This window comes from Curtobacterium sp. Csp2, from assembly GCF_013347165.1.
Map to the genome: position 1 here is coordinate 22,101 of NZ_CP054593.1, position 57,671 is coordinate 79,771.

A 57,671-nucleotide genomic window follows, 5' to 3' on the forward strand; every position below is an offset into this window, starting at 1 on the left:
TCGTCCTCGTCGGCGGACCACCCCGGTCCGCCACGGAGAACCGGAGACACCATGAACGACGAACTGCAAGACGAGACCACGACCGAGCGGGCCCCACGCCGACACCGCCGGCTCCGCGCGATCGGCATCGGGACCGCCGCGGCCGCGGTGCTCGTCCTCGGTGGGGGGTGGGCGCGTCCTTCGGTGCCTCCGCGTCCTTGCCCGGCGCGGGCAGGGCGACGCAACCCGGGGCCGCCGGAGCGTCCTTGCCGTCCTTGCCGGCGGCGTCCTTCCCGGGCGCCGGCGCTCCTTCGGGCCCGTCCTTCGGCGCGGCCTTCGGCGCGCCGGACGGGGCGCCGCTCGGCGCACCGCTGGGCGCGCCGGTGGGGGCGGTCACGGTCGGGCCGCTGCCGGCGCCGTCGGCCATCGCCGCGGTCACGCCCACCCCACCGAGGACGAGCACCGCGGCCGCGGCGGTCCCGATGCCGATCGCGCGGAGCCGGCGGTGTCGGCGTGGGGCCCGCTCGGTCGTGGTCTCGTCTTGCAGTTCGTCGTTCATGGTGTCTCCGGTTCTCCGTGGCGGACCGGGGTGGTCCGCCGACGAGGACGACGGTCGAGCTCGAATCTGAAGCAGGACTGAAGCACAGGGGTTCTCCAGCTGGCTCCATGCTCCGTGCTCACCGACGGCCCGTACGGTGTCCGCCGTGAACGCACCCGCACGCATCCTCGTGGTCGAGGACGACGACGCCCTCCGGACCGCCGTCGTGTCGACCCTGCGCGCCGAGGGACACCTCGTCGCCGCGGCCCCCGACGGCCGGACGATCCTCGACGACCTCGACCGGGCCGTGCCGGACCTCGTCCTGCTCGACTGGATGCTGCCCGGGCCGAGCGGCATCCTCCTCGCCGCCCGCATCCGGGCCCGGTCGGACGCCGCCGTCGTGATGATGACCGCGCGCGACGAGCTCGACGACCGACTCCGCGGGTTCGCCGAGGGTGCCGACGACTACGTCGTGAAGCCCTTCGCGATGGCCGAGCTCGTGGCCCGGGTGACGGCCGTGCTCCGCCGCCGTGGTCGAGTGCCGACGGTGATCGAGGTCGGCGACCTGGTGATCGACCCCGAGGGCGCCACGGTCCGACGGGACGGCGTGCTGCTCGACCTCACCGCGACCGAGTTCCGGTTGCTCTGCTTCCTGGCCGAGAGCCGCGGGCGGACGGTGTCGAAGGGCCAGATCACGACCCAGGTCTGGGGCTACGACGCGGTCGCGGCGAACCTGGTCGAGGTGCACCTCAGCGCGCTCCGCCGGAAGATGGAGGCGCACGGCCCGCGCCTGGTGCACACGGTCCGCGGAATCGGGTACCGGCTCGCGGTGGACCGGGGCGCCGCGTGACCGGGCCGCTGCGCACGTCCCCGCTGCGGACCACGTCGCTGCGGCTGCGCACGGTCGTGGCGATCATCGCCCTGCTGGCCGTGCTGCTCTCCGGACTCGTCGTCGCGGTCGAGGCCGTCCTCGGCGCCCGGCTCCGGGCCCAGGTCGAGGACCGCCTGCGTGACCGGGCCTCGGCGGCGGCGGCCCTCGTCGGGGTGCTCGACGCCGACGACCTGGCCGACCGGCTCTCCGCGCAGGGGCTCTCCGTCCGCATCGTGCAGCCCGACGGCGCGGCGGTCGAGGCAGGACCGACGCCCGAGCAGCTCCGCTCCGGCCCGCCCGACCCGGCCGGGCTGCCCGGCCCCGCCGGCAAGCGGGCCGCAGGGTCGGAAGGCACGACCTCGGGCTCGGCCAGCAGCACCGGCACGAGCACGACGTCGGGCGCCCGGATCACCGCGTCCTCGGTGTCCGACGACGACGGCGTGCTGACCCTCCGGTCGACGCTGGACGACGGCACCCGGATCACGCTGACCGCCGGCACCCGCGACGTCCAGGAGACCCTCACGCAGCTCGGCTGGGTGATGGGCGGCGCCTCGGCAGCGTTCCTCGGCGTCGCGGTGGTCGGCGTCGTGCTCGTCGTGCGTCGATCGCTCCGACCACTCGACGAGATGACCGACACCGCGCGGTCGATCGCCGGTGGGGACCGCGGGCGGCGACTCCGGCCGTCCCGGACCGACACCGAGATCGGCCGGGTCGCGGTCGCCTTCGACGAGATGCTCGACGCCGTCGAGGGTGCGGAGGCACAGGCCCTCGCCGCAGAGGAGCGGGTCCGCGCGTTCCTGTCCGACGCCGCGCACGAACTCCGGACCCCGGTCGCGGGGGTGCGCGCGGCGGCCGACACCCTCGTGCGGAGCGGGGACGACGACGCCGCCACCCGCGAGGTCCTCGCCGTGCACGTCGTCCGCCAGGCCGACCGGGCAGCGCGGCTCGTCGACGACATGCTCACGATGGCCCGGCTGGACCGGGGCATCGCGCTCGAACGCCGGAGCACCGACCTGGTGCCGTGGATCCGCGCCGAGGTGGAGCGGCTCCGGCTCCGGCTGCCCGCCGTCACCCTGGACCTCCGCGCGCCGGACGACCCGGTGCTCGCCGAGGTCGACCCGGACCGGCTCGCGCAGGTGCTCGGCAACCTGGTCGACAACGCCGCCCGCGCCACCGGGGGATCCGGCACGGTCACGGTCGCCCTCGCCCGTGACGGCACCGACGCTGTCCTCCGCGTCGAGGACGACGGACCGGGCATCCCCGAGGCCGACCGCGAGCGCGTGTTCGACCGGCTCGTCCGGCTCGAGGCCGCACGCGACGTCCGCTCCGGCGGCGCCGGACTCGGGCTCCCGATCGCCCGCGGGATCGCCGTCGCGCACGGCGGGACACTCGCGCACGCGTCCGGGACGGGAGCGCTCGGCGGCGCAGTGTTCGAGCTGCGCCTTCCGGCGGTCGCCGTCGGGCCGACGACGGACCGGGCGGAGGGGCACGTGCTGCTAGCCTGAAGTCCTCGCGAGTGTGGTGGAACGGTAGACACGGGGCACTCAAAATGCTCTGCCTCACGGCGTGCGGGTTCGAGTCCCGCCACTCGTACAAGGACGGCTCACGGCGTGCGGGGCTGCGCTGACCCGGGGGTCCCGCCACTCGTACAAGGACGGCTCACGGCGTGCGGGGCTGCGCTGACCCGGGGGTCCCGCCACTCGTACAAGGACGGCTCACGGCGTGCGGGGCTGCGCTGACCCGGGGGTCCCGCCACTCGTACGAGAAGCCCGGCCTGACGGACCGGTCCTGCTCCGTCTAGTAGGCTCTCCGACGTGAGTGACACAGAAGCAACCCCAGCAGCACCGCGTCGCGTCGTCGTCGCCGAGGACGAGTCGCTCATCCGTCTCGACATCGTCGAGATCCTCCGTGACAACGGGTTCGACGTGGTCGGCGAGGCCGGCGACGGCGAGACCGCCGTCCAGCTCGCGACCGACCTCCGCCCGGACCTCGTCGTCATGGACGTCAAGATGCCGCAGCTCGACGGCATCTCCGCGGCCGAGAAGCTCTCCAAGAACCACATCGCTCCGGTGGTCCTCCTCACGGCGTTCAGCCAGAAGGACCTCGTCGAGCGTGCGACCGAGGCCGGTGCCCTCGCCTACGTCGTGAAGCCCTTCACCCCGAACGACCTGCTGCCCGCGATCGAGATCGCCCTCTCACGCCACCAGCAGATCATCACGCTCGAGGCCGAGGTCGCCGACCTGGTCGAGCGCTTCGAGACCCGCAAGCTCGTCGACCGCGCCAAGGGCCTGCTGAACGAGAAGATGGGCCTCACCGAGCCCGAGGCGTTCCGCTGGATCCAGAAGGCCTCGATGGACCGCCGCCTCACCATGCACGACGTCGCCAAGGCGATCATCGAGCAGCTCAGCGCCAAGAAGTAACGAGCACCCGCTCGCTCACGCAGGAGCGCCGCCGGACATCGTCCGGCGGCGCTCCTGCGTTCCCGGGCGGACGCCCGGCTCTCAGTCGATGGAGCAGTCCCGGTCGAGTCGAGGCGCAGGACCCGACGAGGAGTGCTCCATCGACGCAACCCGACGCGCAGCACAGCGCAGCAGAGCACCGGACCGGAGGCGCGTCCCGGCCCCGCCGCCGGGCCGACCACCTGGCAAGGTGGGGGCATGGACGACGTGGTGATCCGTGCCTCCCGGCTGGAGGACATGGCGGCGGTGGCCGACCTGCGGTGGCGGTGGAGCGTGGACGAGACCGGTCGGGCGCCGACGGCGACGCCCGACGAGTACCGCGAGGCGACCGCGACGTTCGCGCGCGAGCACGCGGCGTCGCACCGGTGCGTCGTGGCGGAACGGGGTGGCGTCGTGCTCGGGATGGCGTGGCTGGCGCTGAACGCCAGGCCGCCGGTGCCGCACCGGCCTCGCGGGCGAGTCGCCGCGGAGCTGCAGAGCGTCTACGTCCACCCGGACCTGCGCGGTGCGGGCGTCGCCGGCGCCCTCGTCGCCGCGCTGCTCGACCTCGCCGACGAGGCCGGAGCCGAGCGGGTCGTGGTCCACTCGAGCGCGATGGGGGAGTCGCTCTACCGGCGGCTCGGGTTCGGTGACGCGCGGCTGCTGCTGCAGCGCCCGCCCGAGGACTGACCCGCCGGCGCCGGACGGGTCTAGCGCCGCTCGCGGATCATGTTCGTGATGCGCACGGTCGAGCACCGACGGCCCTCGTCGTCGGTCAGGACGATCTCGTGCGTGGTGAGCGTGCCACCGAGGTGGATCGCCGTGCAGGTGCCGGTGACGCGGCCGCTCGTGGCGCTCCGCGAGTGCGACGCGCTCAGCTCGATCCCCACGGCGTAGCGGCCGGGGCCGGCGTGCACGTTCGCGGCCATCGACCCGAGGCTCTCGGCGAGGACGACGTACGCGCCCCCGTGCAGGAGCCCGACGGGCTGGCGGTTGCCCTCGACCGGGATGGAACCGACGGCGCGCTCCGCGGTCAGCTCGGTGATGACCATGCCCATCTTCTCGGCGAGTTCGCCCATGCCCCGGTCGGCCAGTCGGGGGTCCACCCCGGTGTCGGCGAGGGCTCCGGTGGTGGTCGCTTCGTCGGTCACGCGCGCAGGACTCCCGTGTCGGATGGCGTCGGTAGGCTGTCCGGGTGTCGGACTCCGCAAAGCCTACCCTCATGGTCATCGACGGCCACTCGCTCGCCTTCCGGGCCTTCTACGCGCTCCCGGTCGACAGCTTCGTGAACCGCGAGGGGCAGCACACGAACGCCATCCACGGCTTCATCTCGATGCTGCTCATGCTCCTCCAGCGCGAGAAGCCCACGCACCTCGCCGTCGCGTTCGACATCTCCCGCTTCTCGTTCCGCACGCGCGAGTACGAGGACTACAAGGGCACCCGCTCCGAGACCCCGGCCGAGTTCAAGGGCCAGATCCCGCTCCTGCAGCAGGCGCTCGAGGCGATGGGCATCACGACGGTCACGAAGGAGGACTACGAGGCCGACGACATCCTCGCCACGCTCGCCCGCCAGGGCTCGGAGCAGGGGTACCAGGTGTACGTCGTGTCCGGTGACCGCGACTCGATCCAGCTCGTGAACGACGACGTCACGCTGCTCTACCCGTCCGTCCGCGGGGTCTCCGAGCTCACCCGCTACGACCGCGACAAGGTGTACGAGCGCTACGGCATCGAGCCGCACCAGTACCCGGACATCGCGGCACTCGTCGGCGAGACCAGCGACAACCTGATCGGCATCGACAAGGTCGGCGAGAAGACCGCCGTCAAGTGGATCACCGCGTACGGCTCGCTCGACGGGGTGCTCGAGCACGCCGACGAGATCAAGGGCGTCGTCGGCAACAACCTGCGTGAGCAGAAGGACCGGGCGATCCGGAACCGGAAGCTGAACCGGCTCGTGAACGACGTCGAGCTGCCGGTCGGCCCCGGCGACGTGGCGCTCCGTCCGCTCGACGAGCAGGCCGTCCGCGACCTCTTCGCGAAGCTGCAGTTCCGCACGCTGCTCGACCGGGTGTTCAAGGTCGCCGGCACGGGCGAGCCGTCCGACGCAGCGGAGTCGACGGGCTCCGTCGACAGCGGTGCGCCGACCCCGCCGCCCGTCAAGACCGTCATCGACGAGGAGCTCGGGTACTGGCTCGACCGCAAGGCCGCGAACGACGCCGAGAACGGGTTCGGCGTCGCGGTCGAGGTCATCGACGGCCGACTGAGCGCCATCGGCATCGCGACGCACGACGACGCCGTGCTCGTCCCCGGCGGCAGCGGCACGAAGGACTACGAGCAGCTCGCGGCCTGGTTCGCGTCGGACGCGCCCAAGCACTTCCACGACGCCAAGGCCGCGATCAAGGCCCTCGCGACGGTCGGGTTCACGGTGCGGGGGATCGCGGGCGACGCGCGCCTCACGGGGTGGCTCGCCCAGCCGGGCAAGCAGGGCCAGCCGCTGTCCGACCTCGTGTACCAGGAGCTCGGCGAGGAACTGCCGACCGCCGACCCGAACCAGCTCGTCCCCGAGACCGACCCGGTGAACGTCGGCGTGCACGCCTGGTACGTCCTCCGTGTCGACACCGCTCTGCGTGCGCGCGTCGACGAGTCCTCGCTCCGCGTGCTCGACACCATCGAGCTGCCGCTCGTCCCGGTGCTCGCCGGCATGGAGACCACCGGCGTCGCGATCGACCGCCCCGTCCTCACCGGGCTGTCGCACGACCTGGGTGAGCGCGCCGCGGAGCTCGCGCAGCAGGCGTTCGCCGAGATCGGGCACGAGGTCAACCTCGGCTCGCCGAAGCAGCTGCAGGAGGTGCTCTTCACGGAGCTCGCGATGCCGAAGACGCGGAAGACCAAGACCGGCTTCTCGACCGACGCCGCGAGCCTCGCCGACCTGCAGGAGCAGCACCCGCACCCGTTCCTCGGACTGCTGCTGCAGCACCGTGACGCGACGAAGCTCCGGCAGATCGTGGACACGCTCGACGCCGCGGTCGTCGACGGCCGCATCCACACGAGCTACGAGCAGACCGGCAGCAGCACCGGCCGGATCTCGTCGACCGACCCGAACCTGCAGAACATCCCCGTCAAGACCGCGGTCGGACGCCGGGTCCGCTCGGCCTTCGCGGTCGCCGAGCCGTACACGACCCTGGTCACGGCCGACTACTCGCAGATCGAGATGCGCATCATGGCGCACCTGTCCGGCGACCCCGGGCTCATCCAGGCCTTCAACGAGGGCGAGGACCTGCACCGCTTCGTCGGCGCGCGGGTCTTCGGGGTCGAGCCGGCGGACGTCAGCGCCGAGATGCGCACGAAGGTCAAGGCGATGTCGTACGGCCTCGCGTACGGGCTGAGCCCGTTCGGCCTGTCGAAGCAGCTCCGCATCGACCAGTCCGAGGCGCGCACGCTCATGAACGAGTACTTCGCCCGCTTCGGTGCCGTGCGCGACTACCTGCGCGGGGTCGTGGAGCAGGCGCGCGAGGACGGCTACACCGAGACGATCTTCGGCCGCCGCCGACCCTTCCCCGACCTGAAGAGCCCGAACCGGGTCCTCCGCGAGAACGCCGAGCGCGCCGCGCTGAACGCACCGATCCAGGGGTCAGCGGCGGACATCATGAAGATCGCGATGCTCGGTGTCGACGCCGACCTGCGGGACGGCGGGCTCGAGTCGCACCTGCTGCTCCAGGTGCACGACGAGCTCATCCTCGAGGTCGCCCCCGGCGAGCAGGAGCGCGTCGAGGAGATCCTGCGCACCCGGATGGGCGGCGCTGCCGAGCTCAGCGTCCCCCTGGACGTCTCCGTCGGCGTCGGCCCGAACTGGGAGGCCGCGGCGCACTGACGCGGGTCGGGCGCGGCCCGTCGGGCCCGCCCTGCTCCGTCTGGCGCGCCCACGAGCGGACGGGAGGCACGGTGCCAGCTGGCACCGTGCCTCCCGTCCGTCCGTGGTGCTGGGCCGTCGCGTGGCGAGTGTTCCTGCCCATCGCACGTGACCTGGGATGGCGAACCGCGCGGAGGAGGCCGGAAGGAACGGCACCCCACGCGCGGATCGCCATCCCACGCGCGGAACGGCGTCCCACGCACGGATCGGCATCCCACGAGCGGATCGGCGCCCGGCGCGCGCCCGCGCCCTGGGTAGGGTCGGGGCATGACCGAAGACCGTCCCGTCCGTCAGCCCTCCGCCGTCGACCGGGTCGCCGAGGACTGGGTGACCACCCTCGTCGACCTCGACCCCACCGTCGCCACGTACATCGGCGTCCCCGGACGCACCGGGGCCTACGGCGACACCTCGCCCGCCGGTGCCGACGCCCTCGCGGACGCCGCCCGCGCCGCACGCCGTGCCCTCGACGCCGCCGACGCGACCGACGACGTCGACCGGGTGACGAAGACCGACCTGGGTGCCGAGCTCGACCTCGTCGTCGAGTCCCACGAGCGGAAGCTCCACCTACGCGACCTGAACGTCATCGCGAGCCCCGCGCAGGAGCTCCGGGACGTGCTCGACCTCATGCCGACCGCGACCACCGACGACTGGCAGGACGTCGCCGGGCGCCTGCACGCGCTGCCCGACGCCCTCGAGGGCTACCGCGAGACGCTGCTCCAGGGCACCCGCGAGCAGGTGACGCCCGCACGCCGCCAGGTCGCCCTCATCGCCGAGCAGGCAGCGCGCAACGGCGCCGAGGACGGCTTCTTCCGGCAGCTCGTCGACGGGGCCGCGCTCGAGGGCGGGGAGCCCCTGCCCGAGGCGCTCCGCACCGAGCTCAGCCGCGGTGCCGAGGTCGCGGCCGCCGCCTACCGGTCGCTCGGCGGGTTCCTCGAGCACGAGCTCCTGCCGCTCGCCACCCCGGTGGACGCGGTCGGACGCGAGGACTACGCGCTGCACTCCCGTCGGTTCCTCGGCGCGGTCGTGGACCTCGACGAGACGTACGAGTGGGGGATCGAGGAGCTCGCCCGCATGCGCGACGAGCAGGAGCGCATCGCCGACCGCATCGAGTCCGGCGCCTCGGTCGCGCGGGCCATCGAGGTGCTCGACGCCGACCCGGCCCGGATCCTGCACGGCACGGACGCCCTGCAGCGCTGGATGCAGGAGACGAGCGACGCGTCGATCGCCGCGATGGACGGGAAGTACTTCGACATCGCCGACCCGATCAAGCGCCTGGAGTGCCGGATCGCCCCCACGCAGGAGGGCGGCATCTACTACACCGGCCCCTCCGACGACTTCTCGCGGGCCGGCCGCATGTGGTGGTCCGTCCCGCAGGGCGTCACCGAGTTCGGGACCTGGCGCGAGAAGACCACGGTCTACCACGAGGGCGTCCCCGGCCACCACCTGCAGATCAGCCAGGCGGTCTACAACCGCGGCGAGCTGAACACCTGGCGCCGGCAGCTCGCCGGCCCGTCCGGGCACGTCGAGGGCTGGGCGCTGTACGCCGAGCGCCTGATGGAGCAGCTCGGCTTCCTCGACGACGACGGCGACCGCCTCGGCATGCTCGACGGCCAGCGGATGCGCGCGGCCCGTGTCGTGCTCGACATCGGCGTGCACCTGCAGAAGACGAACCCCGACGGCGGGGGCTGGACCTGGGAGTACGCGCTCGACTTCATGGGGCAGAACGTCAACATGGCGCCCGAGTTCGTGCAGTTCGAGGTCGCGCGCTACTTCGGCTGGCCCGGGCAGGCCCCGTCGTACAAGGTGGGCCAGCGCGTCTGGGAGTCGATCCGCGACGAGCTCGCGGCGCGCGAGGGTGCCGCGTTCGACCTGAAGGCCTTCCACCACCGCGCGCTCGCGCTCGGTGGTGTCGGCCTGGACACGCTGCGGACCGCGCTGCTCGGCTGACGCCGGTGGCGGACGGACTGGAGGATCGTGGCGGCGCCGCCACGATCCTCCAGTCCGCCCCTCGGCCGGTCCGAGCGACGACACGCCCGGTTGTGGGGCCCCGCGACCAGTGGTTAGACTTGGGCGGCGCAATCCGCGCCAACCAATCACTGCCATGACGGCTCGTACCGACGATCGGTGCGGACCAGGGGGTCGCTCCCTCGCCGTCACGGCCCGACTCATGTCCGTTCGGAGCAATCTCTACATGACAACCACCACGACCAAGGCTCCCAAGCAGGTCGCCATCAACGACATCGGCTCGGCTGATGACTTCCTGGCCGAGGTCGAGAAGACCCTCAAGTTCTTCAACGACGGCGATCTGATCTCCGGAACCGTCGTGAAGATCGACCGCGACGAGGTCCTCCTCGACGTCGGCTACAAGACCGAGGGTGTCATCCCCTCGCGCGAACTCTCGATCAAGCACGACGTCGACCCCAACGAGGTCGTCGAGGTCGGCGACGAGGTCGAGGCCCTGGTCCTCCAGAAGGAGGACAAGGAAGGTCGCCTGATCCTGTCGAAGAAGCGTGCGCAGTACGAGCGCGCGTGGGGCGACGTCGAGAAGATCAAGGAGTCCGACGGCGTCGTGACCGGCACGGTCATCGAGGTCGTCAAGGGCGGCCTGATCGTCGACATCGGTCTCCGCGGCTTCCTCCCCGCCTCGCTCATCGAGCTGCGTCGCGTCCGCGACCTCACCCCGTACCTGGGCCAGGAGCTCGAGGCGAAGATCCTCGAGCTCGACAAGAACCGCAACAACGTCGTGCTCTCGCGCCGCGCCCTGCTCGAGCAGACGCAGTCCGAGTCGCGCACCACGTTCCTCAACAACCTCCACAAGGGCCAGGTCCGCAAGGGCATCGTGTCGTCGATCGTCAACTTCGGTGCGTTCGTCGACCTGGGCGGCGTCGACGGTCTCGTCCACGTCTCCGAGCTCTCCTGGAAGCACATCGAGCACGCCAGCGAGGTCGTCGAGGTCGGTCAGGAAGTCACCGTCGAGATCCTCGAGGTGGACCTGGACCGCGAGCGCGTGTCGCTCTCGCTCAAGGCCACGCAGGAGGACCCGTGGCAGGTCTTCGCCCGCACCCACGCGATCGGTCAGATCGCGCCGGGCAAGGTCACGAAGCTCGTGCCGTTCGGTGCCTTCGTCCGTGTCGCGGACGGCATCGAGGGCCTCGTCCACATCTCGGAGCTCTCGAACAAGCACGTCGAGCTCGCGGAGCAGGTCGTCTCCGTCGGTGACGAGGTCTTCGTCAAGATCATCGACATCGACCTCGACCGTCGCCGCATCTCGCTCAGCCTCAAGCAGGCGAACGAGGGCGTGGACCCGGAGGGCACCGAGTTCGACCCGGCGCTCTACGGCATGCCGACCGAGTACGACGACCAGGGCAACTACAAGTACCCGGACGGCTTCGACCCGGAGACGAACGAGTGGCTCGAGGGCTACGACGCCCAGCGCACCGAGTGGGAGGGCCAGTACGCGGCCGCCCAGTCGCGCTGGGAGGCCCACAAGGCGCAGGTCGCGAAGACCATCGCCGACGAGGCGCAGGGCAACTTCGACCTGCCGGCCAGCGCGTCGACCTCGTCGTCCTTCACGAGCGAGTCGAACGGTCAGGGCACCCTGGCCGACGACGCCTCGCTCGCGGCGCTCCGCGAGAAGCTCAGCTCGAGCAACTGATCGAGCGGGTCACACCGTCCCGGAAGCCCGGCACCCCCACAGGGGTGCCGGGCTTCCGGCGTTCCGGGGCCGAGCGTCGCTAGCCTGGTCGGGTGCGCATCATCGGTCTCACGGGCGGCATCGCCGCGGGCAAGTCCACCGTCTCCCGTCGATGGGCGGAGCACGGCGCCGTCGTGGTCGACGCGGACCGCCTGGCGCGGGACGCGGTGGCTCCCGGGAGCCCGGGGCTGGCGCAGGTCGCCGAACGGTTCGGCCCCGGCGTGATCGCCGCGGACGGGTCGCTCGACCGCCCGGCACTCGGGGCCGTGGTGTTCGCCGACCCGGTGGCACGGCGGGACCTCGAGGCGATCACCCACCCGGAGGTCTGGCGCCTCGCGCAGCAGGCGTTCGACGCGGCCGAGGCGGCGGACCCCGACGCGGTGGTGGTCTACGACGTGCCGCTCCTCGCCGAGGCGCGGGGGAGCCGCCCGCTGCGCTTCGATGCAGTGATCGTGGTGGACGCGCCCGCCGCGCAGCGCATCGAGCGGCTCGTGGCACACCGGGGGATGGCCAGGGACGAAGCCGAGCGACGGGTGGCGTCGCAAGCCAGCGATGCGGAGCGCCTGGCCCTGGCCGACCACGTCGTCGACGCCACGGGGACGCTCGAGGCGACGATCCGGTCCGCCGACGCGGTGTGGGAGCAGCTCACCCACTGACCGCTCGCGTCCGAGCCGATCTCGCTCCGTTCCGCCCGTGGCGAGCAGCGCGGTCGGTGTCAGCGGTCCCGACTACCGTGGACGCCATGGCAGTGTCGATCGAGCCCACCCGGGCGATCCGTCCGTTCGAGGTCATCAGCGAGTACTCGCCGAGCGGTGACCAGCCCGCCGCGATCGCGGAGCTCGCCGGACGCATCAACGCAGGCGAGACCGACGTCGTGCTGCTCGGCGCGACGGGTACCGGCAAGTCGGCGACGACCGCCTGGCTCATCGAGCAGGTGCAGCGGCCGACGCTCGTGCTCGCGCACAACAAGACCCTCGCCGCCCAGCTCGCGAACGAGTTCCGCGGGCTGCTGCCGAACAACGCCGTCGAGTACTTCGTCTCGTACTACGACTACTACCAGCCCGAGGCCTACGTCCCGCAGACGGACACCTTCATCGAGAAGGACTCCTCCGTCAACGCCGAGGTCGAGCGGCTCCGGCACTCCACCACGAACTCGCTCCTCAGCCGCCGTGACGTCGTGGTCGTCTCCACCGTCTCGTGCATCTACGGCCTCGGCACGCCGGAGCAGTACATGAACGCCTCGGTCGCGCTGCACGTGGGACAGACCATCTCGCGCGACCAGCTCGTCCGGAAGTTCGTCGGGATGCAGTACCAGCGGAACGACGTGGACTTCGCGCGTGGCACGTTCCGCGTGCGCGGGGACACGATCGAGATCATCCCGATGTACGAAGAGCACGCGATCCGCATCGAGATGTTCGGGGACGAGATCGAGGCGCTGTCCTCCCTGCACCCGCTCACCGGCAGCGTGATCGACGACCTGCCCGCCGTGTCGATCTTCCCGGCGTCCCACTACGTCGCGGACACCGACGTCATGCACCGCGCGATCGAGCGGATCAAGGACGAGCTGGCCGAGCGGCTCGCCGAGCTCGAGGGACAGGGCAAGCTGCTCGAGGCCCAGCGGCTGCGGATGCGCACGACGTTCGACATCGAGATGATGGAGCAGATCGGCTTCTGCTCGGGCATCGAGAACTACTCGCGGCACATGGACGGTCGTGACGCCGGCGAAGCCCCCCACTGCCTGCTCGACTACTTCCCGGACGACTTCCTCATCGTCATCGACGAGTCGCACGTGACCGTGCCGCAGATCGGCGCGATGTACGAGGGCGATGCCTCGCGCAAGCGGACGCTCGTCGAGCACGGCTTCCGCCTGCCGAGCGCGCTGGACAACCGTCCGCTGACGTTCGAGGAGTTCCTCGACCGCGTCGGGCAGAAGGTCTACCTGTCGGCCACCCCGGGCAAGTACGAGCTCGGCGTCACCGACAGCGTCGTCGAGCAGATCATCCGCCCGACCGGCCTCGTCGACCCCGAGATCGTCGTGAAGCCGAGCGACGGGCAGATCGACGACCTGCTCGAGGAGATCAAGCAGCGCGTCGAGAAGGACGAGCGGGTGCTCGTCACGACGCTCACCAAGCGCATGGCCGAGGAACTCACCGACTTCCTCGGGAACGCCGGCGTCCGGGTGCGGTACCTGCACTCCGACGTCGACACCCTCAAGCGCGTCGAGCTGCTCACCGAGCTGCGCCAAGGCGTGTACGACGTCCTGGTCGGCATCAACCTGCTGCGCGAGGGCCTCGACCTGCCCGAGGTCTCGCTCGTCGCCATCCTGGACGCCGACAAGGAAGGTTTCCTCCGCTCCTCCACCTCGCTCATCCAGACCATCGGCCGCGCGGCGCGCAACGTGTCGGGCCAGGTGCTCATGTACGCCGACAAGGTGACCGACTCCATGCAGCAGGCCATCGAGGAGACCGACCGTCGCCGCGAGAAGCAGGTGGCGTACAACCTCGAGCACGGCATCGACCCGCAGCCGCTCCGCAAGAAGATCGCCGACATCACCGAGATCCTGGCGCGCGAGAACGACGACACCAAGGCGCTGCTCGAGGGGCGCCCGGCGGCCGACGGCCGGAAGTCGCCGACGCCGAACCTCAAGCGCGAGGGCATCGCGGGCGAGGGTGCGACCCAGCTCGAGGCGACGATCGCCGACCTCAACGACCAGATGCTGCAGGCCGCCGCCGAGCTGAAGTTCGAGCTCGCCGCGCGGCTCCGCGACGAGGTCCAGGACCTCAAGAAGGCGCTCCGGCAGATGGAGTCCGCCGGCCATGTCCGCTGAGGCCGTGTCCGCTGAGGTCGTGTCCCCTGACGCCGTGCCCGACCGGGCCCCGGGCCGGCGCACGGTCGTCGTCACGGGCGCGAGCGCCGGGCTCGGGTACCACGCAGCCGAGCAGCTCGCGGCGAAGGGGCACCGGGTCGTCCTGGCGGTGCGGAACCCGGAGCGCGGCGCTGCTGCCGAGCGGAGCATCCGACGGCACGTCGACGGCGCCGACCTCGCGATCCTGCACCTCGACCTCGCCGACCTGACGAGCGTCCGTGCGGCGGCCGAGCGGCTCGCTGACCTCGGGCCGGTGCACGCGCTGCTGAACAACGCGGGGGTCGTCGGGTCGGCCGAGCGGCAGGAGACCGCGCAGGGGTTCGAGCTGCAGGTCGGCACGAACCACCTCGGGCACTTCGCCTGGACCGCCCTGACCCTGCCGCTGCTCGACCAGCACGCCGGTCGTGTCGTGCACCTCGGGTCGATCGCGCACCGTTTCGCGACCCTCGACCCCCGGGACCCGCTCGCGACCGGCCGGTACGAGGGACACCGGCAGTACGCCCGGAGCAAGCTCGCGGTGATGCTGTTCGGTTTCGAGCTGGCCGAGCGGCTCGCCGACGCCGGGTCCTCCGTGGCGAGCGTGGTGGCCCACCCCGGGCTCGCGCTCGACGCCGCCGCCCCGCCGCGGCCCGACGTCGCGCCGACCCGTTCGGAGCCGGCCTGGATGCGGGCGGGATCCGGCTGGGTCGCCCAGGGCAAGGACGCCGGGGCGTGGCCGCTCGTGCACGCCGCCGTCGGCGACGGGGTCCGCTCGGGGGAGTACTGGGGACCCGGCGGCCCGCTGCAGTTCGCCGGCGCACCGGCCGTCGTGCCCGCTCGGATCCGGGCGCACGACCGCACCGCCGCCGCACGGCTGTGGACCGCGAGCGAACGGGCCACGGGTGTCGCGTTCGCTCTCGACGCACTCGTCTGACCCGATCCGGACCGCCACGCCCGGACGGATGTCGGTGCGGCTTCGTAGAATCGTCTGCGATGACCATCACCTCTGACCGCGGTACCACGACCTCGGGCCGGAACGCCTTCGGCGAGCCCGCAGACCTCCACCTCCCCGGCGGCACGGCACCGCACAGCACCTCGACGCTCAGCGTCCGGGGTGCCCGCGTGCACAACCTCCGCGACGTCGACCTCGAGATCCCGCGGGACTCCCTCGTCGTCTTCACCGGGCTCTCCGGGTCGGGCAAGTCCTCGCTCGCGTTCGACACGATCTTCGCCGAGGGGCAGCGCCGCTACGTCGAGTCGCTCTCCGCGTACGCGCGGCAGTTCCTCGGCCAGGTGGACCGACCCGACGTCGACTTCATCGAGGGGCTGTCGCCCGCGGTGTCGATCGACCAGAAGTCGACGAACCGCAACCCCCGGTCGACGGTCGGCACCATCACCGAGGTCTACGACTACATGCGTCTGCTCTGGGCGCGCATCGGCGTCCCGCACTGCCCCGTCTGCGGCGAGGTGATCAGCAAGCAGAGCGTGCAGCAGATCGCCGACCAGCTCATGGAGTTCGAGTCGGGGACCCGCTTCCAGGTGCTCGCGCCGGTCATCTCGAAGAAGAAGGGCGAGTTCGTCGACCTCTTCCAGGAGCTCGCGGCCTCCGGCTACGCCCGTGCGATCGTCGACGGCGAGCGGATCCAGCTGAGCGACCCGCCGAAGCTCAAGAAGCAGGTCAAGCACGACATCTCGGTGATCATCGACCGGCTCGTGGCGAGCGACGACATCCTCGGTCGGCTCACCGACTCGCTCGAGACCGCCCTGCGGCTGACGAGCGGCACGGTGGCGATCGACCTCGTCGACCACGAGGGCCCCGGCGCGGTCCGGACCTACTCCGAGAACCTCTCCTGCCCGAACAACCACCCGCTCGCGCTGACCGAGATCGAGCCCCGCACGTTCTCGTTCAACGCCCCGTTCGGCGCCTGCCCGGAGTGCTCCGGCCTCGGCACGCGGATGTCGGTCGACCCGGACCTCGTCCTCGGTGACCCCGAGGCGTCCCTCCGCGACGGCGTGCTGCTGCCGTGGACCGGGACGAGCGGGCTGTACTCGTACTTCGAGAAGCTCCTCGCCGGTCTCGGCAAGGACCTCGGGTTCTCGCTCGACACCCCGTGGAGCCAGCTCGACCCGTCGGTGCAGGCGGCGATCCTGACCGGCAAGGACTTCCAGGTCTCGGTGTCGTGGAAGAACCGCTTCGGGCGCGAGATGCGGTACACGAGTGGGTTCGAGGGTGTCATGCCCTACATCGAGCGCAAGTTCGCCGAGGCCGAGTCGGACTCGCAGCGGCAGCGCTTCCAGGGCTACCTGCGCGAGGTCCCGTGCCCGGTGTGCGACGGCACGCGACTCAAGCCCGAGGTCCTGGCGGTCACGGTCGACGGCCGGAGCATCGCGGACGTCACCGACATGTCGCTCGACGACGCCTATGCGTTCATGGAGACCCTGACGCTCACCGAGCGCGAGGCCCACATCGCCGCCGCGGTCCTGCGCGAGATCCGGGCGCGACTCGAGTTCCTGCTCGAGGTCGGCCTGAACTACCTGACGCTGGCCCGCGGTGCCGGCGGGCTGTCCGGTGGCGAAGCGCAGCGCATCCGTCTCGCGACGCAGATCGGCTCGGGGCTGACGGGCGTGCTCTACGTGCTCGACGAGCCGAGCATCGGGCTGCACCAACGCGACAACCGGCGGCTGATCGACACCCTCGTCAAGCTCAAGGACCTCGGCAACACGCTCATCGTGGTCGAGCACGACGAGGACACCATCCGCACCGCCGACTGGGTCGTCGACATCGGACCGGGTGCGGGCGTGAACGGCGGCGTCGTCGTGCACTCCGGGTCCTACGAGGGCATCATCGAGAACCGTGACTCGATCACGGGCGACTACCTCGCCGGCCGTCGTGCCATCGAGGTCCCGACCGAGCGCCGGAAGGTCAACCCGAAGCGCGTGATCAGCGTGCAGGGGGCGCGGGCGAACAACCTCAAGCAGGTGGACGTCGACTTCCCGCTCGGCGTGTTCACCGCGGTCACCGGCGTCAGTGGTTCGGGCAAGTCGACGCTCGTCAACGACATCCTGTACAAGGTGCTCGCCAACCAGCTCAACGGCGCCCGGCACATCGCCGGCAAGCACACGCGCGTCAAGGGGCTCGACCAGCTCGACAAGGTCGTGCACGTCGACCAGGCGCCCATCGGCCGCACCCCGCGGTCGAACCCGGCGACGTACACCGGCGTGTTCGACCGGATCCGGCAGCTCTTCGCCGAGACGCCCGAGGCGAAGGCCCGCGGGTACCAGCCCGGGCGCTTCAGCTTCAACGTCAAGGGCGGCCGCTGCGAGAACTGCTCCGGCGACGGCACGATCAAGATCGAGATGAACTTCCTCCCCGACGTCTACGTCGCGTGCGAGGTCTGCGGTGGTGCCCGGTACAACCGCGAGACGCTGCAGGTGCACTACAAGGGCAAGGACATCTCCGAGGTCCTCGACATGCCCATCAGCGAGGCGGCCGAGTTCTTCGAGCCGATCTCGGCGATCCACCGGTACATGGCGACCCTCGTCGACGTCGGCCTGGGATACGTCCGGCTCGGCCAGAGCGCCACGACCCTCTCCGGGGGCGAGGCGCAGCGCGTCAAGCTCGCGACAGAGCTGCAGCGCCGTTCGAACGGCCGCACGGTCTACGTGCTCGACGAGCCGACCACGGGTCTCCACTTCGAGGACGTCCGGAAGCTGCTGCTCGTGCTGCAGAGCCTGGTCGACAAGGGCAACACCGTCATCACGATCGAGCACAACCTCGACGTCATCAAGTCGGCCGACTGGCTCGTCGACATGGGTCCGGAGGGCGGCGCTGGTGGTGGCACGGTCCTGGCGGTCGGCACGCCCGAGCACGTCGCGGACGTCCCCGAGAGCCACACCGGGGTGTTCCTCCGCGAGATCTTCGACGCGCAGGACGCCCGGGTCGGCAAGCAGCAAGCCGTCGGCGCCCGCACGGCGAAGCAGAAGGCGGGTGCGCGCTAGGTGGCGAACACCGTCTCCTGGCGACCGAAGGCGTCGGAGATCCCGACCGATCCGGGCGTCTACCGGTGGCGCGACGAAGCCGGTCGGGTGCTCTACGTCGGCAAAGCGAAGAACCTCCGCGCGCGGCTGAGCAACTACTTCGCCCCGCTGCCGACCCTGCACGAGCGGACGCGCCGGATGGTGCTCACCGCCCGCAGCGTCGAGTGGACGACGGTCGGCTCCGAGATCGAGGCACTGCAGCTCGAGTACACGTGGATCAAGGAGTTCGATCCGCCGTTCAACGTCAAGTTCCGGGACGACAAGTCGTACCCGTACATGGCGATCACCCTGGGCGAGGAGTCGCCGCGGGTGATGGTGACGCGGAACCGGAAGATCAAGGGTGCGAAGTACTTCGGGCCCTACCCGAAGATCTGGGCGGTCCACGACACCATCGACCTGATGATCAAGGTGTTCCCGATCCGCACCTGCTCCGACTCGTCGTACAAGCGGGCGATGCAGACCGGCAAGCCGTGCTTCCCCGGGCAGATCGGGAAGTGCGGCGGCCCGTGCTCGCAGAAGGTGACGATCGCCGAGCACCGTGCGATCGTCGAGCAGTTCGTCCGCTTCATGGCGAGCTACGACCGCCGGGTGATCACCGAGCTGAAGCAGCGGATGGCGGCCTCGGCGGACGCCATGCAGTACGAGCAGGCCGCGCGCTACCGCGACCAGGTCGGAGCGCTCGAGGCCGTGCTCGAGAAGTCGGCCGTGGTGCTCCGCGACTCGGTGGACCTCGACCTGTTCGGCGTCGCCGAGGACGAGCTCGCCGCCGCCGTGCAGCTGTTCTCGGTCCGCGGCGGTCGCATCCGCGGTGTCCGGGGCTGGGTCGTCGACAAGGAACTCGACATCAGCACCGGCGACCTCGTCGAGCAGATCGTCCAGGGTCAGTACGCGACGAGCGAGGAACCCCCGCGCGAGGTCGTCGTACCGGAGCTGCCGGAGGACGCCGAGGCCCTCGAGCAGTGGCTCAGCGAGCGTCGGGGTGGCCGCGGCACCAAGCTCAGCACCGCCCAGCGCGGCGACCGGGCCGGGCTCGCCCGGACGGCCGCTCAGAACGCGGCGCAGGCGCTCATGCTCTACAAGACGAAGCGGAGCGCGGACTACACCACCCGGTCGGCCGCGCTGGCGGACATCCAGGAGGCCCTCGGCATGACCGAGGCGCCGCTCCGGATGGAGTGCTACGACATCTCGCACCTGCAGGGCACGAACGTCGTGGCGTCGATGGTCGTCTTCGAGGACGGGCTGCCCCGCAAGGACCAGTACCGCCGGTACACGATCGCCGAGACGACCGACGACACGGACAGCATGTACCAGGTGCTCTCCCGTCGACTCGCGCGGCTCGACGAGGACGCCTCGGTGCCCGACGTCCCGGACGCGACGAGCGAGGACGTCGTCGAGGGCACGAAGCCGACGAAGCGCTTCGCCTACCGTCCGCAGCTGCTGATCGTCGACGGCGGGCAGCCGCAGGTGCAGGCGGCCAAGCGGGCGATGGACGAGGCCGGCGTGCACGACATCGCCCTGGTCGGCATCGCGAAGCGCCTCGAGGAACTCTGGCTGCCGGACGACGACTTCCCGGTGATCATGCCGCGCAACTCCGAGGCCCTGTTCCTCATCCAGCGCATCCGTGACGAGGCCCACCGGTTCGCGATCACGCACCAGCGGACCCGCCGGAAGCGCGACGTCCGGTCCCAGCTGTCCGAGGTGCCGGGGCTCGGCCCCACGCGGGTGAACGCGTTGCTGAAGCACTTCGGGTCGGTGTCGCGGCTGCGCGAGGCGACGGCGGAGCAGATCGCCGAGGTGAACGGGGTCGGTCCGGCGACCGCGGCCGCGGTCGTCACGAAGCTGGCGCAGACCCCGGCCAGTGCACTGACCGCCAGCCCGGCCAGCCCGTCCGACCCGGCCGGCCCGGGCAGCGCTGTCGAACCCAGCAGTCCGACGAGCACCCCGACCGGTCCGGTCCAGGTACCGACGGTCTCCGAGGACGGCCCCCTGCGCCCGGTCTGACCACGGGCGCAGCAGGCCGGGTCCCGACCAGGAGAGCCGACCAGCTGCAACCGACCGGACGCGGCTGATCCGATCACCGACCAGGACCGCCGACCCGGACAGCCGACCCAGCGGACCGGGCGATAGCCTGGACCCGCAGCCGACACACCCCGGGCGCGCCGCCCGGACCGCGACGACGGAGCCCCCGACCATGAGCGACAGCAACGCCGAGCACGAGCACGAGCACGACAGCAGCGACCGTCACGAGCACGACAGCCCCGAGCAGGGGCACGAGCCCCCCGCCACCCCCGCCCGAACGACCCAGCAGCACGACATCCTGATCGTGACGGGCATGTCCGGCGCCGGACGCTCGACCGTCGGCAAGGCCCTCGAGGACCTCGGCTGGTACGTCGTCGACAACCTCCCGACCCAGATGCTCGGCCCGCTCACCGAGCTCGCCGACCGGGCGGGGGAGAAGATCCCGAAGATCGCGACCGTCGTCGACGTCCGCGGCGGACGGTTCTTCACCGACCCCGAGCAGGCGGTCGCCCAGGTCCGCGCGAGCGCCTCGGCCCGCGTGCGGGTGCTCTTCCTCGAGGCCACCGACGCCGTGCTCGTCCGCCGCTTCGAGCAGGTCCGCCGGCCGCACCCGCTGCAGGAGGACGGCACGCTCCTCGACGGCATCGGCCGCGAGCGGACCCGGCTGTCGGGCCTGCGCGACGCCGCCGACGTGATCATCGACACCTCGGACCTCAACATCCACCAACTCGCGAACACCGTCACCGAGCGCTTCGCGGACGACCACTTCGTCGGCGTGCAGGTGACGCTGATGAGCTTCGGCTTCAAGTACGGCCTGCCCGCCGACGCCGACATGGTGGCCGACGTCCGCTTCATCCCGAACCCGTACTGGGTGCCCGAGCTGCGCCCCCACACCGGCCTCGACGCCCCGGTCTCGGACTACGTGCTCGCACAGCCGGGGGCCCGCTCGTTCGTCGAGCGGTACGCGGCCGTGCTCGAGCCCGTCCTGGCGGGATACCAGCGCGAGAACAAAAGACACGCTACGATCGCCATCGGCTGTACCGGCGGCAAGCACCGTTCGGTCGCCGTCGTCGCCGAGTTGGCGAACCTCCTCCGCAGCATGCCCGACGTCGCCGTGCGTGTGCAGAACCGAGACCTCGGCCGGGAGTGACCGCCCCTCCGGCCGTCGCTCACGAGCGTGTCGTGCTCAGGAGCCCTCCGGTGCTCACCAGTGCGCGGGCCTGCGGACCCCACCAGAAGAAACGTTAGGAATGATGCTGTGCCGTTGACTGCCGAGGTCAAGGACGAACTGGCCAGGGTCGTCGTGAACCGCAACACGGTCCGCGCCGCCGAACTCGCCACGATCCTCCGGTTCGCGGGTGGCCTGCACGTCATCTCCGGCCGGATCGCCGTCGAGGTCGAGCTCGACACCCGGATCATCGTCCACCGCGTCCGCAAGGACCTCGCGGAGCTCTACGGCGTCCGCTCCGAGGCGAGCGTCGGCTCGTCCGCCTCGTCGCGTCGGGGCACCCGCTACCTGGTCCGCGTGCTCGAGGCGGGGGAGACCCTCGCGCGCCAGACCGGTCTGATGGACGCCCGTCGCCGTCCGGTCCGCGGCCTGCCGAACCGGCTGACCACCGGCAACCGCGAGGACCTCGCCGCCATCTGGCGCGGTGCGTTCCTCGCCTCCGGCACGCTCACCGACCCGGGCCGCGCGGCCGCGCTCGAGGTCACCTGCCCCGGCAACGAGGCGGCGATGGCCCTCGTCGGTGCCGCGTCGCGCCTCGGCATCGCCGCGAAGGGCCGCGAGGTCCGCGGCGTGCACCGCGTCGTCATCCGCGACGGCGAGGCCATCGGGCAGATGCTGACCGTCATGGGCGCCGCCCGCACGAACGCCGACTGGGAGGAGATGCGCCAGCGCCGCGAGGTCCGTGCGACGGCGAACCGCCTGGTCAACTTCGACGACGCGAACCTCCGCCGCTCCGCGCAGGCCGCGGTCGCCGCGTGCGCCCGCGTCGAGCGCGCGCTCGAGATCCTCGGCGACGAGGTCCCCGACCACCTCAAGTACGCCGGCTCGCTCCGCCTCGAGCACCGCGACGCGTCGCTCGACGAGCTCGGTCAGCACGCGGAGCCGCCGATGACGAAGGACGCGATCGCCGGCCGCATCCGCCGGCTCCTCGCGATGGCGGACAAGCGCGCCTCCGACCTGGGCATCCCTGGCACCGAGGCGAGCGTCCCCGAGGAGCTCGAGGGCGCCTGATCGCGGGGCTGACGACCCACCGGACGGGAGGCACGGTGCCAGCTGGCACCGTGCCTCCCGTCCGTCGTCGGGGCGCGTCCGCGGACGGCCGCGCGACCGTCCGGACGGACCGTCATCCGGCGCGGGTCCGCAGTGTCCGACTGCTAGGGTCGTTACGGCGACGTTACGGGGCGTATCGTCCACCACACGTGGGCCCGAAGGGCCCATGACTCCGAAAGCAGCGCCCCCGGGGCGCTCCACACCCACCAGGAGATCCATTGACCGTCAAGATCGGCATCAACGGCTTCGGCCGCATCGGCCGTAACTTCTTCCGGGCCGCCCTCGCGAAGGGCTCCGACCTCGAGATCGTGGCGGTGAACGACCTCACCGACAACGCGGCGCTCGCGAACCTGCTGAAGTTCGACTCCGTCACCGGTCGCCTCGGCGTCTCAGTCGAGCTCGACGGCGACAGCATCGTCGTCGACGGCAAGCCGATCAAGGTCCTCGCGGAGCGCGACCCCGCCAACCTCCCCTGGGGTGAGCTGGGTGTCGACGTCGTCATCGAGTCGACCGGGTTCTTCACCAAGGCCGCCGACGCGCAGAAGCACATCGACGCGGGCGCCAAGAAGGTCATCATCTCCGCCCCGGCCACGGGTGACGACGTCACCATCGTGCTCGGCGTGAACGAGGACCAGTACGACCCGGCGAACCACCACATCATCTCGAACGCGTCCTGCACCACGAACAGCCTCGCGCCGCTCGCCAAGGTGTTCCACGACAAGTTCGGCATCGAGCGTGGCCTGATGACGACGGTGCACGCCTACACCGCCGACCAGAACCTGCAGGACGGCCCGCACAAGGACCCGCGTCGTGCCCGTGCCGCCGCCCTGAACATCGTCCCGACCTCCACGGGTGCGGCCAAGGCCATCGGCCTGGTCATGCCGGAGCTCGCCGGCAAGCTCGACGGCTACGCGCTCCGCGTGCCGGTGCCCACCGGTTCGATCACCGACCTGACCCTCGAGACCAAGTCCGAGGTCACCGTCGACGAGATCAACGCCGCCTACAAGGAGGCCGCCGAGGGCCCGCTCAAGGGCATCCTGCTCTACAGCGAGGACCCGCTGGTGTCGACCGACATCACCACGGACCCGCACTCCTCGATCTACGACTCCGGCCTGACCAAGGTCATCGGCGGCCTCGTGAAGATCACCTCGTGGTACGACAACGAGTGGGGCTACTCGAACCGCCTCGTCGACCTCACCGAGTACGTGGGCGAGCGACTCTCGGCATGAGCCTCCGCACCCTCGAGGACCTCGGCGACCTCGCCGGCAAGCGCGTCGTCGTCCGCTGCGACCTGAACGTCCCGCTCAAGGACGGCAAGATCACGGACGACGGCCGCGTGCGGGCGTCGCTGGGCACGCTGAACACCCTGGTGAACGCCGGAGCGCGGGTCATCGTGATCTCGCACCTCGGTCGTCCCGACGGGTCGCCGGCGCCGGAGTACTCGCTCGCTCCCGTGGGGCAGCGGCTCTCCGAGCTGCTCGGGAAAGAGGTCACGTTCGTCGGCGAGACCGTCGGCGACGACGCGACCGCGGCCGCCGAGGCCCTCGGGGACGGCGACGTCCTGCTGCTCGAGAACCTCCGGTTCAACCCGGAGGAGACCTCGAAGGACGCCTCCGATCGCCAGCAGTTCGCCGAGCGGATCGCCGCCCTGGGCGACGCCTTCGTGTCGGACGGCTTCGGTGTCGTGCACCGCAAGCAGGCCTCGGTCTACGAGCTCGCCGCGGCGCTGCCCAGCGCCGCCGGCTCGCTCATCGAGTCCGAGCTGACGGTGCTCGAGCGCCTGACGAAGGACCCCGAGCGGCCGTACACGGTCGTCCTCGGCGGGTCGAAGGTCAGCGACAAGCTCGGGGTCATCGACCACCTGCTCCCGCAGGTCGACACGCTCTGCATCGGCGGCGGCATGCTCTTCACGTTCCTCGCGGCCCAGGGTCACGGGGTCGCGAAGTCGCTGCTCGAGCAGGACCAGCTCGACACCGTGCGCTCGTACCTGGCGAAGGCCGGCGAGCTCGGCGTGACGATCGACCTGCCGACCGACGTCGTCGTGGCCTCGGGCTTCGCGGCGGACGCCGAGCACGAGACGGTCGCGGCCGACGCGATCGAGTCGACTGCGTTCGGCGCGGACGGCATCGGGCTCGACATCGGTCCGGAGACGGCCGCTCGGTTCGCGAAGGCGGTGTCCGGGTCGAAGACGGTGTTCTGGAACGGTCCGATGGGCGTGTTCGAGTTCCCGGCCTTCGCGGCCGGCACGAAGACCGTCGCGCAGGCGCTCACCGAGGTCGACGGCCTCGGGGTCGTCGGCGGCGGTGACTCGGCAGCAGCCGTGCGGTCGCTCGGTTTCGCCGACGACCGGTTCGGCCACATCTCGACCGGTGGCGGTGCGAGCCTCGAGTTCCTCGAGGGCAAGTCGCTGCCCGGTCTCGAAGCACTGGGGTGGTCCCGATGAGCCGTACGCCCTTCATCGCCGGCAACGCTGGGAAGGACGCAGCATGAACCGCACCCCGTTCATCGCCGGCAACTGGAAGATGAACCTGGACCACCTCCAAGCCATCGCCACGGTGCAGAAGCTCGCCTGGACGCTGAAGGACGCGCGCCACGACCACGACGACGTCGAGGTCGCGGTGTTCCCGCCCTTCACCGACCTGCGCAGCGTGCAGACGCTGATCTCGGCCGACAAGCTCGAGATCCGCTTCGGTGCCCAGGACCTGTCCCAGTACGACTCCGGTGCCTACACCGGTGACGTCTCGGGGGCGTTCCTCAAGGCCCTCGACGCGCAGTACGTCATCGTCGGGCACTCCGAGCGTCGCACGATGCACGGGGAGACCGACGAGGTCGTCGCCGCCAAGACCGCCGCCGCCGTCAAGCACGGCATCGTCCCGGTCGTCTGCGTCGGCGAGACCGGCGAGGAGCGCGAGCAGCGCGGCGCGGGCGTCGTCCCGGTCGAGCAGCTGAACGTGGTCCTCGGTGCGGTGCAGCCGTCCGAGATCGTCGTGGCGTACGAGCCGGTCTGGGCCATCGGCTCCGGCCAGGCCGCCACGCCCGAGCAGGCGCAGGACGACTGCGCCGCGCTCCGTCGGGCCATCGCTGCGGCGTGGGGCGACGAGGCCGCTGCGGCCACGCGCGTGCTCTACGGCGGTTCGGTGAAGTCGGGCAACATCGCGGGCTTCCTCCGCGAGCCCGACATCGACGGTGCGCTCGTCGGCGGCGCGTCGCTCGACGTGCAGGAGTTCGCGGCGATCGCGCGCTTCCGTCAGCACGTCGGGCTCTAGTCCCACTTCGCTCCCAGGCCGGTCACGTCCGCGTGGCCGGCCTGGCCAGCGTCCGGCACCGGGCCAGACCGGTGCCTGTCGGCTCCGGTGCCGGGCCACACCGGTGCCGGTGGCCCCGGTCACTCCGGCAGCCCGGTACACTTGCATGGCTGACTGACACGAAAGGTACGTCGTGGCGATTCTCTCCGTCGTGCTGCAGGTCCTGCTCGCGATCACGAGCCTCCTGCTCACGCTCCTCATCCTGCTGCACAAGGGCCGCGGTGGCGGCCTCTCCGACATGTTCGGCGGCGGCGTGACGAGCAACCTCGGGGCGTCCGGCGTCGCCGAGCGCAACCTCAACCGCATCACGGTGATCCTCGGTCTGATCTGGATCGTGTCGATCATCGTGCTCGGTCTCATCAACAAGTTCACAGCGGGGAGCTGAACATGGCAAGCGGAGGCAGTGCAATCCGGGGCTCGCGCGTCGGAGCCGGGCCCATGGGGGAGCAGGACCGCGGGGTCCAGGCCGAGCGCGTGGCCGTCTCGTACTGGGACGCCCTCGGGAACGAGGTCGTCCGGTACTTCTCGGCGACCCTGCCCGACGAGGAGATCCCCGAGACGGTCGACTCGCCGTCCACCGGGCTCCCGGCCGGTCGCGACAAGGAGAACCCTCCGGTCGTCGCGAAGACCGAGCCGTACAAGACCCACCTGGCGTACGTCAAGGAACGTCGCACTGAAGAAGAGGCAGCGCAGCTCCTCGAGGACGCGCTGCAGCAGCTCCGGCAGCGTCGCGGCACCGCGAAGTAGCCCCACGGTCGTCCGAAGGCCCCCGTACCGATCCGGTACGGGGGCCTTCGTCGTTCCCGTCGCTGTTCGTGCCGCAGGACTCGCGTGGGGTCCTCGTCGTTCGCGAATGTGCACGACATGCCGCCGGTCGCTCGTCGACCGGGCAGGAGTCGTCGCCGCGCGGTGCCGAGCATGACAGAAGAGGCCCGCTCGCGGGGGCGCGAGCGGGCCTCTTCCGGGGGTGCGCCTAGTACGTCGACGCGATGAGGTTCTCGGGCACGTCGCGCGCGGCGTCCTGGTCGACGAAGAACACCGTGCGCTTCCGACCCTGCACGCCGCCGACCGGGACCTCGTCCACCGCGGCGCCCGCGAGGGCGAGCCCCAGGACCGAGGCCTTCTCGGCGCCGGACAGGATGACCCACACACGCTGCGAGGCGTTGATCACCGGGAAGGACAGCGTCAGACGCTGCGGCGGCGGCTTGGGGGAGTCGTCCACGGTCAGCACGGCACGGTCGGTGACGGCGAGCTGCGGGAACTCCGGGAAGAGCGAGGCGGTGTGGCCGTCGGGGCCGACGCCGAGCAGCGTGATGTCGAACCGGGGTGCGACGGCGCCCTCGGGTGCGGCGTCCTGCAGCTCGCGCTCGTACCGGGCGGCTGCCTCGTCGATGGAGAGCCCGGCGTCCGAGGCGCCCATCGGGTGGACGTTCTCGGTGGGGATCCCGACGTGGTCTAGGAAGTCGGTCTGGGTGCCGGTGACGTTGCGGTCGGCGTCGCCCTCGGGGACCCAGCGCTCGTCGACCCACCAGACGTGCACCTTCGACCAGTCGACGCTCTCGCGCGCCGGCGACTGGCTGATCGCGGCGAGGACCAGGGAGGACACGGAGCCACCGCTGATCGCGATGTCCGCGCGCTCCTGCTCGTCGAGCACGTCGATGATCTTCGTGAGGAAGCGAGCGGCGACGGATGCGCCGAGGGCCTGCTTGTCCGGGTGCACCAGCACCCGTCGTTCGTTGGTCACGTGACTCCCGTGTTCGTGGCGGCCCGGCGCGCGAGCAGGACCGGGTCGGCCGGACCGCCACCGGGGTGACGGTCCGGCCTGGGTGGCGCTAGCCCGCGATCGAATCGCGGAGTTGCGGCACCCCGTGCTTGACGACGTCCCCGAAGAGGACGTCCGGGTCGAGTCTACGGAGTTCCTCGGCCAGGCAGTCGCGCAGGTTGCGGCGCGGCAGCGACAGGTCGTGCGTCGGCTGTCCGGGCATCGACAGGGTCGCGACGTCCACCAGGGAGCGCTCGAGGTCGATCGTGCCGGACTCGCGCTCGAGCTTCACGCCGTGGATGCCGCTCGAGCCGGTCGCGCGGGGCGACGTGACGACTCGGACGGGCACCTCGAGGCGCAGCTGCAGCCAGGCGGCGAGCATGATCGTCGACGGGCTGTCGCTCGCACCGGAGACCTCGACGCCGGTGATGGGCTCGTACGGCGGCTGGTCGAGCGCTGCGGCGAGCTGGTTCCGCCAGAGCGTCAGCCGGGTCCACGCGAAGTCGGTGTCACCGGGGACGTAGGACTCGCCGAGCGCGGCGATCGCCTCGTTCGGGTCCTTCTGGGCGGCGGCGTCGGTGATGCGGCGCTGCGCGATCCGTCCGAGTGCGGACTCGGACGGCTTCGACGGTGCGGCGTCGGGCCACCAGGCGACGACGGGGGCGTCCGGCAGGAGCAGCCCGGTGACCAGGCTCTCCTCGTCGGTCGCGGTCTCGCCGTACGCGCGGAGGACGATGACCTCGCTGGCGCCCGCGTCGCTCCCGACGCGGATCTGCGCGTCGAGGCGACCGGGGGACTTCGTGTCCCCGGCGTTCTTCGACACGATGATGACGCGCATCGGGTGCTCGCGCGACGCCTCGTTCGCGGCCGAGATCGCCTCTTCCTCGTGCCCGAGGGCGGTCGAGACGATGAGGGTCAGCACGCGGCCGAGGGCGACGGCGCCGCCCTCCTCGCGGATGTGCACCAGGGTCTTCTGGATCTTCGAGACCGTGGTGTCGGGCAGGTCGATCTTCATGGACGCCTCCAGGTCCGGCCGTCGCGGGCGAGCAGGTCGTCGGCCGAGGCCGGACCCCACGTGCCGGGACGGTACTGCTCGGGCTGGCCCTGCGTGGCCCAGAACTCCTCGATCGGGTCGAGGATCTTCCAGGAGAGCTCGACCTCTTGGTGCCGGGGGAACAGGGGCGGGTCGCCGAGGAGCACGTCGAGGATGAGTCGCTCGTACGCCTCGGGGGACGCCTCGGTGAACGCGTGGCCGTAGCCGAAGTCCATCGTCACGTCGCGCACCTGCGTGCCGACGCCGGGGACCTTCGAACCGAAGCGGAGCGTGACGCCCTCGTCAGGCTGCACGCGGATGACGAGCGCGTTCTGGCCGAGGGGGGACTGCGGGATGCCGAAGACGTCCTCGGGGACGCGCTTGAACACGATCGCGATCTCGGTGACGCGGCGGCCGAGACGCTTGCCCGCGCGCAGGTAGAACGGGACGCCCTGCCAGCGACGGGTCGCGATGTCGAGCTTGATCGCCGCGAAGGTCTCGGTCGTGGACTCGGGGTCCATGCCCGCTTCCTCGAGGAACCCGAGCACCTTCTCGCCGCCCTGCCAGCCGCCGGCGTACTGCCCGCGGGCCGTCGCGGTGGCGAGGTCCTCCGGCAGGCGCACCGCGGAGAGCACCTTCTCCTTCTCGGCGCGGAGGTGACCGGCCTTGAACGAGACGGGCTCCTCCATCGCCGTGAGGGCGAGGAGCTGCAGCAGGTGGTTCTGGATGACGTCGCGCGCTGCGCCGATGCCGTCGTAGTACGCGGCACGACCGGCGACGCCGATGTCCTCGGCCATCGTGATCTGCACGTGGTCGACGTAGTTCGAGTTCCAGATGGGTTCGTACATCTGGTTCGCGAACCGGAGCGTCAGCAGGTTCTGGACGGTCTCCTTGCCGAGGTAGTGGTCGATGCGGAACACGTCGTCTGGCGCGAACACGCTCTCGACGATCGCGTTGAGCTCGCGTGCGGTGCGGAGGTCCGAACCGAACGGCTTCTCGACGACGACCCGGCTCCAGGAGCCCTCGCGCTGCTCGGTCAGCCCGGACAGCTTCAGCTGCTCGGTCACGACCGGGAACATCTTCGGCGGGATGGACAGGTAGAACGCGTGGTTCCCGAGGGTGCCGCGCTCCTCGTCGAGCGTGTCGACGGTGCGCTTGAGCTCCCGGAACGCCTCGGGGTCGTCGAACGATCCCTGGACGAAGCGGATGCCCTGCTCGAGCTGGCGCCACACGTCCTCGTCGAACGGGGTGCGGGAGTGTTCCTTGACCGCGTCGTGGACGAGCTGGGAGAAGTCTTGGTCCTCCCAGTCGCGGCGGGCGAACCCGACCAGCGCGAACCCGGGCGGCAGGAGCCCCCGGTTCGCCAGGTCGTAGACCGCGGGCATCAGCTTCTTGCGGGACAGGTCGCCCGTCACGCCGAAGATGATGAGGGTGCTGGGACCCGCGATCCGGTTCAGACGACGATCGGTCGGCAACCGGAGCGGGTTGTGCTCCGGGGTGACAGCCACCGGTGACATGAGTCGGTGAACTCCTTGTGAGTCGAACGGAGACGGCGGAGCGCAACGCTGCGGGGGCAGCGGCGACTCCGCCGTCGTGGTGGTCTGGGCCGGCCTGGAGGCGCCTGGCGGCTCCGGGGGCAGGTCCTGACCGGTGGGTGCCCGCGTCCGGCGACGGTGGTCCCGTCACCGGACGCGGGCTCCGGTGGTGCCTACTTGCTGTTCTCGAGCGCGGTCTTCACCGTGTCGACGAGCTCGCCCCAGGACACGTTGAACTTGTCGACGCCCTCCTTCTCGAGCAGCGCCACGACGTCGTCGTAGTCGACACCAGCGGCGGCGATCTGGTCCATGACCTGCTGTGCGTCGTCGTACGAGCCGGCGATCGCGTCGCCGTGGATCTCGCCGTGGTCGAACGTGGCGTCGAGCGTCTTGCCCGGCATGGTGTTGACCGTGTTCGGCGCGGCGAGCTCGGTCACGTACAGGGTGTCGGGCAGCGACGGGTCCTTGACACCGGTCGAGGCCCAGAGCGGACGCTGCGTGTTCGCGCCGGCCTCGAGCAGGCCCAGGGCACGCTCGGTGGCGAAGGCCTCGGTCCAGACCTGGTAGGCGAGCTGCGCGTTGGCGATGCCGGCCTTCGACTTGAGGGCCTTCGCCTCGTCGGTGCCGACGGCGTCCAGGCGCTTGTCGATCTCGGAGTCGACGCGCGACACGAAGAACGAGGCGACCGAGTGGATCTTGGAGAGGTCGTGGCCGGCGGCCTTGGCCTTCTCGAGGCCACCGAGGTAGGCGTCGATGACGGCGCGGTAGCGCTCGAGCGAGAAGATCAGGGTGACGTTCACCGAGATGCCGGCACCGATGACCTCGGTGATGGCCTCGAGGCCCTCGACGGTCGCGGGGATCTTGATGAGGACGTTCTCGCGGCCGACCTTCTCGAACAGGAACTTCGCCTGCTCGATGGTCTTCGCGGTCTCGTGCGCGAGGCCCGGCTCGACCTCGATCGAGACGCGGCCGTCGAAGCCCTTGGTCTCGTCGTAGATCGGCTTGAAGACGTCGGACGCGTTCGCGACGTCCTGGGTGGTGATCTCGAAGATCGCGTCGGTCACGTCGGTGCCCGCGGCGGCGAGCTCCTTGACCTGCGCGTCGTAGCGCTCGCCCTTGGCGAGGGCCGACGCGAAGATCGTCGGGTTCGTCGTGACGCCGACGACGTTCTTCTGCTCGATCAGCTCGGAGAGCTTGCCGGTCTCGAGGAGCTCCCGCGAGAGGTCGTCGAGCCAGATGCTGACGCCGACCTCGGAGAGGGCGGCGGTGGGGGTGTTCTCAGCCATGGTGTTCCACTTCTTCTTTCGTCGGCCCGGAGGCCGTGGACTGTGGGCCGGGAGGCGCGGGGCGGGACCCGCCACGAGCCTCCCGGCAGCAGGGCCGGATCCGGCGTACCGGACCCGGCCCTGGAGGGTCAGGAAGCTGCGATCGATTCCTTGGCGGCGGCCACGACGTGCTCCGTCGTGAAGCCGAACTCCGCGAAGAGCCGCTGGTAGTCGGCCGACGCACCGAAGTGCTCGATCGAGACGCTGCGGCCCTTGTCGCCGACGATGTCCCGCCAGCTCATCGCGATGCCGGCCTCGACCGAGACGCGCGCGGTGACGGCCTTCGGCAGGACCTGCTCGCGGTAGTTCTCCGACTGCTCGAAGAACCACTCGAGGGACGGCGCGCTCACGACGCGGGCGTTGATGCCCTCGCCCTTGAGCTGCTCGCGCGCGTCGAGGGCGATCTGGACCTCGGAGCCGGTCGCGATGAGGATCACGTCCGGGGTGCCGTTCGGCGCCTCGGCCAGGACGTACGCACCCTTGCCGACGTTCTTCGCCGAGGCGAAGGTGTCGCCGGAGGCCTCGCCCTCACCGCGCTCGATCACGGGGAGGTTCTGACGGCTCAGCGCGATGCCGGCCGGGCGGTCCTTGTGCTTGAGCATCTCGAGCCAGGCGTAGGAGACCTCGTTCGCGTCGGCCGGGCGGACGACGTCGAGACCCGGGATCGCACGGAGGGCGGTGAGCTGCTCGATCGGCTGGTGCGTCGGGCCGTCCTCGCCGAGGGCGATGGAGTCGTGCGTCCAGACGTAGATCGCCGGTGCGCCCATGAGCGCGGCGAGACGGACCGCCGGACGCATGTAGTCGCTGAAGATCAGGAAGGTGCCGCCGAAGGGGCGGGTGTTCCCGTGCAGGACGATGCCGGACAGGATCGAGCCCATCGCGTGCTCGCGGATGCCGAAGTGCAGCACGCGGCCGTACGGGTCGGTGCTCCAGGTCTTCGTGCTCGCCTCGGCCGGACCGAAGGACTTCGCGCCCTCGATCGTGGTGAGGTTCGACTCGGCGAGGTCCGCCGAACCGCCCCAGAACTCGGGCATGAGCGGCGCGATGGCGTTGATGACCTTGCCGGAGGCGGCGCGGGTCGAGACGTCCTTCTCGGTGGAGAAGACCGGCAGGGCCTCCTCGAGGCCCTCGGGGAGCTCGCCGGCGTTGATGCGGTCGAGCATCGCCTTCTTCTCCGGGTTGGCCGCGGCCCACGCGTCGAAGGTCTTGGTCCACTCGGCGTGCTCGGCCTGGCCCTTGGCGACGGCGCCGCGGGTGTACTCGAGGACCTCGGGGTCGACGTGGAAGGTCTGCTCGGGGTCGAAGCCGAGGACCTCCTTGAGGCCCTTCAGCTCCTCGCCACCCAGGGCGGAGCCGTGGATCTTGCCGGAGTTCTGCTTGGTCGGCGACGGCCAACCGATGATCGTCTTGAGGACGATGAGCGACGGCTTGGTCGTCTCGGCCTTGGCGGCCTCGACGGCGCGGTAGAGCTCCTCGACGTCCTCGGAGTACTCGCCGGTCTTCTTCCAGTCGACGTGCTGGACGTGCCAGCCGAGCGACTCGTAGCGGGCGGCGACGTCCTCGGAGAACGCGATGTCGGTGTCGTCCTCGATCGAGATCTGGTTCGAGTCGTAGAAGACGACAAGGCGACCGAGCTGCTGGCGGCCGGCGAGGCTCGCGGCCTCGTTCGTGACGCCCTCCTGCATGTCGCCGTCACCGGCGATCACGTAGGTGAAGTGGTCGAACGGCGACTCGCCGTCGGCGGTCTCCGGGTCGAACAGGCCGCGCTCAAAGCGCTGCGCGTAGCCGAAGCCCACGGCCGAGGCGAGACCCTGGCCGAGCGGGCCGGTGGTGATCTCGACGCCGTCGGTGTGGCCGTACTCCGGGTGACCCGGGGTCTTGGAGCCCCACTTGCGCAGGTGCTGCAGGTCCTCGAGCTCGAGGCCGTAGCCGTGCAGGTAGAACTGCACGTACTGCAGGATCGAGGCGTGGCCCGCCGACAGGATGAAGCGGTCGCGGCCGATCCAGGTGGAGTCGCTGGGGTCGCGACGCATCACCTTCTGGAAGAGCAGGTGGGCGACGGGCGCGAGGCTCATCGCGGTGCCGGGGTGACCGTTGCCGGCGGCCTCGACCGAGTCGGCGGCGAGGACGCGCGCCGTGTCGACGGCCTTCTTGTCGATGGCGTCCCAGGTGAATTCAGCCACTTGGATGTTGACCCTTCGTTGTTGCGACATGTGCGAGGGCTCGTGCCATCGCACGGACATGATCGCCGTCCCGGGGCCGGGTGTCGTGCTGCCGTCCGAACGGCGGCCGACCGGCTCGGTACGGCCGACGTCTTCGGGGCACGCACTACGGGAGGCCCCTCCAGCATAGTGACCACGCACTCAGAAGGTGTCCAGGTGACACGGCCACCGTGTCGGTGCGCTGCAGTGGCTCTGGAGGTCCGGCGGGGCGGGGCATCATCGCGGCGCCGTGATGGCCTAAACTAAGCAGGACCCGTGTGCATTCCGGGTCGACGCACGCCCCGACGACGACGGAGCCGTCCACCGAGTGTGCGAGCTGACGCGAACAGACTGAGGTTCCCTTGCCGACTGCCACCGTGACCCGGCCCGACACCGATCGACCCCGCTCGACGCTGTCCCGCAAGGTCCGTGCGTACGTCTCGCTGACCAAGCCCCGCGTCATGGAGCTCCTGCTCGTCACGACCGCGCCGACGATGTTCCTGGCCGAGCGTGGCGTCCCCGACCTGTGGCTCGTGTTCTGGACGATGCTCGGCGGGGCGATGTCCGCCGGGTCCGCGTCGGCCTTCAACTGCTACATCGACCGCGACATCGACCGGCTGATGAAGCGCACGAGCTCCCGTCCGCTCGTCACCGGCGAGCTGTCGGACCGCGAAGCGCTCGTGTTCTCGTGGGTGCTCGCCGTGCTGTCGACGGCGGTCCTCGGCTTCCTCGTGAACTGGCTCGCGGCCGCCCTCAGCGTCGTCGCGATCCTCATCTACGTCTGCGTCTACACGCTGTGGCTCAAGCGCCGCACGCCGCAGAACATCGTCTGGGGCGGGTCCGCCGGTTGCATGCCGGTGCTCATCGGCTGGGCCGGGGTGACCGGCTCGCTGACGTGGACGCCGATCATCCTCTTCATGGTGATCTTCCTCTGGACGCCGCCGCACTACTGGCCGCTGTCGATGAAGTACCGCGACGACTACGACGCGGCCGCCGTGCCGATGCTCGCGGTGGTCCGGGGCCGCACGGTCGTCGGCCTGCAGGTCGTGCTGTACGCGTGGGCGACGCTCGTCTGCTCGCTGCTGCTGATCCCGGTCGCCGGCATGGGGCCGCTCTACACGGTCGTCGCGCTGGCCGGGGGCATCTGGTTCGTCGTCGAGTCGCACCGGCTGTACTCGCGAGCGATCCAGCACGTCGAGCACGTGCAGCCGATGCGCGTCTTCCACAGCTCGATCACCTACCTGACGCTGCTGTTCATCGCGGTGGGCATCGACCCGCTGCTGCCGCAGGTCTTCACCTTCTCGCTGTAGCGCCGGGCGCCCGGGGGGCCCGGAGCGGACGTCGCGTTCCGCGAGACGCCCTCCTGTACACGAGACGCCGCCGGTTCCGGCGGCGTCTCGTGCGTTCGGGGGCGTCTCGCGTCGGCGGTGCGCGGCGACGGACTGGAGGCACGGGACGGGCCGACGCCGTGCCTCCAGTCCGGTGGGCGGGCGCGTCGGACCGGCGCCACACGCCGGAGGTGCGGCGTCACGGTCGTTCGTCGCTGGCAAGCGTCACCGCTGCCGTCGTCCGACCGCGGACGTGGAGACTTCGTCGGTCGGCGCGGAGGCGGCCCCGGTCATCCGGCAGCCGCGACGCAGCCGCGACGCGCCCGGGACGACGGAACCCCGCGGACCGAGGGCCCGCGGGGTTCCGGTGGTGGGTCGGCTCAGGCGCTCAGGGGCTCCCGCGCGGCCTGGCGTCCGGCGGTGCCCCGCGTCGACAGGACCACCACGGTCACCGCACCGACCAGGAGTCCGGCGAGGACCATGTGCGTCCCGACGAGGCCGACCGGCAGCCCCGTTCGTGCCTGGGTGAGGCCGACCGCGATCTGGACGAACTCGACCACGAGGAGCAGGAGCGCCCAGGTGCTCGGCAGGCGCAGGCGGACCGCGCCGACGACGAGCACGAGCGTCAGGGCGAACAGGACGTAGGCCGGGATCGCGTGCAGGTGCTCCATGAGGGCGGGGTCGAACCCGGTGCGGTGCAGTCGGCCGCCGTCCACGGCCTCGTCCGCGCCGGCGTGCGGGCCGGAACCGGTGGTCAGGATCCCGACGAGCACGGTCACGGCGACCGCCGCGACGGTGCCGCTGACGACACCGCGGTACCAGCCCGGGACGAGTCGGTCGGCGGTACGGGGGCCCTTCACCGCGCGGTAGACCATCGTCGCGGTGATCGCCACGAGGGTCGCGGAGACGACGAAGTGCAGGCCGACGACGAAGGGGTTGAGGTTCGTCAGCACGCTGAGGCCGCCGATCACGGCCTGGACCGGGATGGCCACACCCTGTGCGAACGCGAGCCAGAACAGCTCCGGACGGGTGCGCCGCATCCGGACGACCGCCAGGAACGCGGCGATGGCGACGACGACGAGCACGAACGTGAGGAGCCGGTTCCCGAACTCGATGACGCCGTGGATGCCCATCTCGGGCGTCGACACGAGCGACTCGGCGGTGCACTTCGGCCATGTGGGGCACCCGAGGCCGGAGGCGGTCAGGCGCACGAGCCCACCGGTGCCGATGAGCACCACCTCGACGACGAAGGAGGCCCAGGCCAGCCAGATCACGCGGCGGTCGACCGCCCGGGGGAGGGACCACCACCGCCCGGTGCCGCCGTCCGGTGCGACGCTCTGCTCGACGGTGGGTCCGACGCGAGTCACGAGGGTGGTGCCTTCCTGTTGTTCGGTGCGGCGAACCTGTAGGATTCGAGGGTTCAGCAGCAGTCAAGTCTAGGCAGGCGCCGGCTCCGAATGGGCCGTGATCGCGGATCGGTCGGACGACTGCGTGGAACCATTGTCGTTGCGAGGCAGCAACAGCGTGGCCGACCTGCACGTGACGAGCGTGTCGGAGGTCTGCGGTGGAATGGCGTCCGGACGCCACGGGTTCACCCGGAGACGCTGCCGTGCGAGAAGGAAACGAGGAGACCATGTCCGACGTGCTCATCGACCGTCCCGAGCTCGAAGGGCTCGGCCAATACGAGTTCGGCTGGTCCGACTCCGACACCGCCGGCGCATCCGCGCGCCGTGGCCTCTCCGAGGAGGTCGTCACCGACATCTCCACCCGCAAGGGCGAGCCCGAGTGGATGCAGAAGCTGCGCCTCAAGGCCCTGACGCTCTTCGACCGCAAGCCGATGCCCTCGTGGGGCGCCGACCTGTCGGACATCGACTTCGACAACATCAAGTACTTCGTCAAGTCCACGGAGAAGCAGGCCCAGACCTGGGAAGAGCTGCCCGAGGACATCCGCAACACGTACGAGCGCCTGGGCATCCCCGAGGCCGAGCGCCAGCGCCTGGTCGCCGGCGTCGCCGCGCAGTACGAGTCCGAGGTCGTCTACCACCAGATCCGCGAGGACCTGGAGCAGCAGGGCGTCATCTTCATGGACACCGACACGGCGCTCCGCGAGCACCCGGAGTTCTTTGAGGAGTACTTCGGCTCCGTGATCCCCGCCGGCGACAACAAGTTCGCCGCGCTCAACACGGCCGTGTGGTCCGGCGGCTCGTTCGTCTACGTCCCGAAGGGCGTGCACGTCGAGATCCCGCTGCAGGCCTACTTCCGGATCAACACCGAGAACATGGGGCAGTTCGAGCGGACGCTGATCATCGCGGACGAGGACTCCTACGTCCACTACATCGAGGGCTGCACCGCGCCGATCTACAAGTCGGACTCGTTGCACTCCGCCGTGGTCGAGATCATCGTCAAGAAGAACGCCCGCGTCCGGTACACGACCATCCAGAACTGGTCGAGCAACGTCTACAACCTCGTCACCAAGCGTGCGATCGCACACGAGGGCGCCACGATGGAGTGGATCGACGGCAACATCGGCTCCAAGGTCACGATGAAGTACCCGTCGATCTACCTCGCGGGCGAGCACGCCAAGGGCGAGACCCTGTCGGTGGCCTTCGCGGGTCCCGGGCAGCACCAGGACGCCGGCGCGAAGATGATCCACATGGCGCCGTACACGACGTCGTCGATCGTCTCGAAGTCGATCGCCCGCGGCGGCGGTCGTGCGGGCTACCGCGGCGAGGTCCGGGTGGACCCGGCGGCGCACCACGCGGCGAACACCGTGCGCTGTGACGCGCTCCTCGTCGACACCGTCAGCCGGAGCGACACCTACCCGGCCATCGACATCCGCGTCGACGACGTGCAGCTCGGGCACGAGGCCACGGTCTCCCGCGTCAGCGAGGAGCAGCTCTTCTACCTGATGTCCCGCGGCATGCCCGAGGACGAGGCGATGGCGATGATCGTCCGCGGCTTCATCGAGCCGATCGCCCGCGAGCTCCCGATGGAGTACGCGCTCGAACTCAACAAGCTCATCGAGATGAGCATGGAAGGATCCGTCGGCTAGTGAGCAGCTCCACGCCCACCCCCCGCATCGACCAGCCGGTCGCCCCCGCACCCGGCTCGGAGCAGCACGGTGCGAAGGCCCACTCGGACGGCGGCTGGGACGCCCCGGACGCCGCCGCGAAGAAGGTCCCCGTCCAGACCCGTTCGGAGCGCCCGCAGTCGGGTGACCTCGACGCGTTCGCCCCGGTCACCGGTCGCGAGGTCAACTGGAAGTTCGCGCCGATCGCCAAGCTCCAGCCGCTGCTCGACGGCGGACTCGACGGCTCCGCCTACCCGTTCCTCGCCCGTCAGACCGAGGGCGCCGACGTCGAGTGGGGTCGCAGCGACGACCCGGCCGTCGGGACCGCGGGTCTGCCCGAGGACCGTGCCGCGGCCGCCGCGTGGACCGCGCGCGACGCCGTGCTCAAGGTCACCGTCAAGGCGACCGAGGCGCACGAGTCCATCTCGATCACGCGGTCCGACTTCGGGACCCAGGCCCGTGCCGCGCACACGGTCATCACGGCCGAGCAGCACGCGCAGGGCATCGTCGTCATCGACAACCGCGGCTCGGCGCTGCTCAGCGAGAACGTCGAGATCGTCGTCCGTGACGGTGCGCGCCTGACCGTCGTCAGCCTGCAGGACTGGGACGACGACGCGGTGCACGTTTCGACGCAGTTCGCCGAGGTCGGGCGGGACGCCTTCCTCAAGCACGTCGTGGTCTCGCTCGGCGGCGACGTCGTCCGGGTCAACCCGTCGACGCACCTCGGCGCGCAGGGCGCGGACACCGAGATGTACGGCGTGTACTTCGCCGACGCCGGGCAGTACATCGAGCAGCAGGTCTACGTGAACCACGACGCGCCGAACACGCGCGGCCGGGTCAACTACAAGGGCGCGCTGCAGGGCGAGGGCGCGCACACGGTCTGGATCGGCGACGTGCTCATCGGCCGCGCCGGCGACGGCACCGACTCGTACGAGCAGAACCGCAACCTCGTGCTCACCGACGGCACGCGTGCGGACAGCATCCCGAACCTCGAGATCGAGACCGGCAACATCGAGGGTGCCGGCCACGCCAGCGCCACCGGTCGGTTCGACGACGAGCAGCTGTTCTACCTGCAGGCCCGCGGCATCCCCGAGGAAGAGGCCCGTCGCCTCGTCGTCCTCGGCTTCCTGGTGGAGGTCCTCCAGAAGATCGGCGCGCCCGAGCTCGAGGAGCGCCTGATCGCCGCGGTGGAGCAGGAGCTCGCCGAGGGCCGCACCGCGGTGGCAGCGCCCGCCGATGAGCAGGCAGACGCCTGATGGCCGAGAAGGTCTGCGCCGAGTCGGAGATCGCCGTCGACAGCCCGATGCGGGTCGTCGTCGACGGGACCGCCGTCGCGATCGTGAAGGACTCCGCGGGCACCGTGCACGCGATCGGTGACACCTGCACGCACGGGGACATCTCCCTGGCCGAGGGTTTCGTCGAGGGCGACACGCTCGAGTGCTGGGCGCACGGCTCCCGGTTCTCGCTCGCGACGGGCAAGCCGCAGAACTTCCCGGCCTACGAGCCCGTCCCGGTCTTCCGGGTCGAGGTCCGGGACGGCGACGTGTACGTCGACGTCCACGACCCCGTGCCCGTCGACTGAGCCGCGGCTCCTCCCACTCTTCCCGCGCGGCTGACGCCGCACCCCAGCTGCAACCGAAGGAACACACGCAATGTCCACTCTGGAAATCCGCGACCTGCAGGTCTCGATCGACACCGACCAGGGCACCAAGGAGATCCTGAAGGGTGTCGACCTCACCATCAACGAGGGCGAGATCCACGCGATCATGGGGCCGAACGGCTCCGGCAAGTCGACCCTGGCGTACACGATCGCCGGGCACCCGCGCTACGACGTCACGGGCGGCTCGATCACCCTCGACGGCGAGGACGTCCTGTCGATGAGCGTCGACGAGCGCGCCCGCGCCGGCATGTTCCTCGCGATGCAGTACCCGGTCGAGATCCCGGGCGTCACGGTGTCGAACTTCCTCCGCACCGCCAAGACGGCGATCGACGGCGAGGCCCCGGCCCTGCGAGGCTGGGTCAAGGACCTGCGTCAGTCGATGGCCGACCTCAAGATGGACAGCTCGTTCGCCGAGCGCAACGTCAACGAGGGCTTCTCCGGTGGCGAGAAGAAGCGCCACGAGATCATGCAGCTCGAGCTCCTCAAGCCGAAGTTCGCCGTGCTCGACGAGACCGACTCCGGCCTCGACGTCGACGCGCTGAAGATCGTGTCGGAGGGCGTCAACCGCGCGAAGGCCGCGACCGGCCTCGGCGTGCTGCTCATCACGCACTACACGCGCATCCTCCGCTACATCAAGCCGGACTTCGTGCACGTGTTCGTCGCGGGCAAGGTCGCGGAGCAGGGCGGCCCCGAGCTCGCCGAGCGCCTCGAGAACGAGGGCTACGACCGCTACGTCCAGGCAGCTGCGGCGGGCAACTGATGATCACCGCACTCTCCCCGGAGAAGTTCGACGAGGTCGTCGAGGGCCTCAAGGAGGTCCAGGACCCGGAGCTCGGCGTGAACATCGTCGACCTCGGTCTGATCTACGACCTCGCCATGGACGACGAGGCGAACGCGCTCGTGATCAGCATGACGCTGACGAGCGCGGGCTGCCCGCTGACCGACGTCATCGAGGGTGACACGGCCAACGCGCTCGACGGCATCGTCGACGCGTTCCGCATCAACTGGGTGTGGATGCCGCCGTGGGGCCCGGAGCGGATCACCGACGACGGGCGCGAGATGATGCGCGCGCTCGGCTTCTCGATCTAGTCGCGACCACCTGCAGGACGGGCGCGCCCCGCTCAACGGCGACGCGAAGCGTTGCGCGGGGTGCGCCGGCCGAGCCTGCGAGGGAGGCACGGTGCCAGCTGGCACCGTGCCTCCCGTCCGTCGTCCGGGCGCCGCGCGCGTGTGGGCCCGTCCCGTCGAATGGGCCACATGTGGCACGTTCGGCGCTCCCGGCCGACCGAGATCGCCCGCCCGGCGGAGTGCAAGCGGCGTGTCGTGCCCGCTCGCGGAGGTGGGAGCACGTGAGCGTGAGCGTGAGCGTCTTCCGACCCGTCTACGCAGCAGGGCCCCGCACCGGACGGTGCGGGGCCCTGCTGCATGTGGGGGAGCCGGAGGTCAGCGGCGGCCGACCAGCTTCCACGCCAGGGGCAGCACGCCCGCGGCGATCAGGGCCTTGGCGACACCGCCGACGATGAACGGGTACAGGCCGGCCGTCAGCACCGACTGCAGGTCGTTCGGCGCGCCGAGCTGGCCGAGGACGACCGCGAGCCACGGCAGACCGGTGACGAAGGGGATCGCGCTCGCGAGGAGCATCGCGACGGTGGCGCGGCCGACCTTGCGGTCCCAGTCGCGACGCGCGAGCCAGCCGATCACGCCGGCGGCCGGGATGAACCCGATCACGTAGCCGAAGCTCGGCGACGCCAGCGCGGCGAGCCCGCCCGTGGCCTCGGCGAAGAACGGCGCACCGGCGAGCCCGGCGACGGCGTAGGCGAGCAGCGAGAGCATGCCGCGACGGGCGCCGAGGGTCGCGCCGACCAGGACGACCGCGAGCGTCTGCCCGGTGATCGGCACCGGCCACATCGGGACCTGGACCTGCGCCATCGCGGCGGTGAACAGGGCACCGCCGGCCACGAGGGCGACGTTCGTGGCGAGGCCGTGCGTGCGGAGGCGGTCGGCGAGGACTGCGCGGCGAGCGAACCCGGTGGCGTTCGTCATGGATTCTCCTAGAATGGACTGCTGGTCCCGTTCGGGACCATCGGTCCCGTCAGCGTAGCGGTGCACCTCCCGCACACACCGTTGTGCACATCCACCAACTGATTGGACGTCCTCTGTGCTTGCCGTGCACGAACTCGAGATCCGCGTCGGGGCCCGCCTCCTCATGCAGGACGTGTCCTTCCGCGTCGAGAAGGGCGACAAGATCGGTCTCGTCGGCCGGAACGGCGCGGGCAAGACCACGATGACCAAGGCCCTCGCGGGAGAGACGCAGCCCACCGGCGGCAAGATCGACCGCTCCGGCGAGATCGGCTACCTGCCGCAGGACCCCCGTTCCGGCAACCCCGAGGACACCGCCCGGAAGCGCATCCTCGACGCCCGCGGCCTCGGCGAGCTCGTGGAGGGCATCCGCCAGGCGACGCTCGACATGGCGAGCGAGGACCCGGACGTCGCCGACAAGGCCATGCGTCGCTACAGCCGGCTCGACGACCAGTTCAACGCCCTCGGCGGGTACGCGGCCGAGGCCGAGGCGGCGTCGATCGCGTCGAACCTCAAGCTGCCGGACCGCATCCTCGACCAGCCGCTCAAGACGCTCTCCGGTGGTCAGCGCCGCCGCATCGAGCTCGCCCGCATCCTGTTCTCGGACGCGGACACGATGATCCTCGACGAGCCGACGAACCACCTCGACGCGGACTCGATCGTCTGGCTCCGCGAGCACCTGAAGACCTACCCGGGCGGCGTCATCGTGATCTCGCACGACGTCGAGCTCGTCGACGAGGTCGTCAACCGCGTCTTCTACCTCGACGCGAACCGGCAGTGCATCGACGTCTACAACATGGGGTGGAAGCTCTACCAGCGGCAGCGCGCCGCCGACGAGGAGCGACGCCGCAAGGAGCGCGCGAACGCCGAGAAGAAGGCCGCGACGCTCAAGGACCAGGCCGCCCGGTTCGGTGCGAAGGCCACGAAGGCCGCGGCGGCGCACCAGATGGTCGCCCGCGCCGAGAAGCTCCTGGCCGGACTGGAGGACGAGCGCGCCGTCGACCGCGTGGCGAAGCTCCGCTTCCCGACGCCGGCTGCCTGCGGACGGACGCCGCTCATGGCCGAGGGGCTCTCGAAGTCGTACGGATCGCTCGAGATCTTCGCCGGCCTCGACCTGGCGATCGACCGCGGCTCGCGGGTCGTCATCCTCGGCTTCAACGGCGCGGGCAAGACGACGCTGCTGCGTATCCTGGCCGGCGCGGACCAGCCGGACACGGGGGAGATCCTGCCCGGTCACGGCCTGCGCATCGGGTACTACGCCCAGGAGCACGAGAACATCGACGTGAACCGCACGGTGATCGAGAACATGGTGTCGGCGTCGCCGAACCTGACCGAGACCGAGGCCCGACGCGTGCTCGGTTCGTTCCTGTTCACCGGCGACGACGGCTACAAGAAGGCCGGTGTCCTGTCCGGTGGCGAGAAGACCCGTCTGTCGCTCGCGATGATCGTCGTGTCCGGCGCGAACGTGCTGCTGCTCGACGAGCCCACGAACAACCTCGACCCGGCGTCCCGCGAGGAGATCCTCGGTGCGCTGGCCGGGTACGAGGGTGCCGTCGTCCTGGTGTCGCACGACGCCGGTGCGGTCGAGGCGCTGAACCCCGAGCGGGTCCTGCTGCTGCCGGACGGCACCGAGGACCACTGGAACAAGGACTACGCGGAGCTCATCGAGCTCGCGTAGGACCGTCGGGCGTCAGCGGCCGGCGCCGAGCAGCTGGTCCTCGACCTCGTCGTCGGACTTCGGCTTGGCGTCCTTCCGCCGCTGCCGCTCGAGCGCGCGCTCGCGCTCGTCGGGGTCGTCCTGGTTGAGGTTCCGGTACTCCTGCACCATCACGTACGCCAGGAACCCGAAGCCACCGGCGGCGAACAGGAACCACTGGATGAAGTAGCTGAGGTGCAGCCCGGTGTCGGCGGACGGCCGGTCCCAGCCGAGCGGGGCCGCCTGGGTCGGCGCGGGGGACTCGGACGCGAGCTGCCCGTACGCACCGGTCCAGATCGGCACGTCCACCTTGTCGGCGACGTCGGGCAGCGTGACCGACTGCACCTGGTCGGTGTGGGACGGGTCCGACCGGCCGGGGATGCGCGGTTCGCTCTGCTGCAGCCGTGCGGTCACGGTGACCTCGCCGCTCGGGGGAGCGGGGACGTGATCCGGGGCGTCCTGCCGGTTGCCGGTCGGGACCCACCCCCGGTCGACCACGAAGGCGCGGCCGTCGGCGGTGACGAGCGGCGTCAGAACCTCGAACCCGGGCTGCCCGTTGTGCACGCGGTTGCGGACGAGGAGCTGCTCGTCGACGTCGTACCGGCCCGTGACCTGCACCCGGAGCCAGGTGTCGCCGTCGTCCCAGCTGCCCGCGCGCGGGAGTGCTTCGGTCAGGGGGACGGGGGTGTGGTCGTAGTTCGCGGCGATCTGCTCGTTCTGCCGGACCGCCTCGTTCCGCCGGTCCCACTGCCACATGCCGAACAGTGTGCAGACGATCGCGAACGCGACGGCGATCGCGAAGTAGCCGAGCCACCGACGGCTGCGGACGAACCGCCAGCCGACGGTCGGCCCGTCGACAGCGGTGCTGTCGGCAGCCACGCCGTCGGGGAGAGTGCTGCCGGACGAGCCTGCACGGCTGCGCTCCGCCTGACGCTGCAGCTTGGCAGCGTGCTTCCGGCCGTACCGGCTGCTCGGGTCGAACTGGTCGGTCATCGTCCGGTGCCGGTGGAGCGCACCCCGACGTCGTTCTTCGGCGCGTCCTCACGCGTCCGGACGTCCTCGAGCCGCTCGACCTCTTCCTGCATGCCCGTCACCCGCACCGGGAAGGACCGCGAACGGAGGTAGTCGGCGAGGAAGTCGCAGTGCTCGTCGCACGCGGCCCAGATCTTGACCCGGTCGGTGGCGTGGATGCGCGGGTTCCGCCAGTTGATGCGCCACTCGGCGGTCTCACTGCAGCCGGCCCGCGAGCACACCGGCGTCGAGCCCGGCTCGGTGAACAGGTCGAAGGTCGCCCCCATCAGCGCCGGGCCTTCGGCCGCGCGGTCCAGACGCGGGAACGGTCGCCGTTCCGCTGCCACTCTTCCTGCGCGTGCTGCGCCTGTTCGCGCAGGCGCTCCTGCTCGGCGCGGTAGGCCTCGGCCCGGGCGTCCTCCTGCTGCTCGCGGAGGCGGGGGTCGACGGCGTCGTAGAGCTCGATGGCACCGGCGGGCGTCACGATGTCGCTCTCGGCCTGGCTGCCGGCGTTCGCCAGGATCACGGCGACCCAGGGGATGACGGCCGCGGCGACGATCGGGATGACCGCGAGCCACGTGTGCCACGCGGACCAGATGAGGACGGCGCCGACGAAGCACACCACGCGGAACGCCATCTGCCAGACGTACTTGGACAGGCGGTGCGCCCGGTCCAGCTCCGGGGAGTCCGGGAGCGTCGTGATGCTCTGCATCGCGGTGGTACGCGACTTCGTGCGCTGCGACTTCATACGGTGTTCTTCCTCTTCCCGGAGACCAGCCTAAGCCCGCACCACCGACAGTGGGCCAGCCGCGCGGGGGACAACTGCGGGTACCGGCTCCGGTACGCTCGTCCGGGCGTGTCCGGCGGGTCCGACCGACCGGACGCCCGGTACCACCACACGAACGGAGCGACCATGAGCACCCCCCGAACCGTCCTGATCACCGGCGGCAACCGCGGCATCGGCCACGCGCTGGCGGAGCGCTTCGTCGCCGAGGGCCACCGCGTCGCCGTGACCTCCCGGAGCGGCACGGGTGGACCCGAGGGCGCGCTCACCGTCGCCGCGGACATCACCGACTCCGCCTCGGTCGACGCCGCGTTCACGCAGGTCGAGGCCGAGCTCGGCCCGGTCGAGGTCCTCGTCGCGAACGCCGGGATCACGAACGACCAGCTCCTGCTCCGCATGTCCGAGGAGGACTTCACGAGCGTCGTCGACACCAACCTGACGGGCACCTTCCGCGTCGTCAAGCGCGCCACGAAGGGGATGATGAAGGCGAAGTTCGGCCGCATCGTCCTCATGTCGAGCGTCGTCGGTGCGTACGGCCAGGTCGGCCAGGTCAACTACGCCTCGTCGAAGGCGGCGCTCGTCGGCATGGCGCGGTCGATCACCCGCGAGCTCGGGTCCCGCGGCATCACGGCGAACGTCGTCGCGCCCGGGTTCATCCAGACCGACATGACGGCCGCGCTCCCCGAGGAGCTGCAGGCCGAGTTCAAGAAGCAGATCCCGGCGGCGCGCTACGGCACCGTCGAGGACGTCGCGGCGGCCACGCTGTTCCTCGCCGGCGACGGCGCCGGGTACGTCTCCGGAGCGGTCATCCCGGTCGACGGCGGTCTCGGGATGGGCCACTAGGCCGTCCCGCGGGCCGGGTCAGCCCCGCAGGCCCAGCGTCGCGAGCACGGCGGACAGGTCGCGGTCCACGACCGCCACGTCCGCCTGCGCGCGCACGAGCGGCTTCGCGTCGAACGCCACGCCGAGCGCCGCGACGCCGAGCATGACGACGTCGTTCGCACCGTCGCCGACCGCCACGGTCCGCGAGAGGGGCACGTCGTCCTCCGCGGCCCACGCCCGCAGGGTCTCGGCCTTCGCCGCCGCGTCCACGACGTCGCCGGACACCCGGCCGGTCAGGACCCCGTCGACGACCTCGAGCCGGTTGGCCCGGCAGTGGTCCAGCCCGAGCCGTGCGGCGAACGGGTCGAGGACCTCGTGGAACCCGCCGGACACGACGCCCACGGTCCCGCCGGCGGCGTGCACGCCGCGGACGAGCTCGTCGGCGCCCCGCGTCACGCGGACCGCCTGCTGCGCGCGCGTGCAGACGTCGGCCGGGAGGCCCGCCAGGGTCGCGACCCGCTCCCGGAGGCTCGCGGCGAAGTCGATCTCCCCGCGCATGGCGCGCTCCGTCACTGCCTGCACCTGTGGCCGGGTCCCGGCGTGGTCGGCGAGGAGCTCGATGACCTCGTCCTCGAGGAGGGTGGAATCGGCATCGAGGACGACGAGGAAGCGGGGCACGGACCAACGGTACCGACTGCCGGAGGCGCGGCCGACGTCCGTGACGTCAGCCGCGCCTCCAGGCCGGTGGTGCCACGTCGACGACGTGACCCGCCGGGTGCCCGCTACGCCTCGACGCGGACGCCCTTGCCGACGACCGTGATCCCGGACTCCGTCACCGTGAAGCCGCGGGCCTCGTCGGTCTCGCGGTCCACGCCGACCTGCGCGCCGGGCGCGATGACGACGTCCTTGTCCAGGATCGCGTGGTTGACGATCGCGCCGGCGCCGATGGACGCACGCTCGAAGACGATCGAGTCGAGGACCTTCGCACCGGAGTCGATCCCGCACCAGGGACCGATGACGCTGCGCTCGACCTGCGCGCCGGAGAGCAGGCAGCCGAGCGAGACGATCGAGTCGACCGTGGAGCCGGTGTTGCCGTTGCCGTCGCGGACGAACTTCGCCGGGGGCAGGTTCGTCTGCTGGTTGAAGATCGGCCAGTCCTGGTTGTACAGGTTGAAGACCGGGACGGGCGCGATCAGGTCCATGTGCGCATCGAAGAACGAGTCGATCGTCCCCACGTCGCGCCAGTAGTACCGGTCGCGTTCGTTCGAACCGGGCACGTCGTTGCGCTGCAGGTCGTAGACACCGGCGTCGCCGCGTGACACGAAGTCCGGGACGATGTCGCCGCCCATGTCGTGCTTGCTCGTCTCGATCTGCCCGTCGCGGAGCACCGCGTCGACGAGGGCGTCGGCGTTGAAGACGTAGTTGCCCATCGACGCCAGGATCTCGCCGGGGGAGTCGGCCAGCCCGACGGCGTCCTTCGGCTTCTCGAGGAACGCGTCGATCTTGGTCGGGTCGTCCTCGTCGACCTGGATCACGCCGAACTGGTCGGCGAGGCCGATCGGCTGGCGGATCGCCGCGACCGTGGCACTGCGGCCGGAATGGATGTGGGCCTCGATCATCTGCGAGAAGTCCATGCGGTAGACGTGGTCGGCACCGACCACGACGACGATGTCCGGGCGCTCGTCGCGGAGCAGGTTGAGCGACTGCAGGATCGCGTCGGCGGACCCGGCGAACCAGCGCTTGCCGAGTCGCTGCTGCGCGGGCACCGAGGCGACGTACGAGCCGAGGAGCCCCTCCATGCGCCAGGTCTCCGCGACGTGGCGGTCGAGGCTGTGCGACTTGTACTGCGTCAGGACGACGATCTTCTGCAACCCGGAGTTGACCAGGTTGGAGAGCGCGAAGTCGATGAGTCGGAAGTTCCCGCCGAACGGGACTGCGGGCTTCGCGCGGTCGGCGGTGAGCGGCATGAGCCGCTTGCCCTCGCCACCGGCGAGGACGATGCCGAATACCTTCTTTGGTGCCATGTGGTTCACAGTAGGCGTCCGGACAGCGAACCCGTTACGTTGAACCAGTGCGAGTCGATCTGCTGACCAGGGAGTATCCGCCGGAGGTCTACGGCGGAGCGGGTGTCCACGTTGCCGAACTCACCGCAGCGCTGCGGTCGGGGACGGACACGGACGTCCGCGTGCGGGCCTTCGGGGCCTTCCGCGACGAGACCGATGTCTGGGCGTACCGCACGCCCGCCGGCCTGGAACAGGCGAACGGCGCGCTGCAGGCCCTCGGCACGGACGTCGCGATCGCGGCCGACGTCGCCGGTGCGGACCTCGTGCACTCGCACACCTGGTACGCGAACGCCGCCGGACGGATCGCGCAGCTCACCCACGGCATCCCGCACGTGGTCACCGCCCACAGCCTCGAGCCGCTCCGCCCGTGGAAGGCCGAGCAGCTCGGCGGCGGCTACCGGCTCTCGAGCTGGATGGAGCGCGAGGCGTTCGAGAACGCCGACGGCGTGATCGCCGTGTCGAAGGCCATGCGGGCCGACATCCTGCGCTCGTACCCGTCGATCGACCCGGCGAAGGTGCGGGTCGTCTACAACGGCATCGACATCGAGGAGTGGAAGCCGACCGTCGACGAGGACGCCGTCCGCGCGCTCGGCATCGACCCGTCGAAGCGCTCCGTGGTGTTCGTCGGCCGGATCACGCGGCAGAAGGGCCTGCCGTACCTGCTCCGCGCGGTGGCCTCGCTCCCCGAGGACGTCCAGATCGTGCTGTGCGCCGGCGCCCCGGACACTCCCGAGATCATGGCCGAGGTCACCGGGCTCGTCGAGTCGCTCCGCGAGACGCGGCAGGGCGTGGTCTGGATCGACCGGATGCTCTCCCACCGCGAGGTCGTGAACGTGCTGTCGTCCGGCACCGTGTTCGTCTGCCCCTCGATCTACGAGCCGCTCGGCATCGTGAACCTCGAGGCGATGGCGTGCGGCATCCCGGTCGTCGGCACGAAGACCGGCGGCATCCCCGAGGTCGTCGCGGACGGTCTGACCGGGCGCATCGTGCCCATCGACCAGGCGCAGGACGGCACGGGCACCCCGAACGACCCCGACCGCTTCGTCGCCGACCTCGCCGCGACCCTGGACGAGGTGCTCGCCGACGAGGGCCTGGCGAAGCTCATGGGCCGCGCCGGACGCCTCCGCGTGGAGTCCGAGTTCACGTGGGACGCGATCGCCCACCGGACACGGCAGGTCTACGACGAGGTGCTCGCGCAGAACCCGTAGGCTGGAGCACATGCCCTCGGTCGTGCGCTTGTCAGACGTCTCCGTGGTCCGCAACGGGGCCACCATCCTCGACGGGATCTCGTGGGAGGTGCAGGACGACGAACGCTGGGTGGTGCTCGGCGCGAACGGTGCCGGCAAGACCACGCTGCTGCAGGTCGCGGGCGCGCAGACGTTCCCCACGTCGGGGTCCGTCGAGGTGCTCGGGACCGACCTAGGCGGCGCCGACCTCTTCGAGCTCCGTCCGCGCATCGGCTTCGCGTCCACCGCGCTCGCCCGGCGCATCCCGGTGACCGAGAAGGTCGTCGACGTCGTGCTCACCGCGGCGTACTCGGTCACGGGGCGCTGGAACGAGGAGTACGAGGAGCTCGACGTCCGCCGCGCCCAGCGCGTGCTCGAGGAGTGGGGCCTCGGTGCCTTCACGGAGCGCACCTTCGGCGAGCTGAGCGACGGCGAGCAGAAGCGCGTGCAGATCGCCCGTGCCGTCATGACCGACCCCGAGGTCCTGTTCCTGGACGAGCCGGCCGCGTCGCTCGACCTCGGTGCCCGCGAGAGCCTGGTCCGGACGCTCGGCGGCTACGCGCAGAGCAGCGACTCGCCCGCCATCGTCGTCGTCACCCACCACGTCGAGGAGATCCCCGCGGGCTTCACCCACGCCCTGGTGCTCGCCGACGGCCACGTCCAGGCCTCCGGCGCGATCGACGAGGTGCTCACCGACGCCACCCTGACCGAGGCGTTCGGCGTCGCGCTCACCGTGACCGAGGACGCCGGCCGCTGGACGGCACGCGCGGCCTGACCTGCTCCTGTTCCGGCCCGTCTTCTGGTATCGTGGACGGCTGGCGCACGCCGCAGACTTCCCGTGCGGTGCTTACTCGAGTGCCCGCACATTCCCACCATCTCCAACCGAGGAATCTCCATGAAGACCGACATCCACCCCGAGTACAACGCCATCGTCTTCCGCGACCTGGCCTCCGGTGAGACGTTCCTGACGCGTTCGACCGCGACCAGCGACAAGACCATCGAGCTCGACGGTGCGACCTACCCGGTCATCGACGTCGAGATCTCGTCCGCGTCGCACCCGTTCTACACGGGCAAGCAGCGCATCCTCGACTCGGCCGGTCGCGTCGAGAAGTTCAACCAGCGCTTCAAGGGCTTCAGCAAGTAGGTCCCGAACGCCTGACGGGCGGTCCTCCTCCGGGAGGGCCGCCCGTTCTGCGTGTGCGGGCGGGCGCTCGCGGGCGCGCGACGGGAGGGCTGGGGCACGTTTCGGGCCCAGCGACACGTCACGGGGTCGCGAGCGCGTGAGCTGTCGCTCAGCGCGTGAGGACGGACGGGAGGCGCGGGGCGGGGTGGCGCCGTGCCTCCAGGCCGGTGGGTGGACGCGTGGCGGACGCGGGCCGGCAGGCGGTGCGGGCCTTCCGGCGCGCGTCCCGACTGCTCGGCCCGGTCGGCGCGGTCAGGCCCGCGCGACCGCCGCGGTGGCCAGCGCGACGATCTCCTCGCCGGCGCGCACGCCCGAGGCGTGCGTCACGGTGCAGTGCGGCGCGGTCCACCCGACGGCGTGGAGCTCGCCGTGCGCCGGCCGGAGCGCGACGTCCGCCCACGCGAGCATGTCCCGGTCGAGCAGCGAGTCGCCCGCGGCGACGGTGGTCGTGGCGCCGACACGCGCGGCGACCTCGGCGAGGGCACGTTCCTTCCGGATCGCCCGGGGCACCGCGTACAGCTTGCGGCCCTGGAGCGACACGACCCACCCGAGCAGGTCGAGCGCGGCGACGAGGTCCTGCAGCGCGGCGTCGGGCAGCGCCGCGCGGTCGACGACGGCGTAGACGAACAGCTCCTCGGCGCGGTAGTTCCGGAGCAGGGCGCCGGTGGGCAGGAGGCCCAGGAAGCGCTCCTCGGCCTCGGGGAGCGGCGCCGACGAGGACGCGATGTCCGACCGGAGGGACTCCGCCCATTCGGCGTCCGGCGTGCCGCCGTGCAGGATGACGGCCCCGTTCGTGGTGACCGCCCAGCCGTCCGTGGGCAGGGGCAGGCGGATCCGCCGGTACTGCGCCACGGTCCGGGTCGTCACCGGCACCACGGTCGCGCGTGTGCCGAGGGCGGCGAGGGCGTCCTCGGCGGGACGGGTCATGAAGGACAGGGGCGCGCCCTGGTACACCTCGGCGACGACGAGCGGTGGTGCCTGGTCGTCCGGGCCCTCGAGCAGCAGGGCGGCCGCGGAGTAGACGAGCGTGCGGTCGAGGTCGAACCCGACGACGGCGCTCACGGTGTGGCCGCCGTGACGGGCTGCTCGACGACCCGGCTGCCGAGCGGGTGGATGAGACCCACGCAGCTGTACGCCAGGTCCGGCCGGGTCACGACGGGCACGCCGCGTTCGCGAGCGAGGGCGACGACGTGTGCGACGTCGACGTCCTCGGGGTCGCGGACGAGCACCTGCCACGGGACGCGGCGGAGCAGCACGCGGGTCGTCTCGCCGACACCGGGCTTGACGAGGTGCAGGTCCTCGATGCCGTACTCGGCGCCGATCGCCTCGACGGTGCGCATGCCCCGCCAGTCCACCGCGCGGTCGGCGGCGGCCGCGGCCGCGGTGGGGGCCTGCGCCGCGTCGGTTGCCAGCGCGGCGATCACCCGGGGGCGGACGGCGTCGAACCGGTCCTCGATCGCGGCCACGAACGCTCGCGAGTGGTCGCGGTCGCCCAGGTGCCGGTACTGCTTCGCACCGTGCAGCGTGCCGAGCGGCGTCACCGACCGGTTGAACACCGTGCGCGAGACCAGGCCGGACACCGTCGAGTTGAGGCACGCCGACGGCACGAGGTAGTCGTCCCGGGTGCCGTGTAACGGCGTGCATCCCGCCGGGTCGGCCAGGACGGCGAGGTCGTCCCGGAACCGGACGCCGTCGGTCTCCGCGAACCGGTCGAGCGCGGCCGTGAGCTCCCGGGTGATCGCGCCCTTGCCGGTCCAGCCGTCGACGAAGACGACCTGGTCGGGGTCGTGGTGGGCGGCGAGCCACCGGAGCGCGGTCTCGTCGATGCCGACGCCGCGGACGATGCTCGCCGTGACGTGGGGGAGCAGCACGCCGTGGTACCGGGCAGCCCAGCGGCGGACGAGGATCCCGATCGGGGTCCCGGCCCGGGCGAGGGACACGAGCACCGGACGCTCCCGGTCGTGCAGGACGAGCTCGGTCACGGTGCCGACCGCCTCGGCCACGCGGTCGGCCGAGCGGTGCAGCGCGTCCTCGTAGAGCCGCTCGTAGGCGGGCGACGGCACGTACTCGACGGGCAGCGACTCGGCGTAGTTGGCGCCCTCGAGCTGGATCGCGCGCTCCCGGTCGGCGGTGTCGGCCTCGAGCGCGACGTCGGCCAGGTCCTGCAGCAGCCACGTGACGTCGTCGGGCTCGTACGACCCGAACGACGGCCCGGTCAGCGGACGCGGCCCGGTGTCGGCGGGGGAGCCGCCGGACCGGTCGAGCGCCGACTCGACGAGGACCACCCGGGGCGTCACCGCGGCCAGGGCGGAGAGGAGGCCGTCGTCGCCGTCGAGCAGCGCGCGGTCCGTCCCCGGCTCGGGCAGCACGACGATCGCGTCGAAGCCGCGGACGTTGTAGGCGTACCGCTCACCCGGACCGTCGACGGTCCGTTCGCGCGACCGGAACCCGATCCCGGACCGCACCGGCCACGCGGGGTCGTCGAGCACGGCGACGGGGGAGCGGGTGGTGGTCGAGGACGTCACGTCCAGCCCGGTGCGCCGGAGCGCGTCCGCCACGACGAGCGGCGTGTGCATGTGTTCCTCGGCGCCGAGCACGAGCACGCGTCCGGGTGCGGCCCCGAGCAGGGACCGGAGGTCGGCGGCGGTGCCCTCGACGTCGGTGCGCGGCAGGCGGGTGCGGCTCGCGGGGACGCCGGTGCGGTCCGTCGCGGTCGGTGCGGCCCGCAGGGTGGTCACCTCGGCGGCCGGCCGGGAGGCACGGGGTGCGTCTGTCGGGTCGTCCCCTGTCCCGACGTGGCTGGCGCTGTCGGCGCTGACGGCGCCGGGGCTGAGGTCGACGGCGTGGGCCGCGATGAGGTCGGCGGCCGCCTGCGGCAGGCCGTCGGGCAGCGAGACCGCGCCCCGCCCGAGCGCGACGACCGTCACGGGCGCGCCGAGCTCGTCACCGAGGGCGTCGGTGGCCGCGACGTCCGCCGGGGTCCGGAGGTCGACCAGGGTCGCCACCACCCAGCGTCGCTGCGGTGCGAGGGCGTGGAGCGCGCGGATGGTCGCTCGGGCGGTCGCGCCCGTGCTCAGCTCGTCGTCCACGAGGACGACCGTGCCGTCGCCGGGGAGCCAGTCCGGGTCCTCCGGCAGCAGTCGGTGGGCGGTCGCGTGCGAGTGGGCCTCGTCGAAGCCCGCCGCGGCGACGGCACCCTCGGGGTCGTGCCGCGTCGAGTGGAGGGACCGCGCGCCGAGGGTCTCGGCGACCATCGCGCCGAGGGCGGTTGCGGTCTCCGCGAAGCCGAGAACGAGGACGTCCGGGTGGTCCGGGCGGTGGACGGCGAGGTCGGTGCGGAGCATGGTCGCGGCGCGGTGCCGGTCGGCGCGGTCCCGTTCCCCGTCCGTGGTGGCCGTCGGCAGCAGGGCCGTGAGGCGACCGATCGTCGCGTCGTCGACCCGGTGTCCGTCGTCGAGGACGTCAGCGACGCGGGCGCCCAGGACCTCGCCGGCGGCGAGGGCCACGGCCGGCACCGTGGGGACGTGCTTGGCGAGGACGGTCGAGACGAGCAGGTGCGCGCGCTTCGGGTTCCGTCGGAGGGCGACGCGCACGAGCTCGCCGAGCGGGACGGTTGCGGTCCTGTCGGGGGCGTCGGTGTCCTTCGGCGCGTCGCTGAGCACGACCCCGAGGTCGGCGGGCGTGGGCAGGGTCACGGCAGGCTCCGTTCCAGCAGGTCGACGAAGGTCACGTCGGGTGCGGCCACTCCGAACGCACGGGCCCGGAGCAGCGTGCGCTCGGCCCACTCGTGGTGGGGCTTCATCTCGTTCATCTTGTTGCCGTAGCGCGATGCCGCCGCACCGCCCGAGGTGTTCGCGAGCACGTCCTCGGCGTCGGAGAACTCCTCGTCGCTGACGACCGACATCGCGTGCACGAGGGGCACGTGCCGGGGATGGATCACCGTCTTGCCGGTCAGGCCGTTCGCGCGGTCGAGCGTGACCTCGCGCAGCAGCCCGTCGAAGCCCTCGAGCAGCAGCTGCCGGCGGAGGGCGAGGTCGCCCGCCTGCTCGAACGGCGTCGAGCGGAGCTGCGTCCGGAAGACCCGGTCCGAGTCGGGGTAGTGCTCCCACACCGGGCCGGCGACCACGAACCCGTCGCCCGAGCGACCGAGGACGTTCACGACCTCGCCGATCACGGACGCCAGCACCTGCACGTCGTACACCGTGAGGTGCGACGGCCGCCGGAGCCCGTAGACGCTCGACAGGTCGGTCGCGCCGATGCGCACCGCGAGGACGTCGCGCCGCCTGTCGACCAGCACGTCGCGGATCGCGGTGAGGGCGTCGGTGCGGGTCTCGCGGTGGATGATCGACGGCGACTCCAGGATGGGCATCACCACGAGCCGGTGGTCGTCCGGGCGCCCGGCGTTGCAGTCGTCCAGGACCCGGAACCAGCGGTCCCCGACGCCGTCCTGCGCCTCGAACTTCGGCAGCACGATGCCGGTCAGGACGTCGAGCGCCCCTGGTCCGACCCGGTCGGCGAAGCGCGCCAGGTGCTCGGCGTCACGGACGCGGACGAACAGCTGCGGGAGCGTGTCGGGGTCCTCCGACCGCGCGAGCTCGCGGAGCGCGGCGTCGACGTTGTCCTCGGCGCGGGGCAGGTCCGCGTCGGCGACCGAGTCCTCGAGGCAGAGCACGATGGAGGCGGCCCCGAGCTCCCGCTGCCGGCGGACGTCACGGACCAGGTCCGGACGGATCCCCGGTGTGTACAGCGTCGCGCCGAGGGCGACCGCACGGAGGGCCGTGTCGCTGCTCCGGGTGACGTCCTCGGGCGGCTGCCGGAAGAACGCCCGGTGCCCGTCCGGATCGCTCCGTTCGAGCTCGGCGAAGTGGCGCACGGGTCAGGCTCCGATCGACGGTGCGGAGAGGGTGAACCCGAAGGCGGCGAAGACCTCGCCGTCGTGCGGGGCCCGGGGGAACGGTTCGGCGCGGAGTTCGAGCTCCCCGTCGACGACCGACAGCGCGAGGATCGTCGTCGTGTCACCAGTGCCGGGATCGACCGCGAGGGTGGTGCCGTCGTGCAGTGCGACGGTCATCCGCTCGGCGCCCCTCGCGATGAACAGCGCACGGCGCAGACTGCGGACGTGCCGGAGCGCGACGAGGGCGACACCGTCGTCGAACCCGACGAGCGGCCGGTTGCCCGGGGTCTGGACGGCTCGCCCGGCGGTGGCGCCGTCGACGGTCGCCGCGCCGACGACGTGGTCGGTGCTCTCCCAGACCGTGCTCGTGCAACCGGCGACGACGAGGCTCCCGACGGCGGAGCGTCGACGGTCGACGCGGACGACGGGCGTCCCGGCGTCGAGGACCTGCACGTCGCGCGGGTCGGCAGCCGGGAACGGACGGACCCGTCGAGCGCGGGCAGCGAGCCTGGCGGCGACGCGCGCCGACGGGCCGGTCGACGTCGGTGTGGGGGCGGACCCCGGACTCGGCACGGACGGCGTGCGGGGGACGGAGGGCGTCGTCCGCGCCGTGGGGCCGGACAGGGTCAGCCCGGTCCCCCGGGTCGGGGCGCCACCGTCCGTCGGTCCTGCGATCGGTGGCGTCGCCGCAGCGCGCTGCGTGCCGGCCGTGTCCCGCGGCACCGGTGGGACCCGCCGCCGGAGGTACGGGTGCGCCGAGGTCATCGCCGCCGACCGATGCCGTGGTCGTTCCGGAGCCCCGTGAGCCCCGTCGTGTAGCCCTGGCCCACCGCGCGGAACTTCCAGTCCGTCCGGTGCCGGTACAGCTCGCCGAGGATCACGGCGTCGATGGTGTGGTTGCGGTCCGACGGCAGCGCGAAGGACACCAGTTCGCGGCCGTCCGGCGCGCTGACGCGGATCGACATCGAGCGCACCGAGCCGAGGTCGCCGGGGGAGCGGCGGTCCGGGTCGAGGTACACCGCGAAGACGATCTTGTCGACGACGTCCGGCACCGACCCGAGGTCGACGTCGATCTCCTCGTCGTCGGACTCGTCGAGGTACGCGACGGAGGCGTCGGCGCTCTCGAGCTGGTTGAAGAAGACGAGGTCCTCGTCGGAGAGCACGAGTCCGTCCGCGCCGCACACGAGGGCGACGGGCACGAGCTCGGCCGACGGACCACGGCTGACGATCTGGTCCCACGCGATGCCGACGACGACCGCCGTCAGGCCGGGGTTCTCGGCCGTCAGCGCGGCGTTCGCCCCGGGGACGAGCCGCCCGCTCACGAGTCCGCTCCGCGGAGTCGCAACCCCGGATCGCCGTCACCGAGACGCTCCCGCAGGAAGCGGCCGTGGGTGGAGAGCTCGGCGATGGCGCCGCTCCGGATCTGTTCGTGCATGTCCTCCACCGTCTCCGCGACGACGTCGAGCTGGTCGGCGAGCGTCCGGGTGGCGTCGCTGTCGTCGCGCCGGTCCGCCGCGGGCAGCGAGCGGTACGTGCGGACGGGTGTGGGCAGGTAGTCGTCGACGACGGCCTGGAACAGGTAGCGCTGCTCCGTCGAGGCGCCGCGGGCGACGGTCGTGTCGGCGGCCTCGCGCAGGAGGTCCTCGACGTGGCGGATCCGCGAGGCGATCACCGTCGGCAGGTCGGCTCCCGCGGCACGGACGAACGCGCGCAGGTCGTCGAGCCCGGCGGCGACGGCACGGTCGTCCGCCGAGCCGCCGGCACCGCGGACGTCGATCCGGGCCGCGGCGGCCGCAGCCGCTTCTTCGGGCGTCGACGTCCGGTGCCCGTCGTCGTGCCGGTGGTCGGCACGGTCGTCGTCCCGGCCGAAGAGCGCCCGGAAGCGGTCACGCACGGCGCGGGGCCGTGGAGGTCATCGGGCGACCGACCGGGGGTCGTCGTCGCTCTGCCGCGCGCGCTCCAGGTAGGGCTTCGCCCGCTGGATGCCCGCCTCGAGCGCGCTCACGGTCGACGACATGTTCTTCGCCGCCTCGGAGCGGAAGGAGTCGATGGCGTCCATCGTCTGGAACACGTTGTCGAACGCACGC

At 71.3% G+C, this 57,671-nt stretch carries 50 protein-coding genes and 1 tRNA gene (1 of these 51 only partly in view); 31 read left to right on the forward strand and 20 right to left on the reverse strand.

From position 1 onward, the window contains the following. The first annotated feature begins 683 nt into the window (after window positions 1–683). The 5 genes from HUN59_RS00115 (at window position 684) to HUN59_RS00135 (ending at window position 4,516) form a co-directional block, all read left to right on the forward strand. Entirely contained in the window at window positions 684–1,367 is a 684-nt protein-coding gene (locus HUN59_RS00115) for a response regulator transcription factor (protein WP_174777148.1), read from the forward strand. Further along, window positions 1,364–2,893 carry a sensor histidine kinase gene (locus HUN59_RS00120; RefSeq protein WP_254629950.1) on the forward strand — a complete coding sequence of 510 codons (1,530 nt, stop codon included), beginning with the start codon at window positions 1,364–1,366 and terminating at the stop codon, window positions 2,891–2,893. Before HUN59_RS00115 ends, HUN59_RS00120 begins: the two co-directional genes overlap by 4 nt. Window positions 2,894–2,900: 7 nt before the next feature. Then, window positions 2,901–2,981: transfer RNA gene (locus tag HUN59_RS00125), tRNA-Leu, on the forward strand. A gap of 221 nt (window positions 2,982–3,202) precedes the next feature. After that, window positions 3,203–3,808, forward strand: coding sequence for an ANTAR domain-containing response regulator (locus tag HUN59_RS00130; protein ID WP_022903868.1), 606 nt, complete (start codon window positions 3,203–3,205; stop codon window positions 3,806–3,808). 237 nt (window positions 3,809–4,045) lie between these two features. Further along, window positions 4,046–4,516 (forward strand): GNAT family N-acetyltransferase, encoded by a 471-nt coding sequence (locus tag HUN59_RS00135; protein ID WP_144801095.1) that lies wholly within the window; start codon window positions 4,046–4,048, stop codon window positions 4,514–4,516. Window positions 4,517–4,536: 20 nt separating this feature from the next. Here the strand turns inward: HUN59_RS00135 and HUN59_RS00140 are convergent, their stop codons facing one another. Further along, a complete protein-coding gene (locus tag HUN59_RS00140; RefSeq protein WP_058743365.1) occupies window positions 4,537–4,905 on the reverse strand; it encodes a PaaI family thioesterase in 369 nt (122 codons plus the stop codon). A 116-nt stretch (window positions 4,906–5,021) separates the two neighbouring features. Between HUN59_RS00140 and polA the strand changes: the two genes are divergently transcribed. The 15 genes from polA to HUN59_RS00215 all read left to right on the forward strand — a co-directional run bounded on the left by polA (window position 5,022) and on the right by HUN59_RS00215 (window position 26,659). Beyond that, window positions 5,022–7,694 (forward strand): DNA polymerase I, encoded by a 2,673-nt coding sequence (polA, locus tag HUN59_RS00145; RefSeq protein ID WP_058743363.1) that lies wholly within the window; start codon window positions 5,022–5,024, stop codon window positions 7,692–7,694. Window positions 7,695–8,000: 306 nt separating this feature from the next. Further along, window positions 8,001–9,680, forward strand: a complete 1,680-nt coding sequence (locus tag HUN59_RS00150; RefSeq protein ID WP_114849938.1) for a DUF885 domain-containing protein — start codon at window positions 8,001–8,003, stop codon at window positions 9,678–9,680. A 244-nt stretch (window positions 9,681–9,924) separates the two neighbouring features. Beyond that, window positions 9,925–11,388 carry a 30S ribosomal protein S1 gene (gene rpsA / locus HUN59_RS00155; protein WP_058742916.1) on the forward strand — a complete coding sequence of 488 codons (1,464 nt, stop codon included), beginning with the start codon at window positions 9,925–9,927 and terminating at the stop codon, window positions 11,386–11,388. A 92-nt stretch (window positions 11,389–11,480) separates the two neighbouring features. Further along, the gene (coaE, locus tag HUN59_RS00160) at window positions 11,481–12,083 is read left to right on the forward strand and encodes a dephospho-CoA kinase (protein WP_144801101.1); all 603 of its coding nucleotides are present in this window, start codon (window positions 11,481–11,483) and stop codon (window positions 12,081–12,083) included. Between the two features lie 86 nt (window positions 12,084–12,169). After that, window positions 12,170–14,254: an excinuclease ABC subunit UvrB gene (gene uvrB, locus HUN59_RS00165; protein ID WP_174777149.1), complete on the forward strand. Its 2,085-nt coding sequence runs from the start codon at window positions 12,170–12,172 to the stop codon at window positions 14,252–14,254. A 19-nt stretch (window positions 14,255–14,273) separates the two neighbouring features. Next, window positions 14,274–15,206, forward strand: a complete 933-nt coding sequence (locus tag HUN59_RS00170; RefSeq protein WP_174777150.1) for an SDR family NAD(P)-dependent oxidoreductase — start codon at window positions 14,274–14,276, stop codon at window positions 15,204–15,206. Window positions 15,207–15,265: 59 nt separating this feature from the next. Beyond that, entirely contained in the window at window positions 15,266–18,271 is a 3,006-nt protein-coding gene (gene uvrA, locus HUN59_RS00175; RefSeq protein ID WP_254629951.1) for an excinuclease ABC subunit UvrA, read from the forward strand. Next, window positions 18,272–20,311 (forward strand): excinuclease ABC subunit UvrC, encoded by a 2,040-nt coding sequence (uvrC, locus tag HUN59_RS00180; protein ID WP_174777151.1) that lies wholly within the window; start codon window positions 18,272–18,274, stop codon window positions 20,309–20,311. It abuts the gene before it with no gap. 190 nt (window positions 20,312–20,501) lie between these two features. Beyond that, window positions 20,502–21,479: an RNase adapter RapZ gene (gene rapZ / locus HUN59_RS00185; protein ID WP_174777152.1), complete on the forward strand. Its 978-nt coding sequence runs from the start codon at window positions 20,502–20,504 to the stop codon at window positions 21,477–21,479. A 108-nt stretch (window positions 21,480–21,587) separates the two neighbouring features. Continuing rightward, window positions 21,588–22,568 carry a DNA-binding protein WhiA gene (gene whiA / locus HUN59_RS00190; RefSeq protein ID WP_058742912.1) on the forward strand — a complete coding sequence of 327 codons (981 nt, stop codon included), beginning with the start codon at window positions 21,588–21,590 and terminating at the stop codon, window positions 22,566–22,568. A gap of 257 nt (window positions 22,569–22,825) precedes the next feature. Then, window positions 22,826–23,836: a type I glyceraldehyde-3-phosphate dehydrogenase gene (gene gap / locus HUN59_RS00195; protein ID WP_058742911.1), complete on the forward strand. Its 1,011-nt coding sequence runs from the start codon at window positions 22,826–22,828 to the stop codon at window positions 23,834–23,836. Further along, complete coding sequence (locus HUN59_RS00200; RefSeq protein WP_174777153.1) at window positions 23,833–25,050, forward strand: phosphoglycerate kinase; 1,218 nt, start codon at window positions 23,833–23,835, stop codon at window positions 25,048–25,050. The genes gap and HUN59_RS00200 overlap by 4 nt, the downstream gene beginning before the upstream one ends. A 43-nt stretch (window positions 25,051–25,093) precedes the next feature. After that, window positions 25,094–25,873 carry a triose-phosphate isomerase gene (gene tpiA / locus HUN59_RS00205; RefSeq protein WP_141861651.1) on the forward strand — a complete coding sequence of 260 codons (780 nt, stop codon included), beginning with the start codon at window positions 25,094–25,096 and terminating at the stop codon, window positions 25,871–25,873. A gap of 172 nt (window positions 25,874–26,045) precedes the next feature. Beyond that, window positions 26,046–26,297, forward strand: coding sequence for a preprotein translocase subunit SecG (secG, locus tag HUN59_RS00210; RefSeq protein ID WP_058742909.1), 252 nt, complete (start codon window positions 26,046–26,048; stop codon window positions 26,295–26,297). Between the two features lie 2 nt (window positions 26,298–26,299). Then, window positions 26,300–26,659, forward strand: coding sequence for an RNA polymerase-binding protein RbpA (locus tag HUN59_RS00215; RefSeq protein ID WP_058742908.1), 360 nt, complete (start codon window positions 26,300–26,302; stop codon window positions 26,657–26,659). A gap of 226 nt (window positions 26,660–26,885) precedes the next feature. Here the strand turns inward: HUN59_RS00215 and pgl are convergent, their stop codons facing one another. From pgl to tkt, 5 genes are all read right to left on the reverse strand, one after another. Then, window positions 26,886–27,656: a 6-phosphogluconolactonase gene (gene pgl, locus HUN59_RS00220; RefSeq protein ID WP_174777154.1), complete on the reverse strand. Its 771-nt coding sequence runs from the start codon at window positions 27,654–27,656 to the stop codon at window positions 26,886–26,888. 88 nt (window positions 27,657–27,744) lie between these two features. Beyond that, window positions 27,745–28,689 (reverse strand): glucose-6-phosphate dehydrogenase assembly protein OpcA, encoded by a 945-nt coding sequence (locus HUN59_RS00225; RefSeq protein WP_174777155.1) that lies wholly within the window; start codon window positions 28,687–28,689, stop codon window positions 27,745–27,747. Beyond that, window positions 28,686–30,224: a glucose-6-phosphate dehydrogenase gene (gene zwf, locus HUN59_RS00230; protein ID WP_058742905.1), complete on the reverse strand. Its 1,539-nt coding sequence runs from the start codon at window positions 30,222–30,224 to the stop codon at window positions 28,686–28,688. Before zwf ends, HUN59_RS00225 begins: the two co-directional genes overlap by 4 nt. 191 nt (window positions 30,225–30,415) lie before the next feature. After that, window positions 30,416–31,528, reverse strand: coding sequence for a transaldolase (tal, locus tag HUN59_RS00235; RefSeq protein ID WP_114849930.1), 1,113 nt, complete (start codon window positions 31,526–31,528; stop codon window positions 30,416–30,418). 128 nt (window positions 31,529–31,656) lie between these two features. Beyond that, window positions 31,657–33,750 carry a transketolase gene (gene tkt / locus HUN59_RS00240; protein WP_217483594.1) on the reverse strand — a complete coding sequence of 698 codons (2,094 nt, stop codon included), beginning with the start codon at window positions 33,748–33,750 and terminating at the stop codon, window positions 31,657–31,659. Between the two features lie 395 nt (window positions 33,751–34,145). On the opposite strand from tkt, the gene HUN59_RS00245 reads away from it, so the two are divergent. Next, the gene (locus HUN59_RS00245) at window positions 34,146–35,078 is read left to right on the forward strand and encodes a heme o synthase (RefSeq protein ID WP_058742902.1); all 933 of its coding nucleotides are present in this window, start codon (window positions 34,146–34,148) and stop codon (window positions 35,076–35,078) included. Between the two features lie 398 nt (window positions 35,079–35,476). Here the strand turns inward: HUN59_RS00245 and HUN59_RS00250 are convergent, their stop codons facing one another. Next, the gene (locus HUN59_RS00250; protein ID WP_174777157.1) at window positions 35,477–36,463 is read right to left on the reverse strand and encodes a COX15/CtaA family protein; all 987 of its coding nucleotides are present in this window, start codon (window positions 36,461–36,463) and stop codon (window positions 35,477–35,479) included. Between the two features lie 266 nt (window positions 36,464–36,729). On the opposite strand from HUN59_RS00250, the gene sufB reads away from it, so the two are divergent. The 5 genes from sufB (at window position 36,730) to HUN59_RS00275 (ending at window position 40,915) form a co-directional block, all read left to right on the forward strand. Continuing rightward, a complete protein-coding gene (gene sufB / locus HUN59_RS00255; RefSeq protein WP_114849926.1) occupies window positions 36,730–38,148 on the forward strand; it encodes a Fe-S cluster assembly protein SufB in 1,419 nt (472 codons plus the stop codon). Then, window positions 38,148–39,422, forward strand: a complete 1,275-nt coding sequence (gene sufD, locus HUN59_RS00260; protein ID WP_174777158.1) for a Fe-S cluster assembly protein SufD — start codon at window positions 38,148–38,150, stop codon at window positions 39,420–39,422. Before sufB ends, sufD begins: the two co-directional genes overlap by 1 nt. Next, window positions 39,422–39,748, forward strand: a complete 327-nt coding sequence (locus HUN59_RS00265) for a non-heme iron oxygenase ferredoxin subunit (RefSeq protein ID WP_213143203.1) — start codon at window positions 39,422–39,424, stop codon at window positions 39,746–39,748. Before sufD ends, HUN59_RS00265 begins: the two co-directional genes overlap by 1 nt. A gap of 70 nt (window positions 39,749–39,818) precedes the next feature. Next, window positions 39,819–40,586 carry a Fe-S cluster assembly ATPase SufC gene (gene sufC, locus HUN59_RS00270; protein ID WP_174777159.1) on the forward strand — a complete coding sequence of 256 codons (768 nt, stop codon included), beginning with the start codon at window positions 39,819–39,821 and terminating at the stop codon, window positions 40,584–40,586. Continuing rightward, the gene (locus HUN59_RS00275; protein WP_022902786.1) at window positions 40,586–40,915 is read left to right on the forward strand and encodes a metal-sulfur cluster assembly factor; all 330 of its coding nucleotides are present in this window, start codon (window positions 40,586–40,588) and stop codon (window positions 40,913–40,915) included. Before sufC ends, HUN59_RS00275 begins: the two co-directional genes overlap by 1 nt. A gap of 354 nt (window positions 40,916–41,269) precedes the next feature. Here the strand turns inward: HUN59_RS00275 and HUN59_RS00280 are convergent, their stop codons facing one another. Beyond that, the gene (locus HUN59_RS00280; protein WP_174777160.1) at window positions 41,270–41,869 is read right to left on the reverse strand and encodes a biotin transporter BioY; all 600 of its coding nucleotides are present in this window, start codon (window positions 41,867–41,869) and stop codon (window positions 41,270–41,272) included. Window positions 41,870–41,984: 115 nt separating this feature from the next. Between HUN59_RS00280 and HUN59_RS00285 the strand changes: the two genes are divergently transcribed. Beyond that, the gene (locus tag HUN59_RS00285) at window positions 41,985–43,583 is read left to right on the forward strand and encodes an ABC-F family ATP-binding cassette domain-containing protein (protein ID WP_174777161.1); all 1,599 of its coding nucleotides are present in this window, start codon (window positions 41,985–41,987) and stop codon (window positions 43,581–43,583) included. A gap of 12 nt (window positions 43,584–43,595) precedes the next feature. Here the strand turns inward: HUN59_RS00285 and HUN59_RS00290 are convergent, their stop codons facing one another. From HUN59_RS00290 to HUN59_RS00300, 3 genes are read right to left on the reverse strand one after another with little or no spacing between them, the layout of a single operon-like run. Continuing rightward, window positions 43,596–44,594 (reverse strand): SURF1 family cytochrome oxidase biogenesis protein, encoded by a 999-nt coding sequence (locus tag HUN59_RS00290; RefSeq protein ID WP_174777162.1) that lies wholly within the window; start codon window positions 44,592–44,594, stop codon window positions 43,596–43,598. After that, entirely contained in the window at window positions 44,591–44,899 is a 309-nt protein-coding gene (locus HUN59_RS00295) for a hypothetical protein (protein WP_373286835.1), read from the reverse strand. Before HUN59_RS00295 ends, HUN59_RS00290 begins: the two co-directional genes overlap by 4 nt. After that, window positions 44,899–45,360, reverse strand: a complete 462-nt coding sequence (locus HUN59_RS00300) for a DUF3099 domain-containing protein (RefSeq protein ID WP_174777163.1) — start codon at window positions 45,358–45,360, stop codon at window positions 44,899–44,901. Before HUN59_RS00300 ends, HUN59_RS00295 begins: the two co-directional genes overlap by 1 nt. A 165-nt stretch (window positions 45,361–45,525) precedes the next feature. Between HUN59_RS00300 and fabG the strand changes: the two genes are divergently transcribed. Next, the gene (gene fabG / locus HUN59_RS00305) at window positions 45,526–46,239 is read left to right on the forward strand and encodes a 3-oxoacyl-ACP reductase FabG (protein WP_114850118.1); all 714 of its coding nucleotides are present in this window, start codon (window positions 45,526–45,528) and stop codon (window positions 46,237–46,239) included. An 18-nt stretch (window positions 46,240–46,257) separates the two neighbouring features. On the opposite strand, the gene serB is transcribed toward fabG, so the two are convergent. Next, complete coding sequence (serB, locus tag HUN59_RS00310; protein ID WP_174777164.1) at window positions 46,258–46,896, reverse strand: phosphoserine phosphatase SerB; 639 nt, start codon at window positions 46,894–46,896, stop codon at window positions 46,258–46,260. Window positions 46,897–47,000: 104 nt separating this feature from the next. Beyond that, window positions 47,001–48,242, reverse strand: a complete 1,242-nt coding sequence (locus HUN59_RS00315; protein WP_174777165.1) for a glucose-1-phosphate adenylyltransferase — start codon at window positions 48,240–48,242, stop codon at window positions 47,001–47,003. 47 nt (window positions 48,243–48,289) lie between these two features. On the opposite strand from HUN59_RS00315, the gene glgA reads away from it, so the two are divergent. The 3 genes from glgA to HUN59_RS00330 all read left to right on the forward strand — a co-directional run bounded on the left by glgA (window position 48,290) and on the right by HUN59_RS00330 (window position 50,651). Then, window positions 48,290–49,489, forward strand: a complete 1,200-nt coding sequence (gene glgA, locus HUN59_RS00320; protein WP_114849919.1) for a glycogen synthase — start codon at window positions 48,290–48,292, stop codon at window positions 49,487–49,489. A 10-nt stretch (window positions 49,490–49,499) separates the two neighbouring features. Next, window positions 49,500–50,282 (forward strand): ABC transporter ATP-binding protein, encoded by a 783-nt coding sequence (locus HUN59_RS00325; RefSeq protein ID WP_058743382.1) that lies wholly within the window; start codon window positions 49,500–49,502, stop codon window positions 50,280–50,282. Window positions 50,283–50,402: 120 nt separating this feature from the next. Then, window positions 50,403–50,651, forward strand: coding sequence for a type B 50S ribosomal protein L31 (locus tag HUN59_RS00330; protein WP_058743381.1), 249 nt, complete (start codon window positions 50,403–50,405; stop codon window positions 50,649–50,651). A gap of 291 nt (window positions 50,652–50,942) precedes the next feature. Here HUN59_RS00330 and HUN59_RS00335 read toward each other — a convergent pair whose 3' ends face one another. From HUN59_RS00335 to HUN59_RS00365, 7 genes are all read right to left on the reverse strand, one after another. Beyond that, window positions 50,943–51,752 (reverse strand): HAD family hydrolase, encoded by an 810-nt coding sequence (locus HUN59_RS00335; protein WP_174777166.1) that lies wholly within the window; start codon window positions 51,750–51,752, stop codon window positions 50,943–50,945. Next, window positions 51,749–54,385 carry a phosphoribosyltransferase domain-containing protein gene (locus HUN59_RS00340; protein WP_217483595.1) on the reverse strand — a complete coding sequence of 879 codons (2,637 nt, stop codon included), beginning with the start codon at window positions 54,383–54,385 and terminating at the stop codon, window positions 51,749–51,751. Before HUN59_RS00340 ends, HUN59_RS00335 begins: the two co-directional genes overlap by 4 nt. Then, the gene (locus tag HUN59_RS00345) at window positions 54,382–55,563 is read right to left on the reverse strand and encodes an HpcH/HpaI aldolase/citrate lyase family protein (RefSeq protein ID WP_174777168.1); all 1,182 of its coding nucleotides are present in this window, start codon (window positions 55,561–55,563) and stop codon (window positions 54,382–54,384) included. Before HUN59_RS00345 ends, HUN59_RS00340 begins: the two co-directional genes overlap by 4 nt. A gap of 3 nt (window positions 55,564–55,566) precedes the next feature. Continuing rightward, window positions 55,567–56,037, reverse strand: a complete 471-nt coding sequence (locus HUN59_RS00350; RefSeq protein ID WP_174777169.1) for a hypothetical protein — start codon at window positions 56,035–56,037, stop codon at window positions 55,567–55,569. Between the two features lie 308 nt (window positions 56,038–56,345). Beyond that, window positions 56,346–56,906 (reverse strand): TerD family protein, encoded by a 561-nt coding sequence (locus HUN59_RS00355; RefSeq protein ID WP_174777170.1) that lies wholly within the window; start codon window positions 56,904–56,906, stop codon window positions 56,346–56,348. Continuing rightward, window positions 56,903–57,478, reverse strand: coding sequence for a hypothetical protein (locus HUN59_RS00360; protein WP_174777171.1), 576 nt, complete (start codon window positions 57,476–57,478; stop codon window positions 56,903–56,905). Before HUN59_RS00360 ends, HUN59_RS00355 begins: the two co-directional genes overlap by 4 nt. A gap of 18 nt (window positions 57,479–57,496) precedes the next feature. Beyond that, window positions 57,497–57,671, reverse strand: partial view of a toxic anion resistance protein gene (locus HUN59_RS00365; protein WP_058740896.1) — the end only. It continues 1,046 nt past the right edge of the window; the window shows 175 of its 1,221 coding nt (coding positions 1,047–1,221); the start codon falls outside the window, past its right edge; its stop codon occupies window positions 57,497–57,499.

What these genes read in the sequence shown, in the direction of transcription:
- HUN59_RS00135 (WP_144801095.1), top strand. Translation starts at nt 4,046, where the DNA reads ATGGACGACGTGGTGATCCGTGCCTCCCGGCTGGAGGACATGGCGGCG.
- HUN59_RS00140 (WP_058743365.1), bottom strand. Translation starts at nt 4,905, where the DNA reads ATGGGCGAACTCGCCGAGAAGATGGGCATGGTCATCACCGAGCTGACC.
- HUN59_RS00150 (WP_114849938.1), top strand. Translation starts at nt 8,001, where the DNA reads ATGACCGAAGACCGTCCCGTCCGTCAGCCCTCCGCCGTCGACCGGGTC.
- rpsA (WP_058742916.1), top strand. Translation starts at nt 9,925, where the DNA reads ATGACAACCACCACGACCAAGGCTCCCAAGCAGGTCGCCATCAACGAC.
- uvrB (WP_174777149.1), top strand. Translation starts at nt 12,170, where the DNA reads ATGGCAGTGTCGATCGAGCCCACCCGGGCGATCCGTCCGTTCGAGGTC.
- uvrA (WP_254629951.1), top strand. Translation starts at nt 15,266, where the DNA reads ATGACCATCACCTCTGACCGCGGTACCACGACCTCGGGCCGGAACGCC.
- rapZ (WP_174777152.1), top strand. Translation starts at nt 20,502, where the DNA reads ATGAGCGACAGCAACGCCGAGCACGAGCACGAGCACGACAGCAGCGAC.
- HUN59_RS00200 (WP_174777153.1), top strand. Translation starts at nt 23,833, where the DNA reads ATGAGCCTCCGCACCCTCGAGGACCTCGGCGACCTCGCCGGCAAGCGC.
- tpiA (WP_141861651.1), top strand. Translation starts at nt 25,094, where the DNA reads ATGAACCGCACCCCGTTCATCGCCGGCAACTGGAAGATGAACCTGGAC.
- HUN59_RS00215 (WP_058742908.1), top strand. Translation starts at nt 26,300, where the DNA reads ATGGCAAGCGGAGGCAGTGCAATCCGGGGCTCGCGCGTCGGAGCCGGG.
- HUN59_RS00225 (WP_174777155.1), bottom strand. Translation starts at nt 28,689, where the DNA reads ATGAAGATCGACCTGCCCGACACCACGGTCTCGAAGATCCAGAAGACC.
- zwf (WP_058742905.1), bottom strand. Translation starts at nt 30,224, where the DNA reads ATGTCACCGGTGGCTGTCACCCCGGAGCACAACCCGCTCCGGTTGCCG.
- tal (WP_114849930.1), bottom strand. Translation starts at nt 31,528, where the DNA reads ATGGCTGAGAACACCCCCACCGCCGCCCTCTCCGAGGTCGGCGTCAGC.
- sufB (WP_114849926.1), top strand. Translation starts at nt 36,730, where the DNA reads ATGTCCGACGTGCTCATCGACCGTCCCGAGCTCGAAGGGCTCGGCCAA.
- HUN59_RS00265 (WP_213143203.1), top strand. Translation starts at nt 39,422, where the DNA reads ATGGCCGAGAAGGTCTGCGCCGAGTCGGAGATCGCCGTCGACAGCCCG.
- sufC (WP_174777159.1), top strand. Translation starts at nt 39,819, where the DNA reads ATGTCCACTCTGGAAATCCGCGACCTGCAGGTCTCGATCGACACCGAC.
- HUN59_RS00275 (WP_022902786.1), top strand. Translation starts at nt 40,586, where the DNA reads ATGATCACCGCACTCTCCCCGGAGAAGTTCGACGAGGTCGTCGAGGGC.
- HUN59_RS00280 (WP_174777160.1), bottom strand. Translation starts at nt 41,869, where the DNA reads ATGACGAACGCCACCGGGTTCGCTCGCCGCGCAGTCCTCGCCGACCGC.
- HUN59_RS00290 (WP_174777162.1), bottom strand. Translation starts at nt 44,594, where the DNA reads ATGACCGACCAGTTCGACCCGAGCAGCCGGTACGGCCGGAAGCACGCT.
- HUN59_RS00295 (WP_373286835.1), bottom strand. Translation starts at nt 44,899, where the DNA reads ATGGGGGCGACCTTCGACCTGTTCACCGAGCCGGGCTCGACGCCGGTG.
- HUN59_RS00300 (WP_174777163.1), bottom strand. Translation starts at nt 45,360, where the DNA reads ATGAAGTCGCAGCGCACGAAGTCGCGTACCACCGCGATGCAGAGCATC.
- fabG (WP_114850118.1), top strand. Translation starts at nt 45,526, where the DNA reads ATGAGCACCCCCCGAACCGTCCTGATCACCGGCGGCAACCGCGGCATC.
- HUN59_RS00315 (WP_174777165.1), bottom strand. Translation starts at nt 48,242, where the DNA reads ATGGCACCAAAGAAGGTATTCGGCATCGTCCTCGCCGGTGGCGAGGGC.
- HUN59_RS00325 (WP_058743382.1), top strand. Translation starts at nt 49,500, where the DNA reads ATGCCCTCGGTCGTGCGCTTGTCAGACGTCTCCGTGGTCCGCAACGGG.
- HUN59_RS00330 (WP_058743381.1), top strand. Translation starts at nt 50,403, where the DNA reads ATGAAGACCGACATCCACCCCGAGTACAACGCCATCGTCTTCCGCGAC.